General features: G+C 71.6%; 50 protein-coding genes and 1 tRNA gene. 44 read left to right on the forward strand and 7 right to left on the reverse strand.

What is annotated here, in order from left to right; all coding sequences use genetic code 11:
• Positions 1-64 precede the first annotated feature (64 nt).
• The 7 genes from EUA98_RS12315 (at position 65) to EUA98_RS19770 (ending at position 5,506) form a co-directional block, all read left to right on the forward strand.
• Positions 65-370 (forward strand): hypothetical protein, encoded by a 306-nt coding sequence (locus EUA98_RS12315; RefSeq protein WP_130102991.1) that lies wholly within the window; start codon positions 65-67, stop codon positions 368-370.
• A 178-nt stretch (positions 371-548) separates the two neighbouring features.
• Positions 549-803: a hypothetical protein gene (locus tag EUA98_RS12320; protein WP_130102992.1), complete on the forward strand. Its 255-nt coding sequence runs from the start codon at positions 549-551 to the stop codon at positions 801-803.
• A 15-nt stretch (positions 804-818) separates the two neighbouring features.
• A complete protein-coding gene (locus tag EUA98_RS12325) occupies positions 819-1,466 on the forward strand; it encodes a hypothetical protein (protein WP_130102993.1) in 648 nt (215 codons plus the stop codon).
• Between the two features lie 3 nt (positions 1,467-1,469).
• On the forward strand, positions 1,470-1,655 hold the full coding sequence (locus tag EUA98_RS12330) for a hypothetical protein (protein WP_130102994.1): 186 nt from the start codon (positions 1,470-1,472) through the stop codon (positions 1,653-1,655).
• A gap of 325 nt (positions 1,656-1,980) precedes the next feature.
• Positions 1,981-2,343: a phage terminase small subunit gene (locus EUA98_RS12335; protein WP_207219076.1), complete on the forward strand. Its 363-nt coding sequence runs from the start codon at positions 1,981-1,983 to the stop codon at positions 2,341-2,343.
• Between the two features lie 494 nt (positions 2,344-2,837).
• The gene (locus tag EUA98_RS12340) at positions 2,838-5,321 is read left to right on the forward strand and encodes a phage tail tape measure protein (RefSeq protein WP_242511459.1); all 2,484 of its coding nucleotides are present in this window, start codon (positions 2,838-2,840) and stop codon (positions 5,319-5,321) included.
• Between the two features lie 35 nt (positions 5,322-5,356).
• Complete coding sequence (locus EUA98_RS19770; protein ID WP_165372821.1) at positions 5,357-5,506, forward strand: hypothetical protein; 150 nt, start codon at positions 5,357-5,359, stop codon at positions 5,504-5,506.
• 153 nt (positions 5,507-5,659) lie between these two features.
• Here the strand turns inward: EUA98_RS19770 and EUA98_RS12345 are convergent.
• Both EUA98_RS12345 and EUA98_RS12350 read right to left on the reverse strand, forming a co-directional pair.
• Positions 5,660-5,732, reverse strand: a tRNA-Arg gene (locus EUA98_RS12345).
• A gap of 101 nt (positions 5,733-5,833) precedes the next feature.
• The gene (locus EUA98_RS12350) at positions 5,834-6,487 is read right to left on the reverse strand and encodes a FadR/GntR family transcriptional regulator (protein WP_130102996.1); all 654 of its coding nucleotides are present in this window, start codon (positions 6,485-6,487) and stop codon (positions 5,834-5,836) included.
• Between the two features lie 84 nt (positions 6,488-6,571).
• Here EUA98_RS12350 and EUA98_RS12355 point away from each other — a divergent pair, with 84 nt between their 5' ends.
• The 8 genes from EUA98_RS12355 (at position 6,572) to rho (ending at position 18,116) form a co-directional block, all read left to right on the forward strand.
• Positions 6,572-7,837, forward strand: a complete 1,266-nt coding sequence (locus EUA98_RS12355; RefSeq protein ID WP_130102997.1) for an MFS transporter — start codon at positions 6,572-6,574, stop codon at positions 7,835-7,837.
• Positions 7,838-7,910: 73 nt separating this feature from the next.
• On the forward strand, positions 7,911-8,843 hold the full coding sequence (locus EUA98_RS12360; RefSeq protein ID WP_165372822.1) for a DUF4190 domain-containing protein: 933 nt from the start codon (positions 7,911-7,913) through the stop codon (positions 8,841-8,843).
• 46 nt (positions 8,844-8,889) lie between these two features.
• Positions 8,890-10,569, forward strand: coding sequence for an arginine--tRNA ligase (gene argS / locus EUA98_RS12365; protein ID WP_130102999.1), 1,680 nt, complete (start codon positions 8,890-8,892; stop codon positions 10,567-10,569).
• A gap of 89 nt (positions 10,570-10,658) precedes the next feature.
• Complete coding sequence (gene lysA, locus EUA98_RS12370; protein ID WP_242511461.1) at positions 10,659-11,993, forward strand: diaminopimelate decarboxylase; 1,335 nt, start codon at positions 10,659-10,661, stop codon at positions 11,991-11,993.
• A 302-nt stretch (positions 11,994-12,295) separates the two neighbouring features.
• On the forward strand, positions 12,296-13,651 hold the full coding sequence (locus tag EUA98_RS12375) for a homoserine dehydrogenase (protein ID WP_242511452.1): 1,356 nt from the start codon (positions 12,296-12,298) through the stop codon (positions 13,649-13,651).
• On the forward strand, positions 13,651-14,721 hold the full coding sequence (gene thrC, locus EUA98_RS12380; protein WP_130103002.1) for a threonine synthase: 1,071 nt from the start codon (positions 13,651-13,653) through the stop codon (positions 14,719-14,721). The genes EUA98_RS12375 and thrC overlap by 1 nt, the downstream gene beginning before the upstream one ends.
• A gap of 27 nt (positions 14,722-14,748) precedes the next feature.
• The gene (thrB, locus tag EUA98_RS12385; RefSeq protein WP_130103003.1) at positions 14,749-15,684 is read left to right on the forward strand and encodes a homoserine kinase; all 936 of its coding nucleotides are present in this window, start codon (positions 14,749-14,751) and stop codon (positions 15,682-15,684) included.
• A 284-nt stretch (positions 15,685-15,968) separates the two neighbouring features.
• A complete protein-coding gene (rho, locus tag EUA98_RS12390; protein WP_207219077.1) occupies positions 15,969-18,116 on the forward strand; it encodes a transcription termination factor Rho in 2,148 nt (715 codons plus the stop codon).
• 42 nt (positions 18,117-18,158) lie between these two features.
• On the opposite strand, the gene EUA98_RS12395 is transcribed toward rho, so the two are convergent.
• Positions 18,159-19,505, reverse strand: coding sequence for an asparagine synthase-related protein (locus tag EUA98_RS12395; protein ID WP_130103004.1), 1,347 nt, complete (start codon positions 19,503-19,505; stop codon positions 18,159-18,161).
• Between the two features lie 238 nt (positions 19,506-19,743).
• Between EUA98_RS12395 and rpmE the strand changes: the two genes are divergently transcribed.
• The 17 genes from rpmE (at position 19,744) to EUA98_RS12480 (ending at position 34,232) form a co-directional block, all read left to right on the forward strand.
• On the forward strand, positions 19,744-19,992 hold the full coding sequence (gene rpmE, locus EUA98_RS12400; RefSeq protein ID WP_130103005.1) for a 50S ribosomal protein L31: 249 nt from the start codon (positions 19,744-19,746) through the stop codon (positions 19,990-19,992).
• Positions 19,993-20,112: 120 nt separating this feature from the next.
• On the forward strand, positions 20,113-21,207 hold the full coding sequence (gene prfA, locus EUA98_RS12405; RefSeq protein WP_130103006.1) for a peptide chain release factor 1: 1,095 nt from the start codon (positions 20,113-20,115) through the stop codon (positions 21,205-21,207).
• Positions 21,208-21,299: 92 nt separating this feature from the next.
• Positions 21,300-22,196, forward strand: a complete 897-nt coding sequence (gene prmC, locus EUA98_RS12410) for a peptide chain release factor N(5)-glutamine methyltransferase (protein WP_130103033.1) — start codon at positions 21,300-21,302, stop codon at positions 22,194-22,196.
• 17 nt (positions 22,197-22,213) lie between these two features.
• Positions 22,214-22,882, forward strand: coding sequence for an L-threonylcarbamoyladenylate synthase (locus EUA98_RS12415; protein WP_130103034.1), 669 nt, complete (start codon positions 22,214-22,216; stop codon positions 22,880-22,882).
• On the forward strand, positions 22,879-24,051 hold the full coding sequence (locus EUA98_RS12420; protein ID WP_130103007.1) for an MraY family glycosyltransferase: 1,173 nt from the start codon (positions 22,879-22,881) through the stop codon (positions 24,049-24,051). The genes EUA98_RS12415 and EUA98_RS12420 overlap by 4 nt, the downstream gene beginning before the upstream one ends.
• Complete coding sequence (locus EUA98_RS12425; protein WP_130103008.1) at positions 24,048-24,491, forward strand: Cg1360 family ATP-synthase-associated protein; 444 nt, start codon at positions 24,048-24,050, stop codon at positions 24,489-24,491. The genes EUA98_RS12420 and EUA98_RS12425 overlap by 4 nt, the downstream gene beginning before the upstream one ends.
• A 205-nt stretch (positions 24,492-24,696) precedes the next feature.
• Positions 24,697-25,443 (forward strand): F0F1 ATP synthase subunit A, encoded by a 747-nt coding sequence (gene atpB, locus EUA98_RS12430; protein WP_491562670.1) that lies wholly within the window; start codon positions 24,697-24,699, stop codon positions 25,441-25,443.
• Between the two features lie 83 nt (positions 25,444-25,526).
• Positions 25,527-25,757, forward strand: coding sequence for an ATP synthase F0 subunit C (atpE, locus tag EUA98_RS12435; protein ID WP_130103010.1), 231 nt, complete (start codon positions 25,527-25,529; stop codon positions 25,755-25,757).
• Between the two features lie 5 nt (positions 25,758-25,762).
• Complete coding sequence (locus tag EUA98_RS12440) at positions 25,763-26,344, forward strand: F0F1 ATP synthase subunit B (RefSeq protein ID WP_130103035.1); 582 nt, start codon at positions 25,763-25,765, stop codon at positions 26,342-26,344.
• Positions 26,344-27,156 (forward strand): F0F1 ATP synthase subunit delta, encoded by an 813-nt coding sequence (locus EUA98_RS12445; RefSeq protein WP_130103011.1) that lies wholly within the window; start codon positions 26,344-26,346, stop codon positions 27,154-27,156. Before EUA98_RS12440 ends, EUA98_RS12445 begins: the two co-directional genes overlap by 1 nt.
• A gap of 78 nt (positions 27,157-27,234) precedes the next feature.
• Entirely contained in the window at positions 27,235-28,860 is a 1,626-nt protein-coding gene (gene atpA, locus EUA98_RS12450; RefSeq protein ID WP_130103012.1) for a F0F1 ATP synthase subunit alpha, read from the forward strand.
• A gap of 2 nt (positions 28,861-28,862) precedes the next feature.
• Positions 28,863-29,759: a F0F1 ATP synthase subunit gamma gene (locus EUA98_RS12455; RefSeq protein ID WP_130103013.1), complete on the forward strand. Its 897-nt coding sequence runs from the start codon at positions 28,863-28,865 to the stop codon at positions 29,757-29,759.
• A gap of 64 nt (positions 29,760-29,823) precedes the next feature.
• Positions 29,824-31,305, forward strand: coding sequence for a F0F1 ATP synthase subunit beta (gene atpD, locus EUA98_RS12460; protein ID WP_130103014.1), 1,482 nt, complete (start codon positions 29,824-29,826; stop codon positions 31,303-31,305).
• Between the two features lie 42 nt (positions 31,306-31,347).
• Entirely contained in the window at positions 31,348-31,626 is a 279-nt protein-coding gene (locus tag EUA98_RS12465; RefSeq protein ID WP_130103015.1) for a F0F1 ATP synthase subunit epsilon, read from the forward strand.
• 10 nt (positions 31,627-31,636) lie between these two features.
• A complete protein-coding gene (locus EUA98_RS12470; RefSeq protein WP_242511454.1) occupies positions 31,637-32,068 on the forward strand; it encodes a DUF2550 domain-containing protein in 432 nt (143 codons plus the stop codon).
• A gap of 89 nt (positions 32,069-32,157) precedes the next feature.
• Entirely contained in the window at positions 32,158-32,853 is a 696-nt protein-coding gene (gene nucS, locus EUA98_RS12475) for an endonuclease NucS (protein WP_130103016.1), read from the forward strand.
• A 125-nt stretch (positions 32,854-32,978) separates the two neighbouring features.
• On the forward strand, positions 32,979-34,232 hold the full coding sequence (locus EUA98_RS12480; protein WP_130103017.1) for an N-acetylglucosamine-6-phosphate deacetylase: 1,254 nt from the start codon (positions 32,979-32,981) through the stop codon (positions 34,230-34,232).
• A 43-nt stretch (positions 34,233-34,275) separates the two neighbouring features.
• Here EUA98_RS12480 and EUA98_RS12485 read toward each other — a convergent pair whose 3' ends face one another.
• Positions 34,276-35,502 carry an AGE family epimerase/isomerase gene (locus tag EUA98_RS12485; RefSeq protein WP_130103018.1) on the reverse strand — a complete coding sequence of 409 codons (1,227 nt, stop codon included), beginning with the start codon at positions 35,500-35,502 and terminating at the stop codon, positions 34,276-34,278.
• Positions 35,499-36,578, reverse strand: coding sequence for an acetylxylan esterase (locus EUA98_RS12490; RefSeq protein WP_130103019.1), 1,080 nt, complete (start codon positions 36,576-36,578; stop codon positions 35,499-35,501). Before EUA98_RS12490 ends, EUA98_RS12485 begins: the two co-directional genes overlap by 4 nt.
• Before the next feature lie 326 nt (positions 36,579-36,904).
• Between EUA98_RS12490 and EUA98_RS12495 the strand changes: the two genes are divergently transcribed.
• From EUA98_RS12495 to EUA98_RS12535, 9 genes are all read left to right on the forward strand, one after another.
• On the forward strand, positions 36,905-37,936 hold the full coding sequence (locus EUA98_RS12495) for a LacI family DNA-binding transcriptional regulator (protein WP_165372823.1): 1,032 nt from the start codon (positions 36,905-36,907) through the stop codon (positions 37,934-37,936).
• Positions 37,937-38,083: 147 nt separating this feature from the next.
• Positions 38,084-39,400 (forward strand): ABC transporter substrate-binding protein, encoded by a 1,317-nt coding sequence (locus EUA98_RS12500; protein ID WP_130103021.1) that lies wholly within the window; start codon positions 38,084-38,086, stop codon positions 39,398-39,400.
• 101 nt (positions 39,401-39,501) lie between these two features.
• Positions 39,502-40,458 carry a carbohydrate ABC transporter permease gene (locus tag EUA98_RS12505; protein ID WP_130103037.1) on the forward strand — a complete coding sequence of 319 codons (957 nt, stop codon included), beginning with the start codon at positions 39,502-39,504 and terminating at the stop codon, positions 40,456-40,458.
• 1 nt (position 40,459) lies between these two features.
• Positions 40,460-41,386: a carbohydrate ABC transporter permease gene (locus EUA98_RS12510; protein ID WP_130103022.1), complete on the forward strand. Its 927-nt coding sequence runs from the start codon at positions 40,460-40,462 to the stop codon at positions 41,384-41,386.
• Positions 41,387-41,416: 30 nt separating this feature from the next.
• The gene (gene yicI, locus EUA98_RS12515; protein WP_130103023.1) at positions 41,417-43,696 is read left to right on the forward strand and encodes an alpha-xylosidase; all 2,280 of its coding nucleotides are present in this window, start codon (positions 41,417-41,419) and stop codon (positions 43,694-43,696) included.
• Between the two features lie 58 nt (positions 43,697-43,754).
• Positions 43,755-45,188 (forward strand): GH1 family beta-glucosidase, encoded by a 1,434-nt coding sequence (locus EUA98_RS12520; RefSeq protein ID WP_130103024.1) that lies wholly within the window; start codon positions 43,755-43,757, stop codon positions 45,186-45,188.
• A gap of 89 nt (positions 45,189-45,277) precedes the next feature.
• The gene (locus EUA98_RS12525) at positions 45,278-45,574 is read left to right on the forward strand and encodes an Rv1322 family protein (RefSeq protein ID WP_130103025.1); all 297 of its coding nucleotides are present in this window, start codon (positions 45,278-45,280) and stop codon (positions 45,572-45,574) included.
• A 22-nt stretch (positions 45,575-45,596) separates the two neighbouring features.
• Positions 45,597-46,352: an alpha/beta hydrolase gene (locus tag EUA98_RS12530; RefSeq protein ID WP_130103038.1), complete on the forward strand. Its 756-nt coding sequence runs from the start codon at positions 45,597-45,599 to the stop codon at positions 46,350-46,352.
• Positions 46,349-47,254: an alpha/beta fold hydrolase gene (locus EUA98_RS12535; RefSeq protein ID WP_130103026.1), complete on the forward strand. Its 906-nt coding sequence runs from the start codon at positions 46,349-46,351 to the stop codon at positions 47,252-47,254. The genes EUA98_RS12530 and EUA98_RS12535 overlap by 4 nt, the downstream gene beginning before the upstream one ends.
• Before the next feature lie 36 nt (positions 47,255-47,290).
• Here EUA98_RS12535 and EUA98_RS12540 read toward each other — a convergent pair whose 3' ends face one another.
• Positions 47,291-47,863: a hypothetical protein gene (locus EUA98_RS12540; RefSeq protein ID WP_350339499.1), complete on the reverse strand. Its 573-nt coding sequence runs from the start codon at positions 47,861-47,863 to the stop codon at positions 47,291-47,293.
• On the reverse strand, positions 47,860-50,121 hold the full coding sequence (locus tag EUA98_RS12545; RefSeq protein ID WP_130103027.1) for a coiled-coil domain-containing protein: 2,262 nt from the start codon (positions 50,119-50,121) through the stop codon (positions 47,860-47,862). The genes EUA98_RS12540 and EUA98_RS12545 overlap by 4 nt, the downstream gene beginning before the upstream one ends.
• 207 nt (positions 50,122-50,328) lie before the next feature.
• Between EUA98_RS12545 and EUA98_RS12550 the strand changes: the two genes are divergently transcribed.
• The 3 genes from EUA98_RS12550 (at position 50,329) to EUA98_RS12560 (ending at position 54,304) form a co-directional block, all read left to right on the forward strand.
• A complete protein-coding gene (locus tag EUA98_RS12550) occupies positions 50,329-52,251 on the forward strand; it encodes a hypothetical protein (protein WP_130103028.1) in 1,923 nt (640 codons plus the stop codon).
• 215 nt (positions 52,252-52,466) lie between these two features.
• Positions 52,467-53,330 (forward strand): DUF8094 domain-containing protein, encoded by an 864-nt coding sequence (locus EUA98_RS12555; protein WP_242511458.1) that lies wholly within the window; start codon positions 52,467-52,469, stop codon positions 53,328-53,330.
• A gap of 26 nt (positions 53,331-53,356) precedes the next feature.
• Entirely contained in the window at positions 53,357-54,304 is a 948-nt protein-coding gene (locus tag EUA98_RS12560; protein ID WP_130103030.1) for a tetratricopeptide repeat protein, read from the forward strand.
• Positions 54,305-54,525: the final 221 nt, after the last annotated feature.

Below are 54,525 nucleotides of genomic sequence, written 5' to 3' on the forward strand. Positions count from 1 at the left end.
CAACCAGCCCGCCGACAACACCGGAATCGGGTTAGCCGCTTAACACCCACCGGCCTCAACTACCTTGACAAATTCCGAAGCCGTCATCACGACCATCTGCGCTGTCTCGGCGAACGACACGACGACAGCCGGGGTGGCGTACCTCGAGGCTCGTGCTCGTGCGGGCTCGAGCCTGGGGCAGAGCACGATCCTGGGCGTCACTGCCGGCGCGAGTGTGTACGTCTCGGGCGGGACGGTGGCCTACACGGAGGTGCTGGCACTCGCTGGCGGCGCGACCGTCACGGCTGGGCTGCAACTCAGGGCCAGCAACGGAGCGGCCTATATGTCGTGGAAGGCGCAGGCGTCGACAAGCGTGGTGTGGACGAGGTGACCGCCCCCGCCAACGTTCCGACGACCTCTCTCGCGCGCGCACGCGAGGCGGACGAGACCACCGAGCATGCGCCGAACTGCACCGCGAGCTACTGGCGGACCGAGCGCTCGACGTCGGGGCTCGAGGTCCGCAGGTGTCTTGAGTGCGGCTGTCTCGAACTCAGGACCGAGGCGACATCGTGAGCGCCCCGGTACCCGCCCCGCCGGCCACACGCCGGCCCGGGACGCACGTCCGGTCATTCCTCGCGTTCGTCACAACCACGGAGGGTGCGCCCGAGATCCGCGTGCGCTACCGCGAGTCCGCCGAGGGTTGGCGCTGGTCCTGTGACACCTGCGGCCAACGCCGCGAACCCACCTGCCCGCACGCGCAGGCAGCGCACTACCTCACCGCCCCGGCATCAGCCGAGGCGACCACGACCCAGCACGACAACTGAGAGCAGGCACCACCGATGCGCTACACCCACAACCCCATGACCCACGACGGCAGCGCCCGGTTCAACCCCGAGTCGCGACCGCCGTTGGACCTGTTGCCTAAGGCCCTGGCCGATCTGCTCACCGAGCGCGACCGGCTCGCACGTCAGACAAGCGCTGCGCTCGCCGCGATGCGCGACCTCGAGGGCGAGGCTCACGACATCGCAGCCCGACAGGCCGACGCCGACACCGCAGCGACCGCAGCCCGCGCGGGCAAGGCGATCCCCAAGGCGACCGCCACACCCAAGCTCGAGGCCGACCGGACCGAGGCTGCCCGCAACCTCGCCGCACAGCAGACCGCGTTCACCGACTCGACCAACGAGTGCTCAGCCCTCGCGGGCGATATCCGGTGGCCGCTACAGCAGCCCGCCGCCGACGCACGAGCCAAGGCACGCACCGATGTCGCGGCCCTGGTCGATCAGCTCGCGACCGCGATCGAGACCGCCGTCGCAGCGGGCGCAGTCACCGACTGGTTCAACGGTCCCGGGTACTACGCACCGGCTCAGACGTGGCTCACCGACGCCGTACCCGACTCCGCCCGCTACGGGCTGGGCCACCACAACACCACCCCCTACTCCGTCCGGTCGATCATCGCCGGCGCCGCTCTCACCGTCCTGGAGGACTGACCCATGACCACCCACACCAGCCACCTGTCCAACGCCGCACGCCTCGAACGTCGCATCGCCGCAGCCTCCGCCGTCGCCGCGCCCACCGATGCCAACGGGCAGACCATCGGCAAGCCCGCGACCTACACCTATGACCAGGACGGCCGCATGGTCAGCGCCACCGCCGCCGCACCGGACGACGCCGCGTGACGTTCGCCCCAGCAGCGATCGCCGTGCTCGAGGCCCACAACCTCGAGCACGGCGTGACCCGCGTCATCGTCTCGGCGCTCGCCTACCCCCACGATGGGCAAGGCCACGCCCGCTGCTACGCCTGCCCTTGGCAGACAGTCGACGCCACAACGGCGCTATCTCAGGCCAAAGGGCTCGCACATCTGCAAGAACACACCCGATCCGAGGACATCGCGACCCCTCAAGGGGTGGGCGGGGACCGACGCCTCGCCTCGCTTCTACGCACCGCCGGTGATGCAAGTTCCCTCCCGACCGAGCAGATAGACCCAACAGAGAGGACCGCGTGATGCCAGGCCCCGCCGCGAACCCGACCAAGCCGAACTCTCGGCACCGCTCCCCGGGCGCCCGCTCGGGACTCCTCGAGCTCCCCGCCGATGGGTGCGACCTGCCTATCCCGACGTTGCCGCGCGGGAGGGCGTGGACGGCCGAGGAGCGCAAGCTGTGGCGCAACCTGTGGAAGTCCCCGCAGGCGAACGAGTGGGATGACTCCTACGTGGCCGCCGTGGCCGCCTACGTGTGCCACGCGAGCGCGATCTACGACTCGAGCGCATCGGCCTGGCAGGCACAGGAGATGCGCCACCTAGGCGGGCAGCTCGGTCTCACGCCGGCGGGGATGACGGCGCTCGGGTGGGTGATCCGCCATGAGTGACAGGAGGGCCGCTAGGGCGGCGGCGATGCGCGGCGAGGTCCGTTCGGGCGCGTTGCGTGTCCCGGTCGAACTGCTGGACGTACAGCACCCGTGCTGGCGCTCTGCGAGGTCGACGTCGGCGTGGTTCACCCGGCATCGGCTGATCGAGCGCCGGGTGCACGCGGATGAGTCATGGCCGCGCCGGTATCAGGACGCCGTGAAGGTCTGGGCCGCCGAGAACGGGCTCATGCACCAGATGTGGCCGCTCGTGGTCGACGCCGCTCGGCTCCGCGCGCTCGGGATACAGACGAGCGGGATCTCGCGGCTACTGCACAAGACGAACCCAACCCACACGAACAGGAGCAACGCAGATGGTTAGTCGATCCGTATCAGTGAAGTTGAAGGCAGAGGTCGCTGACTTCAACCGCTCGATGAAGGACGCCGCGAAGTCGACGGAGGACATCGGGACATCGGCTGACAAGTCCTCCAAGGCCAGCTCGTCGGCGTTCGGCAAGATGGTCAAGTCCGCTGACGAGAACAGCGCGGCATGGACGAACGTCGGGACCGCTCTCCTGGGCATCGGCGTCGCGGCGGGCGCGGGCGTCGGGCTCGCGATCTCGAAGTTCGCTGACTTCGATCAGGCGATGTCCAACGTCAAGGCGAGCACGCACGAGACGACCGGGAACATGGATCTCTTGCGCGCGGCAGCGATGCAGGCCGGGGCAGAGACGCAGTACAGCGCGACCGAGGCAGCGGGCGCGATGGACGAGCTCGCCAAGGCGGGGATCTCGACCACCGACGTCCTGGCAGGCGGGCTCGACGGCGCGCTGAGCCTCGCAGCGGCTGGCGCGATGGACGTGGGCCAGGCTGCCGAGATCGCGGCGACGGCGCTCAACATATTCAACCTCGAGGGCTCCGACGTCCCGCACGTCGCCGACCTCCTGGCGGCTGGTGCGGGTAAGGCTCAGGGGTCCGTCGAGGACATGGGCATGGCCCTTAAGCAAGCCGGGCTTGTGGCCTCACAGACCGGGCTCAGCATCGAGGAGACCACGGGTGGCCTCGCGGCGTTCGCCAGCGCGGGACTGATCGGCTCGGACGCCGGGACGAGCTTCAAAGCGATGCTCTCCCGCCTCACCCCACAGTCGGCCGAGGCTCAGAAGGCGATGGACGAGCTCGGGATCTCGGCGTATGACTCTGGTGGCAACTTCGTCGGGCTCTCCGAGTTCGCGGGCAACCTCCAGACCTCGATGAAGGACCTGACCCCCGAGGCTCGCAACGCCGCGATGTCGGTCATCTTCGGCTCTGATGCGGTGCGCGCGGCGAGCGTGCTCTACAACGAGGGCGCGACGGGCGTGGAGGCATGGACGGAGAAGGTCAACGACCAGGGCTACGCGGCCGAGACCGCGGCGCTCAAGACGGACAACCTGCGCGGCGATCTCGAGCGTCTTGGGGGGGCGTTCGACACGGCGCTCATCCAGACGGGCTCGAGCGCTAACGCGATCCTGCGCGACATGACCCAGAACCTCACGGGCATGGTCGATGCGTTCGGGAGCGCACCCGAGGGCATCCAGGGCACGGCGCTCGCCATCGGCGGGACGGTCGCGGCGGTGGGTCTGCTCGGCGGTGGGTTCCTCATCGCCGCCCCGAGGATCGTGGAGACGAGCAACGCGCTCAAGACGATGGGGCTCTCTGCCAACGGGGCCAAGATCGCCATGAGCGGCGTCGGGGCCGCGCTCACGGTCGGACTGATCGGGGTCACGGCATGGGCCACCGCGCAGGGCGAGGCGGCGCAGAAGGTGAGTTCGCTCGCCGACGCACTCGACCAGCAGAACGGCGCGCTGACGGAGAACTCAGCGGCGTGGATCTCGGCTGAACTGACCAAAGATCAGTCGTTCGGGATCAACAACAGCAAGTCGATGGTCGAGGCCGCCGAGCAGATGGGAGTCTCGATCGAGACCCTGACGCGAGCCTACGAGGGTCAGCCGAAAGCGATGGCCGCGGCGACGTCGGGCGCGAAGGAGTGGATGGACAACAACTTCTCGATGTCCCAGAAGAACGAGGGCATGGCGCAGCGGTTCATCACGAACATCGAGGACCAGGGCGCTCGACTCACGGATGCCAAGGGGATCGTCGCCGCGAAGCTGCTCATCGACCAGGAGGCCACGGGCGCACAGGATGCGCTCTCAGCCGGATACGAGTACACGAGCGTGTCGATCACGGAACAGGTCGACGCGCTGACGGAGCTCATCGGGATCCAGTCCGAGGCGTCCGGTGTCGTCATGTCCGAGCGTGATGCGCAGCGCGGTCTACAGGCTGCAATCGACGACGCTACGGCATCGCTCGAGGAGAACGGAAAGACGCTCGACATCACGACCGAGAAGGGTCGCGCGAATCAGGCGGCGCTTGACGGGATCTCCGAATCTGGCTGGAAACTCATCGAGTCGATGCGTGCGAACGGTTCATCTCAGGCTGAGATTCAGGCTCAGATGGGCTCGACGCGCGAGGCATTCCTGCTCGCGGCCGACGCAATGGGCATGGGTGCTGAAGAGGCAGGAATCCTCGCTGATCAGCTCGGGCTCATCCCGGCGAACGTCGTCTCTCAGGTGACGATCGATACCGAGAATGCACAGCGGGCGATCGACGCATTCCTGACGAGCAACGCCAATCACAAGGTGACGATCGCCACAGGAATGGGCGGCGCGGGTGGTCAGACGGCCTATGCGGACGGCGGCTACACGGGCGACGGCGCGAAGTATCAGCCCGCGGGCATCGTCCACAAGGGTGAGGTCGTCATCAAGGCATCGTCCGCGAAGAAGTTCGGCGTATCGAACCTGCTCGCAATCAACGCGCGCGGGTATGCCGAGGGCGGGCTGGTTGGTGCGGGCTCGAGCGGTGCCAGCGTGGCATCGAGTGCGACCTTCAATATCACCGAGATCAGCGACCCGGCAGGCACGGCAGCAGCGGTCGCGCGGCGCCTGGCGATGATGCGAGCCGTCTAGGGTTCAGGTACTACCAACAACGAGGAGCCGTTGAGATGACCGAGAGCAGCACCAACCAGCCGGAACCTGCCGAGTGCCCGATCTGCGCGGCCCTCACGCGCAACCTGACCAAGCACACGGACTGGCACGGCAAGACGTCGCCGGAAGCGACCATTCGGAAACTGAACATGAGCGGCGCGGTCTGATCTGTCGTACCTGACACACGAGCGCCCCTCGACCCCACACCAGGGCCGAGGGGCGCGTCGTTGTGGCGATCGGGTGAAGTCCGCGAGATTCTCGATCTCGAGCGGATCTGGCACGTACCTGGCACGGCCGGACGTTTGTGCAGGTGAGAAGGGTGCCCGCGAAAGGATTCGAACCTTCGGCCTTCCGCTCCGGAGGCGGACGCTCTATCCACTGAGCTACGCGGGCCAGTGCCACCATCTGGCACGGGGCAAGACACTACCGCACGCAGACGGACCCCCGTGATCGCCACCGGCACGGGCATCGCCACCCGCACCGGCGCCAGCGGCTCAGCCCTCGCCGAGCTGCTTGGAGAGGTAGGTCGTGATCTCCCGGACGGCGCGCTCGTCGTCGCCGGCGGCGATGGCGTCGACCAGGCCGTCGTGGTTGTCGTCGGTGTGCGTGGGGCGCTCGAAGTTGAACCGGATGTTCTCCCCGATCGCGCCGAGCAGGTTCTCGTACAGCGAGAGCAGCACGGGGTTGCGGGCGGTCCGCGCGATGGCGCGGTGCAGGTCGAGGTCGGTGGACACCATGGCGTCGAGGTCACCCGCGCTGTAGGCCGCGGTGCGCGCTTCGCGGTGCGCGATCAGGTCGGCCACGTCCGCGGGGGTACGCCGGTGCGCCGCCAGGCGGGCGGTCTCGACCTCGAGCGATCGGCGCACCTCGAGGACGTCGCGCTGGCGGGCGTCGGCGATCTCGCGACCGATCGTCACTCCGAGCTCCGAGCGTGCCACCACGTAGGTGCCGGAGCCTTGACGGCGCTGCAGCAGGCCGGCGTGCACGAGCGACTGGACCGCCTCACGGACGGTGTTGCGCCCCACCCCGAGCATCTCGGTGAGGGCGGGTTCGGCGGGGATGCGGCTGCCGACGGGCCACGTGCCGCCCGTGATCTGGGCGCGCAGCCGGTCGACGGCCTGATCGATAAGACCGGTTCGACGATTCATCCCAGGTATTCTCCTTGACTAGCGATGCGGTGCAGTCAACTCCCCTCGCTCTCTCCACGCCAGTCCGCGCACAGAACGAGGCCCATGACCGCGCTCACCGTCCGTCGTCCATGGCGCGGGCGGTGGGTTGCCGTGATCGGCGTCGTGCTCGTGGGGCTCAATCTGCGGATCGCGGTGGCGGCCGTCTCGCCGATCCTCACCGCCGTGCGCGCCGACGTCGCGCTGACCGACCCGCAGATCGGCATCCTCGGGACGATCCCGGTCGTCTCGTTCGCGGTGTTCGGCTCGCTCGCGCCGCTGCTTGCGCGCCGGTTCGGCCTCGAACAGGTCCTGGTCGCGGCGATGGCCGCCAGCGCGATCGGCGAGATCGTGCGTGCGACGACCAGCACCCCGGCCGGCTTCCTGGCCTGGACCGTGATCGCGTTGGCGGGCATGGGGATGGGCAACGTGCTGCTGCCGCCGCTCGTCAAGCGGTACTTCCCCGACCGGATCGGCGCGATGACGGCCGTCTACTCGATGGCGATGGCGTTCAGCACGACGATCCCCGCGCTGCTCGCGGTTCCCGTGGCCGAGGCGATCGGCTGGCGCCTGACGCTCGCCTCCTGGTCGCTGGTCGGGCTCGTCGCCGTCGTCCCCTGGGTGGTCGTGATCGTGCGGACGGTGGTGGCGCGCCCGGCCAGCCCGCCGCGCCGCGCACCGGGCCGCGTGACGCGCACCCCGCTCGCGTGGGGCCTGGCGATCCTGTTCGGGATGAACTCGCTCAACGTCTATGCGGTCTTCGCCTGGCTGCCCCTGGTCCTGGCCGATGCCGGGTTGACGGCCGACGACGGCGGGCGGTGGCTGGCGCTGTTCGCGATCCTCGCGCTGCCGGGCTCCTTCGTGGTCCCACCGCTGGCCGCCCGGATGCGCAACGCGCTCCCGCTGGTCCTCGCGCTCGCGGCCTGCTTCGTCGTCGGCTACCTCGGCCTGATCTTCTCGCCGAGCCGCGGGACCGCCGTGTGGATCGTCTTCCTCGGGCTCGCGCCGAGCGTCTTCCCGCTCGTCATCACGCTGCTCAGCCTCCGGACGAGGACGGCCGCCGGGGCGGTGGCGCTCTCCGGGTTCGTGCAGGGGATCGGCTACGCCGCGGCGGCGCTCGGGCCCCTGCTCGTCGGGATCCTCCATGGTGCGACGGGGACGTGGACGGCGGCCCTGGCGTTCCTGATCGGGACGGTGGTGGTGCTCGCCGTGGCGGGGGTGGTCGCGTGCCGGCCCGGGATGCTCGAGGACCTCTGGGGTCCGCGTGGTGGCGACGCCGCGCCGGACGCGCCGGAAGATCAACCCGCAGTGGTGGCCGCACCCCTACGCTGAGCAGGCACAACACATGGGTGCTGTGCCTGAGGTGGTCGACGGCGAGTCGGCCCGAACGAGTGACAGGGATGCCGTGAGCAACGACCAGCAGGGGCCCGACGCAGGAGCCGAATCGGAGCCGGGGTACGCGGAGCAGGCGGGCTACGCGCAGCAGCCGGGATACGCCCAGGAGCAGGGCTACGCGCAGCCGCAGCACACGGCGCAGCCGCAGGGCTACCCGCAGCCGCAGGGCTACGCGCAGCAGCCCACCTACGCCCAGCCCACCGGCTACGCCCAGCCCGGTGCGTACGGCCAGCGGCCGACCTCGACCGACGGCTTCTCGATCACGGCCCTCGTCACCGGCATCCTCGGCTTCGGGGTCATCCCGATCGTGTTCGGCATCCTCGGGCTCAAGCGGACCAGGGCGAACGGGACCTCCGGCCGCGGGCTCGCGATCGCCGGGATCGTGCTCGGTGCGCTGGTGACCCTCTTCTGGGGCCTCTTCATCGCGCTCGTGCTGATCGCCGGCGTCGGCACCGCGACGTTCGACCTCGGCGACACGCAGAGCGAGCTGTCGGTCGGTGAACCGTCCGCGGAGCCCACCGCGGCGAGCGAGGAGACGAGCGACGAGACCGGCGTCGAGACCGGTCTCACCCCGCTGCTCGACGTTGCGCCGCTCGAGGTCGCGGGCTTCGCGACCGACGGGTTCGTCCCGCAGGACGCCCTGGTCGCGGCCGGCGCGCTCGAGTCGTACACCGCGAGCTACACCGACGGCACCAGCGTCGTCGAGGTGTTCCTGACCGACTGGACCACCGAGGCCGAGGGCGAGGCGTGGGCCACGACCCAGGACGCGGCCTTCACCCCGGACCAGCTGGTCGACCAGGGCGACGGTGGCGACGAGGTCGCCTACCGGATCTACGAGGTCGGCGACGTGACGACGATCGTCGCCACGAACTACACCGCCGCGCTCACCCTGCGCGGCCCGCACGACGCCGTCATCGCGATCTACCTGGACTACCCGCTCTGACCGGCGCGGCGCGGAGCGCCGGCGGACACTCGGTAAACTCGCGCAGGTGACACCTGCGAGCCTTTCCGACGCCCTGCATGCCGCCCTGACCGACGCCGTGGCCGATGGCACCTTCGCCCTCGACCCGGCTGACCTCCCGACCACGGTGCACGTCGAGCGTCCGCGCCAGCGCGAGCACGGCGACTGGGCGACCAACATCGCGATGCAGCTGGGCAAGAAGGCCGGCATGGCGCCGCGCGCGTTCGCCGAAGAGCTGGCCCGGCGCCTCGCCGCCGTGCCCGGAGTCAGCGCCGTGGACGTCGCGGGCCCCGGCTTCCTCAACATCACGTTGCTGGCGTCCGCCGCCGGCGAGCTCGTCCGCACGGCCGTCGAGGCCGGTGCGGCGTTCGGGCGCGGCGACGCGCTCGCGGGGGAGTCCATCAACCTCGAGTTCGTCTCGGCCAACCCGACCGGGCCGATCCACATCGGCGGGGTCCGCTGGGCCGCCGTCGGCGACTCGCTCGCACGGATCATGCAGGCCGCCGGGGCGAAGGTCGCGCGGGAGTACTACTTCAACGACCACGGGGGGCAGATCGACCGGTTCGCCCAGTCGCTGCTCGCGGCGGCCCGCGGCCAGGACGCGCCCGAGGACGGGTACGGCGGTGCGTACATCTCCGAGATCGCCGACCAGGTCATCGCCGGTGCCGCCACCGCCGGTCGGCCCGATCCGCGCACCCTGCCCGACGACGAGGCGCAGGAGGCGTTCCGCGCCGCGGGCGTCGACCTGATGTTCGCGGAGATCAAGGCGTCGCTGCACGCGTTCGGCGTGGACTTCGACGTCTACTTCCACGAGAACTCGCTGCACGACTCCGGCGCCGTCGACCGCGCGATCGCCCGGTTGCGCGCACTGGGCCGGATCTACGAGAAGGACGCCGCGACCTGGCTGCGCACGACGGACTTCGGGGACGACAAGGACCGGGTCATCATCAAGTCCGACGGCGAGGCGGCGTACATCGCCGCCGACCTGGCGTACTACCTCGACAAGCGCGAGCGCGGCTTCGACCGCGTGATCATCATGCTCGGTGCCGACCATCACGGGTACGTCGGCCGGATGATGGCGATGTGCGCGGCGTTCGGGGACACCCCCTGGACCAACCTCGAGATCCTCATCGGCCAGATGGTCAACCTCCTCAAGGACGGCCAGCCGGTGCGGATGTCCAAGCGCGCGGGCACGGTCGTCACCATCGACGACCTGGTCGACGCCGTCGGGGTGGACGCCGCCCGGTACTCCCTGGCCCGCTCGTCGACCGACTCGATGCTCGACATCGACCTCGACCTGCTCACCAAGGCGACGAACGAGAACCCCGTGTTCTACGTCCAGTACGCGCACGCCCGCACAGCGAACGTCGCCCGCAACGCGGCCGACGCCGGCGTGCGTCGTGCGGACGGCTTCGATGCGTCCCTGCTCGACCACGTCGCCGAGAGCGTGCTGATCGGGGCGCTCAGCGAGTACCCCCGCGTCGTCGCGCAGGCGGCCGAGCTGCGCGAGCCGCACCGGGTCGCGCGCTACCTCGAGATGCTCGCCGGGTCCTACCACAAGTGGTACGACCAGTGCCGGGTCGCGCCGTTCGGCGACGAGGAGGTCACGGACCTGCACCGCACGCGCCTGTGGCTCAACGACGCCACCCGCCAGGTGCTCGCGAACGGGCTCGGCCTGCTCGGTGTGAGCGCCCCGGAGCGGATGTGAGCGCGCGCGACGTGGTCGTGCCGGTCAGCGCACCGGCGGGCGTCGCGACGGGATCGCCCACCGAGGACGGGTCGCCGCTCGACGGAGACCTGTGGTCGGCGGGGGTCACGCGCGGCGCGGACGGTGCGCTGCGGGTGGCGGGCGTCGACGTGCGGGAGATCGCCGCGACGTTCGGCACGCCGGCGTACGTGCTCGACGAGGCGGACTTCCGGGCGCGTGCCCGGGCCTACCGGGACGCGTTCACCCGGGCGTTCGCCGCGATCGGCACGGAGGTCGACGTCTACTACGCGGGCAAGGCGTTCCTGTCGGTCGCCGTCGCGCGCTGGGCGCACGAGGAAGGGCTGCGGGTCGACACCGCCACCGGCGGAGAGCTCGCCGTCGCGCTCCGCGCGGGCGTACCTGGAGCCGACATCGGGCTGCACGGCAACAACAAGTCCGACACCGAGCTGACGCGGGCCCTGGACGCCGGTGTCGGCCGGATCATCGTGGACTCATTGACCGAGATCGAACGCCTGGCCGACGCCGTCCGCGCGCGCGGCGACGGCCGGCCGGCGCCGGTGATGGTCCGCGTGACCACCGGCGTGCACGCGGGCGGGCACGAGTACATCGCCACCGCGCACGAGGACCAGAAGTTCGGGCTGTCGATCGCCGGCGGGCAGGCCGCCGCCGCGCTGCTCGCGGTCCTCGCGCGCCCCGAGCTCGAGCTGCGCGGGATCCACTCGCACATCGGCTCCCAGATCCTGGACCCGACCGGGTTCACCGAGGCGGCCCGCAAGCTGCTGCGTCTGCGCGCCGAGCTGGCGACCGAGAGCGGGTACCTCATGGCCGAGGTCGACCTCGGCGGCGGGTTCGGCATCGCCTACCTGCCCGACGACGTCCCGATCGACCCGGTCCGCGTGGCGGGCGAGCTCGCCCGGGTGGTCGGCGACGTGTGCGGCGTGCTGGGCACACCGGTGCCGCGCATCTCGATCGAGCCAGGCCGGGCGATCGTGGGCCCGACGACGTTCACCGTGTACGAGATCGGGACGGTCAAAGAGGTCACGGTGGACGGCCCGCCCGCCTTCACCCGCACCTACGTCTCGGTCGACGGCGGCATGAGCGACAACCTGCGTCCGGCGCTGTACGACGCCCGGTACACCGCCGCGCTGGCCTCCCGGACCGGGAGCGCCGAGCAGGTCCAGTGCCGGGTGGTCGGCAAGCACTGCGAGAGCGGCGACATCGTCGTGCACGACGTGTTCCTGCCCGCCGACGTCGCCCGCGGCGACCTGCTCGCGGTGCCCGCCACGGGCGCGTACGGCCGGTCGATGGCGAGCAACTACAACCACGTCCCGCGCCCCCCGGTCCTCGCGGTGACGAACGGCACGGTCCGCACCCTGATCCGCCGCGAGACCGAAGCCGACCTCCACGCCCTCGACCAAGGCTGACCCACCACCTCCCGCCCGGACGAACCGCGAGTGCGGGCAACATGCTGTTCGGACGGCCTGACCAGCAGCGCAAGTCCCGCACTCGGCGGCCGGTGCGGCCGGTAGGGCGGGTCGGGAGGGGCCGGAGGCGGGGTCGGCACCCGTATCCTGAGACGGCCGTCCGGGAGAGTACCTGGACGGCAAGGATTCCCTCGCCCTCTGCGGCCCGTGGGGTCGTGCGGGCGCGCAGGCATCCTGCGGCCGCGGGACGTGCACGCGGGAGCGGTACGGGCAGGTCAACGGATGAAGGGTGGCGCGCACACGTGGCAGCTTCGGACGGTGCGCCCGCGGGCGCCGCACAGGGGCGCGCGCTGCGCCTGGCCCTCCTGGGCTGCGGGGTCGTGGGCACGCAGGTCGTCCGGCTGCTCGCCGAGCAGGGTGCCGACCTCGCCGCGCGCGTCGGTGCGCCGCTCGAGCTCGTCGGCATCGCCGTGCGTGATCTCGACGCTTCTCGCCCCGGCATCGACCGGGCCCTGCTGACCACCGACGCGGCGGCGCTCGTCGAGCGCGCCGACATCGTCATCGAGGTGATGGGCGGGATCGAGCCGGCCAAAACGCTGATGCTGCGCGCCATCGCCGCCGGGGCGAGCGTCGTGACCGCCAACAAGGCGCTGCTGGCGCAGGACGGTCCCACGCTCTACGCCGCCGCCGACGCCGCCGGGGTCGACCTGTACTTCGAGGCCGCCGTCGCCGGCGCGATCCCGCTCGTGCGCCCGGTACGCGAGTCGCTCGCCGGGGACAAGATCCGCCGGATCCTCGGGATCGTCAACGGCACCACCAACTACGTGCTCGACCAGATGGCGACCGAGGGCCTCGACCTCGCGAGCGCCGTCGCGCAGGCCCAGGCGCTCGGGTACGCCGAGGCCGACCCGACCGCCGACGTCGAAGGCTTCGACGCGGCGGCCAAGGCCGCGATCCTGGCCTCGATCGCGTTCCACACCCGCGTGCCGCTGAGCTGCGTCCAGCGCGAAGGCATCACCGGGGTCACCGCCGACGACGTCGCCTGGGCCGCGCGCACCGGGCACGTCGTGAAGCTGCTGGCGATCGCCGAGATGACCGACGCCGGCGTGTCGGTGCGCGTGCACCCCGCCCTCGTCCCGACCAGCCACCCGCTCGCCGGCGTGCACGGCGCGTTCAACGCGGTGTTCATCGAGGCCGAGGCCGCCGGTGGGCTGATGTTCTACGGTCGCGGCGCCGGCGGGGCACCGACCGCGTCCGCCGTCCTGGGCGACGTCGTCTCGGCCGCGCGGCACCGCGTGCTCGGGGGCCGCGGCCCGGTCGAGTCGCGCTACGCCGACCTGCCGATGCTGCCGGCCTCGGCCGCCGTGACCCGGTACCAGATCCGGCTCGACGTGGCCGACCGGCCGGGCGTGCTCGCGCAGGTCGCCGCGGTGCTCGCGCAGCACGGCGTCTCGATCGAGGCCGTCCGGCAGGCCCCCCGGCCCGACGGCGGCGCGCCGGTCGTCCCCGGCGGACCTGCCGTCCCCGGCGCGCTGGCCCACCTGATCATCACCACCCACGCGGCGACCGACGCCGCGCTCGCGGCCACCGTCGCGGCGATCGCCGAACTCGACTCGGTGACCGGTGTCGTGTCCGTCCTGAGAGTTGAAGGAGCCTGATGGCCCACCAGTGGCGCGGAATCATCGCCGAGTACGCCGACCGGCTGCCCGCGCACGTCCAGACGCACGTGGTCACGCTGGGGGAGGGCGGCACGCCGCTCGTCCCGGCGCCCGCGCTGTCCGTGCGGACGGGCGCGAACGTGTTCCTCAAGGTCGAGGGGATGAACCCGACCGGGTCGTTCAAGGACCGCGGCATGACGACGGCGATCTCCGCGGCGGCCTCGCGGGGCGCCAAGGTCGTCGTGTGCGCGTCGACCGGCAACACCTCCGCCTCCGCGGCGGCCTACGCGGTCGCGGCCGGCATGGTCTGTGCCGTGCTGGTTCCCGACGGCAAGATCGCGATGGGCAAGCTGAGCCAGGCGATCGCGCACGGCGCGCGCCTGCTGCAGGTCGACGGCAACTTCGACGACTGCCTCATCGCCGCGCGCAAGCTCGCCGACGCCTACCCGGTCGAGCTCGTGAACTCGGTGAACCCCGACCGGATCGAGGGGCAGAAGACCGGCGCGTTCGAGGTCGTCGACACGCTCGGCGACGCGCCGGACATCCACGCGCTCCCAGTCGGCAACGCCGGCAACATCACCGCGTACTGGAAGGGCTACACCGAGTACGCGGAGTCGGGGCCCGCCACCCGGCTCCCGATGATGTGGGGCTTCCAGGCCGCCGGTTCGGCCCCGATCGTGCTGGGCCACCCGGTCACCTTCCCCGAGACGATCGCGACGGCGATCCGGATCGGCAACCCGGCGTCGTGGGCGCAGGCGGAGGCCGCGCGCGACACGTCGGGCGGGCTGATCGAGGCCGTCACGGACGAGCAGATCCTGGCCGCGCACCGGATCCTGTCGCGCGAGTGCGGCGTGTTCGTCGAGCCCGCCTCCGCGGCCGGCGTGGCCGGGATCCTCATGCTCGCGGAGCAGGGCCGGGTCCCGGCGGGGGCGCGGATCGTCGTGACGGTCACGGGCCACGGCCTCAAGGATCCCCAGTGGGCCTTGCGCACGGCCGACGGCGCCGAGGTCACCCCGGTGCGGGTCAGCGCGGACGTGGTGTCCATCGCCCGCGCGCTCGAGCTCGACTAGGGCGCGCGCGGAGATGGGGGACTGCGCATGAGGCTCGGGCACGACCATGTCCGGGTCCGCGTACCGGCGACGAGTGCGAACCTCGGTCCGGGTTTCGACTCGCTCGGGCTCGCCCTCGGGCTGCGCGACGAGCTCGAGGTCCGCGCGCTGGGCTCGCCCGGTGTCGTCGTTGAGGTCAAGGGCCAGGGTGCGGGCGAGGTGCCCGACGACGAGACGCACCTCGTGATCCGGGCGGTCCGCCTCGCGCTGGACCACGTCGGCGCGCCGCAGACCGGGTTGCACCTCACCTGCGTGAACCGGATTCCGCACGGTCGCGGACTGGGGTCGTCCGCGGCCGCCGTCGTCGCCGGCATCTTCGCCGCGCGCGGCCTGATCGGGGACCCCGAGGCGCTCGACGACGAGGTCGCCCTCCGGCTCGCGACCGAGCTCGAGGGGCATCCGGACAATGCGGCGCCGGCCATCCTTGGCGGCGCGACGATCGCCTGGTCCGATGCCGACGACCCGAAGGCCGTCCGCATCGCGATCGATCCGGGCCTCACTCCCATCGTCCTCGTGCCCAGCACGCGGTTGGCGACCTCGCGCGCGCGCAGCGTGCTCCCGGCCTCGGTTCCGCACACCGACGCCGCGTTCCAGGCGGGCCGCGCCGCGCTGCTCATCGAGGCCCTCACCCGTCGTCCGGACCTGCTGTTCCCCGCGACGGAGGACCGGCTGCACCAGAGGTACCGCGCGGACGTGATGAGCGAGAGCCTCGCGCTCGTCGACGCCCTGCGCGCGCTCGGGGTGGCGGCCGTCGTCTCGGGTGCCGGGCCGACGGTGCTGGCGCTCGCGCGCGCGACCGGCGGCGGTGCGACCGACGCCGACGACGCGGTGCGGGCCGTGTTCGGCGGGGTCATGGGGGGCTGGCAGGTGCTGCGCCCCGGCGTGGACGGTGCCGGCGCCCGGGTCGACCGCATCCCCGGTTGAGCGGCGCCGGGCCGCTCGGGGAGCGTTCGGTTCGACCGCTCCGCGACGTCCGAAAGCGGGACTGGCGCAGGGACCGGTGCTAATATGAACGAGCCCCCTGGATCTGGATCCGAGACCGCGCACGTGCGCGCCGGCCGAGCCGGAGGCAATCCAGCCCCGCGCTTTCCGGCATCTCTGCATGCCGAGCGTGCGGCTTGAGCAACGATCCGGCCGTCTGGCGCCGGACGTAGATCGCGGCCACCTCTGCTGATCGGCTGGCCGCCGACGAGGGGGAAGGATCCTTCGTGACCGAAACCATCGATGCCGCCGTGAACAGTGCCCCGGGTGCCAACGGCACCCAGCCGGGCGTTGCGGGCGGATCTACCCGGAGCGCCGCGATCTCTGCGCTGCGCCTCCCGGAGCTGCAGGCGCTCGCGTCCCAGCTCGGGGTGACCGGGACGTCCAAGATGCGCAAGAGCGACCTCGTGGACGCCATCAAGGAGCGCCGCGACGGCCGCCCCGCCCGGGCGACGGCGACGGCGCCGGCCCAGGCGACCGCGCCGACCCGGACGGCGGCCCGGACGGCAGAGCCGCGTCGGACGACCGAGGCAGCAACAACCACCGAGGTCGCCCCCGTCGCCGTCGCCCCCGTCGCCGTCGCCGTCGCGACCGTCGAGCGTGCGCCCCGCACGCGGCGCCCGGTGCGAGGCGCCCAGCCGGAGGTGGCCGAGCAGGCTGACACCGACGAGCGCGCTGCCGCGCCGATCCTCGATGTGCGTCGCGCCGTCGCCGAGTCCCGGCAGGCCGACTCTCACCAGCACGACACCCGTGGCGAGACCAGGGGCGACCGGGCGGCCCGCGCGATCGACGCGGTCGGGTCCGTGGCGGCCGTCACCGAGCGGCCCGAGCGCACGTCGCGCCGGTCCGGTCGTGGCGTCGGCGCCCCGCAGGGCGAGCAGGTCGCGCCCGAGTACGCGCAGTCCGACGGCGACGACCGGTCGCAGCGGCAGCCGATCCAGCAGTCGAACCAGCAGGGCAACCAGGGCCAGTCCGCCCCGCCCGCGGCGAACCAGCAGGCGAACCAGGCCGGCCAGCAGCGCCAGAACCCCAACCGTCCCCTGCACCCGAACAACGCCCCGGACGAGGACGACGAGCGCGGTGGCCGTCGCCGCCGCAGCCGGGACCGGTACCGTGACCGCGATCGCAACAAGCGCACGCGCGGCGGCCGTCCGGGCGGCGCGGACAACCTCGCCGGCTACGAAGAGGTCGAGGTCAGCGAGGACGACGTCCTGCTCCCGGTCGCGGGCATCCTCGACATCAAGGACAACTACGCGTTCGTCCGCACGAGCGGGTACCTGCCCGGCGACACGGACGTGTACGTCGCCATGGGTCAGGTCAAGAAGGCCGGTCTGCGCAAGGGAGACGCCGTCACCGGCGCCGTCCGCCAGCCGCACGAGGGCGAGGTCCCGAACCCGAGCGCGGGCCGCAACAGCAAGTTCAACGCGCTGGTGCGACTCGACTCGGTCAACGGTCGTAGCCCGGAGGAGGCGCACGGTCGCCCCGAGTTCGGCAAGCTCACCCCGCTCTACCCGCAGGAGCGCCTGCGGCTGGAGACCGAGCCGAACATCCTCACCACCCGGGTCATCGACCTGGTCTCGCCGATCGGCAAGGGCCAGCGCGGCCTGATCGTCTCGCCGCCCAAGGCGGGCAAGACCCTCGTGCTCCAGGCGATCGCCAACGCGATCACGACGAACAACCCTGAGGTCCACCTCATGGTGGTGCTCGTCGACGAGCGTCCTGAAGAGGTCACCGACATGCAGCGCACGGTCAAGGGTGAGGTCATCGCCTCGACCTTCGACCGGCCGGCCGACGACCACACCACGGTCGCCGAGCTCGCGATCGAGCGGGCCAAGCGCCTGGTCGAGCTGGGCCAGGACGTCGTCGTGCTCCTCGACTCCATCACCCGGCTCGGGCGCGCCTACAACATCGCCGCCCCGGCCTCCGGGCGCATCCTGTCCGGTGGTGTCGACTCCAGCGCGCTGTACCCGCCGAAGCGGTTCTTCGGTGCGGCGCGCAACATCGAGCACGGTGGTTCGCTGACCATCCTGGCGACGGCCCTGGTCGAGACCGGCTCCAAGGCCGACGAGGTCATCTTCGAGGAGTTCAAGGGCACCGGGAACATGGAGCTCAAGCTCTCCCGTCAGCTCGCGGACAAGCGGATCTTCCCGGCCGTCGACGTCGACGCGTCCGGTACCCGCCGCGAGGAGATCCTCGTGCCGGCCGACGAGCTGAAGATCAACTGGAAGCTGCGCCGCGTGATGAGCGCCCTGGACCAGCAGCAGGCGATCGAGCTGCTCCTCGGCAAGCTGCGGGAGACCCGCTCGAACGTCGAGTTCCTCCTGCAGGTGCAGAAGACGACCGGCCCCCTCAACGCGGGTGACCGGGACCGCTAGGCACCGGATCGATCGCGCGACGCACCGGAGCCGGGCTGGATCTCACGATCCGGGTCGGCTCCGGTGCTGTTCGACCGCCTTGAGGTTGATCTCGAGGCCGAGGAGCCGGGTGATGACGGAGTCGCTGGCCGGCACGCCGGTGTGCCGCCCGGGGTTGTAGCGGGCCGGGGCCAGGACGCCCGGCAGCACCGCCGCGACGTCGATCCAGTCGAGCACGCCCCGGTCGGCCAGATCGGCGAGGTTGCTCTCGACCAGGTCGCGGATCGGGCCGGGGTGCCGGTAGGCCGCGCGGATCGCCGCGTTCGCACCGGCCGGAGCCGGCGCCCGTCCGAGCGGCCCGAGGGGGACTCCCATCCGGCCCGCCTTGCCCACCACCCGACGTCGGAGGTTGCGCGACCTGCGCGTGAACGACGGTTCGAGCACCGCGCCGCCGCCGTAGGTCGTCACCGGCAGGGAGAACAGCGTCGGGAGCGCCTGCTTCTGGATCTCCTGGTACAGGTACGCCTTCTGGCGGTACCGGGTGGGCAGGCTCAGGCAGAAGTCCAGCCAGGCCTGGCTCAGGAACGGCGTGCAGATCGTGTAGTCGCGCAGCAGACGCGTGCCGGTGTTGGACCGGGCGAGGATGCCGAACTCGAGCTGGTCGTAGAAGTACACGGTGTCGTCGTCGAACCACGGCTCCGACGGCATCGCGGACCGCGGATCGAACCCCGGGCGGGCGAGCCGTTGCCAGTCCGGCAGCAGCTGCGTCTCGAGGAACTCGTCCACCGCCGCCGTCCAGGTCCACTCCTCGCCCGCCACAGGGGTCCGGAAGTCGCCGGCCTCGTCCCCGCACAGGCCGTCCCAGAACACGTTGTCCGGCCCGACCCGCGCGTGCAGCAGATAGCTCAGGTACCGCTGGCCGAACGGGAACGGCAACGGGATCTGCCGCGCCAGGACGGAGTCCACGAGGCCCTGCGTGGTCCACTCCACACCGGCCGACCCGAGGGTCTCGTGCCGGACGCCGGCCACCGTGGCCACCCGGGCGGCGAAGTCGAAGTCCTGCTCCCCGGGCCTCCCGAACGTCACGGCGAGGATCTCGGACCGGTCGAAGATCTCGAGCAGGCTGCCCAGGATCGTGCGGGAGTCGAGCCCGCCGCTGAGGAACACGACCTGGTCCCCGCGGGTGCCCGCGGCCGAGGCGGCCTGCTCGACGGCGGCCCGCAGCGCGCGCACGCCCTCGGTCACCAGGGCCTGCTCCGACACCGTGGCCGGGTCGCGTCGCGGCCGGCGGGTCCAGCGCGCCAGCAGTCGCAGGGGATCCGGGCCGTCCGCGTCGGGGACGTACCCGAGGGCGAGGTACTGCTCGAGCTGTGCGGCGTCGAAGCCCGGCCACGACCCGTGCTCCCTCATGGAGGCCCCCCGTGCAGACTCGGTGCTGGCGTACCGGCGGTGACCTGGGACGTCTGAGGTCGAGGCTAACAATCTGGTCCTCGCCGCGCCGGGGTTCGTCGTCCCACCGGTGGGCGGATGGGGCGGGGAAACGGGAACATTCGGAACCCCGGCCCTGTTCTGGCACAATGTCCAACCGGTCTCCGGTTCACGTGAGCGCGCCGCGCTCGCGACCCGGGGCAGTTACCGAGGAGATCTCGTGAAGAAGAACATCCACCCCGAGTACGTGCTGACGACGGTGACCTGCACCTGCGGCAACACCTTCACCACGCACTCGACGGAGAAGTCCGGCGACGTTCGCGCCGACGTCTGCAACGCCTGCCACCCGTTCTACACGGGCAAGCAGAAGATCCTCGACACCGGCGGTCGCGTGGCCCGCTTCGAGGCCCGCTACGGCAAGAAGAAGGTCGCCGCGCCGGCGGTCGAGGAGACCGTCGCCCCGAGCTAGCGACCAGACCGCGCCGGTGGATCCGGGGCGCCGCCCTCCATGGCGGCTCCCGGGCCCACCGGCGTTGTTGTGTGTACCGACGCCCGACGGGTGCGGGGACGATCAACGGGAAGGTCAGTCATGAGCGAGGACTTCGGGGTCGTGGAGCCGCTGCTCGCGGAGCACGCCCACATCGAGACCCAGCTCGCCGACCCGGCGGTGCACGCCGACGCGGGCCGGGCCCGCACGCTCGGCCGGCGGTACGCCGAGCTCGGTCAGGTCGTCGCCGCGTACCGCGCCTGGCACCAGGCCTCCCAGGACCTGGACGAGGCGACCGAGATCGCGCAGGACGACGCGTCGTTCGCGGCCGAGCTGCCCGCGCTCGCGCTGACCTGCGACGAGGCGGCCGAACGGCTGCGGCGCGTGCTGATCCCGCGCGACCCCGACGACGCGCGCGACGTGATCCTCGAGATCAAGGCGGGCGAGGGTGGCGAGGAGTCCGCGCTGTTCGCCGGCGACCTGCTGCGCATGTACCTGCGGTACGCGGAGCGGCGCGGCTGGAAGACCGAGCTGATCGAGGCGACCGAGTCGGACCTCGGGGGCTACAAGGACGTCCAGGTTGCGGTCAAGTCCCGCGGTGTGCCGACGGATCCGGGTGACGGGGTCTGGGCGTCGCTCAAGTACGAGGGCGGCGTGCACCGCGTCCAGCGCGTGCCCGTGACCGAGTCGCAGGGCCGCATCCATACCTCGGCCGCCGGCGTGCTCGTGTTCCCCGAGGCAGACGACCCCGGCGAGGTCGAGATCGACCAGAACGACCTGCGCATCGACGTCTACCGGTCGTCCGGCCCGGGTGGGCAGTCCGTGAACACCACCGACTCCGCGGTCCGGATCACGCACCTCCCGACCGGCATCGTCGTGTCCATGCAGAACGAGAAGTCCCAGCTGCAGAACCGCGAGCAGGGCATGCGCGTGCTGCGTGCCCGGATCTTGGCCGCGCGGGCCGAGGCGGAGGCGGCCGCGCAGTCCGTGGCGCGGCGTTCGCAGGTGCGCACCGTGGACCGTTCCGAGCGCATCCGCACCTACAACTACCCGGAGAACCGCATCGCCGACCACCGCACCGGGTTCAAGGCCTACAACCTCGACACCGTGCTCGACGGCGATCTCGAGCCAGTCATCCGCAGCGCCATCGAGGCGGACGAGGCTGCCCGGCTGGCGGCCGCGGGCGAGCTCGTGTGACCCTGCCCGACGACGCACCGACGGGCCCCGCTGAGCCGACGGGCCCCACTGAGCCGACGGGCCTCGCCGGACCGACGGGCCTCGCTGAGGCGCTGCGCGCCGCCGAGCGCGCACTGACCGACGCCGGGGTGCCGTCGCCGCGGGTCGATGCCGAGCTGCTGGCCGCGCACCTGCTCGGCATCAGCCGCGGCGAGCTGCAGGTCGCCGCGATCCTGGGACGGTCGGCCCCCGCGGGCTTCGCCGATCTGGTGGCGCGCCGGGCCACCCGGGTCCCGCTGCAGCACCTCACGGGTTCCGCGCCCTTCCGTGGCCTCGAGCTCGCCGTCGGACCCGGGGTGTTCGTCCCGCGACCGGAGACCGAGCAGGTGGCCCAGGCGGCCATCGACGTCGCCCGCGACGTGGTGCGTGTGCGCGGTGACGTGCTGGTCGTCGACCTGTGCACGGGGTCGGCGGCGATCGCGCTCGCCGTGGCGCACGAGGTCCCGGGCGCCGTCGTGCACGGTGTCGAGCTGGACGCGAGCGCGCACGCCTGGGCCGAGCGCAACGTGCTGGCCACCGCCCCCGCACTGGCGGGCCGGGTGATCCTGCACCGCGGGGACGCGCGCACCGCCCTGACCGAGCTCGACGGGTCGGTCGACGTCGTCGTGTCCAACCCCCCGTACGTCCCACCGGGCGCGGTCCCCGTGGACCCCGAGGTCGCTCAGCACGATCCGGCGGTGGCGCTCTACGGGCTGGGTGCCGACGGGCTCGAGGTGCCGCGCGGGATCGTGGCCGCGGCGGCCCGGCTGCTGCGGCCCGGCGGCCTGCTCGTGCTCGAGCACGCCGAGGTCCAGGCCGCCGCCGCGCGCGCGATGGTCGACCGGGTGGGTGCGTTCACCCTGGCGACCACCGGGCTCGACCTCACCGGTCGCGCGCGCATGGTGCTCGCCCGCCGCACGAGCGTCGGTGCGCACCCGTCGGCCCCCGACGTGGAACACTCGCCGTCGTGAGCGAGCAGAGCCGTCGCATGGAAGCCGGAAACCCGAACACCTGGGGCGCCGCCGTCGACGAGGCCGTCAACGCGGTCACCCGCGGTGCGCTCGTCGTGCTGCCGACGGACACCGTCTACGGCATCGGGGCCGACGCGTTCAACCCCGACGCCGTCGCGGCGCTGCTGGCCGCGAAGGGACGCGGACGTCAGCTCCCGCCGCCCGTGCTCGTGCCCGACGTGCGCACGCTCGACGGCCTCGCGGCCGACGTCCCGCAGGCGGTACGTGACCTGGTCGCGGCCTTCTGGCCGGGCGGGCTCACCGTCATCTGCCGGGCGCAGCCCTCGCTCGCGTGGGACCTCGGGGAGACCGGCGGCACCGTGGCGCTCCGCATGCCCGACCACCCGACCGCGCTCGCGCTGCTGCGCCGCACCGGTCCGCTCGCGGTCTCGAGCGCGAACCGCACCGGCCAGCCGGCCGCGCTCACCGCGACCGACGCCCTCGACCAGCTGGGCAGCTCCGTGGCGGTCTACCTCGACGCGGGCGTCGCCCCCGGTGGGGTCGCCTCGACGATCGTGGACGCGACCGGCGGCGAGCTCCGGCTCGTCCGCGCGGGCGCCATCGACCTCGCCACGCTGCGCACGGTCGCGCCGGTCGTCGACCCGGCCTCGGCCGCCGGCGAGGCCCCGACGGAGGAGCCCAGGTGAAGGCCTACCTGCTCGTCCTGCTGATCGCCGCGGCGGTCACCTACCTCACGACTCCGATCGCCCGCTGGGTCGCACTGCGCTCGGGCGCGATCACCGCGGTCCGGGCCCGCGACGTGCACTCCATCCCCACGCCTCGACTCGGTGGCATCGCGATGCTCGCCGGCATCGCCGTCGCGCTGCTCGTCGCCAGCCAGATCCCGTTCCTCGAGGGCGTGTTCGAGGACTCCCGTCGAGCCTGGGGGATCCTGGGGGCGGCGACGATGGTCTGCCTCCTGGGCGTCGCGGACGACATCTGGGACCTGGACTGGGTGACCAAGCTCGTCGGCCAGGTGCTGGCAGCCGGGTACCTCGCCTGGAGCGGGGTGCTGCTCTACCAGCTCCCGATCGGCGGGGTGCTCATCGCGTCCCCGCGGCTGTGGCTCTTCCTCACCATCCTCACGGTCGTCGTGGCCATGAACGCGGTGAACTTCGTGGACGGCCTCGACGGTCTGGCCGCCGGCATGATCGCGATCGGCGGCACGGCGTTCTTCGTCTACTCCTACCTGCTGACGAAGTCGGCCAGCCCGACGGACGTGTCCAACCTCGCGACGCTGGTGATCGCCGTCCTGGTGGGGGCGTGCCTCGGCTTCCTGCCGCACAACTTCCACCCGGCCCGGATCTTCATGGGGGACTCCGGCTCGATGCTGATCGGGCTCCTCATCGCGGCCGCCGCGATCGTGGTCACCGGGCAGATCGATCCGGAGGTCGTCTCGAACCGGCAGACCATCCCGGCGTTCCTGCCGATCCTGCTCCCGATCGCCGTGCTGCTGCTGCCCCTGCTCGACATGGGCCTGGCGGTGACCCGTCGGGTGGGGGCGGGGACCTCGCCCTTCCACCCCGACCGCATGCACCTGCACCACCGGCTGTTGGCCCTCGGGCACTCGCACCAGCGGGCGGTGGTCATCATGTATCTGTGGACGGCGGTGTTCGCGTTCGGTGCGGCCGCGCTCGTCATGTTCTCCACCACCACGGTGCTGGTCCTGCTCGCGGTCGGGGTGCTCGTCGCGTCGGGGCTCACGCTCGGTCCGCTGCGCGGACGCGTGCACACCTCCAGCCTGGCCACCCCGGTGCCGGTGCCGGACGCCCCGCGCATCGACCTCCCCGGCTCCGACGAAGGGAACCACCCATGACGAACCCCGACGACAGCCAGGCGCCGACCGGCACGGACGCGGCTCGGGCGGTGTTCCGCACGGCGCTGCGGGACATGCTCGTGCTCGTCGTCGTGCTCGCGGTGGTCGGCATCGTGGTCGGCTACCTGGCCGCCGGGATGCCGGGCGTGTGGGGTGCGGTGCTGGGCGTGGCCCTGACCGTCATCTTCTCGGGCACGACGGTCGTCTCCATGCTGACGACGGCCGGGGCGAGCGCGACCACGACCGCGGCGGTCGTCCTGGGGAGCTGGCTCGCCAAGATGCTCGTGCTCATCCTCGCGCTCGCCCTCCTGCGGCCGTTCGACTTCTACGACAAGTGGCTGCTCGGCGGGGTCCTCATGGTGGGCGTGATCGGGGCCGCCCTGATCGACTACCGGGCCGTCGCGCACGGGCGGGTGCCGAACGTCGTCCCCGGCCCGTAGCCGCATCTCCGCACGTTGGAGGACCAACCCCGCTCGCGCGGCGCATGGGTTACGCTTCCACCGATCCAATTGAGGCCAGGTCCTCCGGCGCGCACGGCTGCGCCCGAACACCCTGACCCACGACGACAGGGAGCCCGTTCTGTATACCGTTGCAACGATCCTTCCCGTCGCCGGTGAGGGGGACGGTGGCTTCCATGCGCCCTCGATCGCCGAGTTCTTCCCCGGCGCCATCTTCTTCGAGGGCACGGCCTTCGAGTTCAACCGGATCATGCTCGTGCGCGTGGTCGCGGCGATCACCCTGTGCCTTCTCTTCTGGCTCGCTGCCCGTCGCCTGTCGGTCGTCCCGGGCCGCGGTCAAGGGGTCGCCGAGATGGCGCTCTCCTTCGTCCGGGTCAACATCGCCCAGGAGATCCTCGGTGACCGCGCCCACAAGTACGTCCCGATGCTCACGACGATCTTCTTCGCGGTCCTCGCGTTCAACCTGACCGGCGTGATCCCGATGCTCAACATCGCCGGGACGTCGCTCATCGGTATCCCGATCCTGCTCGCGCTGTGGGTCTTCGTGATGTACATCGGCGCCGGCATCAAGGCGCACCACGGGGTCGGCGGGTTCCTCAAGACGAACCTGTTCCCGCCCGGCGTGCCGTGGTTCCTGTACATCCTGATCACGCCGATCGAGATCCTGCAGGTCTTCCTGTTCCGGCCCGCCACGCTGGCGATCCGACTCACGGCGAACATGATCGCCGGGCACCTGCTGCTCGTGCTCTGCTTCGGGGCCACCCATTTCTTCTTCTTCGAGGCCACCGGTGCCCTGAAGGCGATCGGTTTCCTGTCGCTGGCCGCCGGCTTCGCCTTCACCCTTTTCGAGATGCTCGTCGCTGCGTTGCAGGCGTACATCTTCGCGCTCCTTGCCGCCGTCTACATCGACCTGTCGACGTCGAAGGAGCACTAGTTCTCGGGCGACTCGTCGTCCCCGCACCACTGACCTACATCAAGCTGCCGCCCGGGAGCCGGGCGCACCACGGAAGGAACACCATGGTTGAGACCACCATTCTCGCCGCAGTCGAGGGCAACGTCGCGACGATCGGTTACGGGCTTGCGACGCTCGGCCCGGGCATCGGCCTCGGCATCCTCATCGGCAAGACCGTTGAGGGCATCGCACGCCAGCCCGAGGTTGCCGGACAGCTCCGCACCACCATGTTCATCGGTGTTGCGTTCGTCGAGGTGCTCGCGCTGCTCGGTCTGATCGCCGGGTTCCTGTTCTGATGACCATGTCGCTGCTCACCGCCAGTGCGCAGCTGGCTGCGGCGGCCGGCGAGGAGGTCGAGGGCATCCGGCTCTTCGTCCCAGCGATCTACGACATGGTGTGGTCCGCCGTCGTCGTGATCCCGATCGCGCTGCTGTTCTACAAGCTCGTGCTGCCCAAGTTCACGGCCGTGCTCGATGAGCGCACTGCCCTGATCGAGGGTGGGCTCGCGAAGGCGGAGTCGGTCCAGGCCGAGGCCGACGCGGCGCTGGTGCGGTACACGCAGGAGCTGACCGACGCACGCGCCGAGGCGGCGCGCATCCGTGAGGACGCGCGCATCGAAGGCGCGGCGATCGTGGCCGAGCTTCGCGTGAAGGCCGCGGACGAGGCCGCCCGGATCCACGAGACGGCCCAGCGCCAGATCGAGGCCGAGCGCAAGCAGGTCGTGATGTCGCTCCGTTCGGAGGTGGGCGCCCTCGCGACCGAGCTCGCCTCGAAGATCGTCGGCGAGGCGCTGGCGGACGAGGTGCGCCAGTCGCGCGTCGTCGACCGGTTCCTTGACGAGCTCGAAGCATCGACCACGGCGGACGCCGGAACGGTCGCATGATGCGTGCGACGAGTCGGGTGTCGTTGGAGCAGGTCACCGCTCGGTTCGAGCCGGTGCTCCGCGCGGCGGGTGCAGACTCGGCCCAGTTCGCCGCGCAGCTGTTCACGCTGGTCGATGCGCTCGACAGCTCCGGCACGTTGCGCCGCACCCTGACCGACCCGTCGATCGACGGCGCGGCGAAGGCAGGTTTGGCTCGCGCCATCCTGGCCGATGCCACGCCCCAGGTCGCGGATGTCGTGGCCGAGCTCGCGGGGTCCCGGTGGTCTGCCGAGGCGGACCTCGCCGAGGCCGTCGAGGAGCTCGGGTTCCAGTCCGCCCTGGCTGCTGCCGAGGCGAGCGACGAGCTGGTGCGGGTCGAGGACGAGCTGTTCCGGATCACGCGGGCCCTGATCGGTCAGCGGGAGGTGCGCCGGGCGCTGTTCGACATGAAGGCGTCCCCCGAGCGACGCCTCGCCCTCCTGGACGCGATCCTCGCGGGCCGGACCGCACCGGTCACGGAGCAGATCGCCCGCAGGGCGACCCTGTCCCCGCGCGGGCGCCGGTTCATCGCCACGCTGGTCCATGTCGGTGAGCTCGCCGCGGCCCGACGCAACCGCCTGGTCGCGTCGGTCACCTCCGGCACCGAGCTGAGCGAAGCCCAGCGTGACCGGTTGTCCGGGATCCTTGGCCGCGCGTATGGCGGTGCGGTCCAGCTCAACGTGACGGTGGACCCGACGGTCCTCGGTGGGCTTCGGGTCCAGATCGGGCCCGACGTCGTGGATTCGACCGTGCTCTCCCGGCTCGACGACGCTCGACGACAACTTGCCAGTTGACGGTCCGGCTCACTGCCGCACCGCACCCCAGACTTTTGACGACCGCGCACCCCGCATGGTCACGACAGGAGAAGAGCAATGGCTGAGCTGACGATCCGGCCCGACGAGATCAGGGCCGCGCTGGACAGCTTCGTGAAGTCCTACGAGCCGAAGGGCACGGTCACCGAAGAGGTCGGCCGCGTCATCCTCGCGGGAGACGGCATCGCCCAGGTCGAAGGACTTCCGGGCGCGATGGCGAACGAACTGCTGCGCTTCGAGGACGGCACCCTCGGGCTCGCCCTCAACCTGGACGTGCGCGAGATCGGCGTCGTGGTCCTCGGAGAGTTCACCGGGATCGAGGAGGGCCAGGAGGTCCGCCGCACGGGCGAGGTCCTGTCGGTCGCCGTCGGTGACGGCTACCTCGGCCGGGTCGTGGACCCGCTGGGCACCCCGATCGACGGCCTCGGCGAGGTCGTCACGACCGGCCGCCGCGCGCTCGAGCTCCAGGCTCCCGGCGTGATGGCGCGCAAGAGCGTCCACGAGCCGCTGCAGACCGGCCTCAAGGCCATCGACGCGATGATCCCGATCGGCCGTGGTCAGCGCCAGCTGATCATCGGTGACCGCCAGACGGGCAAGACGGCGATCGCGATCGACACGATCATCAACCAGAAGGCCAACTGGGCGACCGGCGACCCGAAGAAGCAGGTCCGCTGCATCTACGTCGCCATCGGCCAGAAGGGCTCGACCATCGCCGCCGTGCGCGGCGCGCTGGCGGACGCCGGCGCGCTCGAGTACACGACCATCGTCGCCGCTCCGGCGTCCGACCCGGCCGGCTTCAAGTACCTCGCCCCGTACACCGGCTCGGCCATCGGCCAGCACTGGATGTACGAGGGCAAGCACGTCCTGATCATCTTCGACGACCTGTCCAAGCAGGCCGAGGCCTACCGCGCGGTGTCTCTGCTGCTGCGGCGTCCGCCGGGCCGCGAGGCCTACCCGGGCGACGTGTTCTACCTGCACTCCCGCCTGCTCGAGCGTTGTGCCAAGCTCAACGACGAGCTCGGCGCCGGTTCGATGACCGGCCTGCCGGTCATCGAGACGAAGGCCAACGACGTCTCGGCGTACATCCCGACCAACGTCATCTCGATCACCGACGGGCAGATCTTCCTGCAGTCGGACCTGTTCAACGCCGACCAGCGCCCGGCCGTCGACGTCGGCATCTCGGTGTCCCGCGTCGGTGGTTCGGCGCAGGTCAAGGCGATGAAGAAGGTCTCCGGCACCCTGAAGCTCGACCTCGCGCAGTTCCGGTCCCTCGAGGCGTTCGCGATGTTTGCGTCCGACCTCGACCCGGCCTCGCGTGCCCAGCTCACCCGTGGTGCGCGCCTGATGGAGCTGCTCAAGCAGCCGCAGTACTCGCCGTACCCGGTCGAGGACCAGGTCGCGTCGATCTGGGCCGGCACCAAGGGCAAGCTCGACGACGTCCCGCTCGAGGACGTCCGCCGGTTCGAGTCGGAGATGCTGGGCCACCTGCGCCGCAACACCGAGGTGCTCAGCACCATCGAGTCGACCGGCAAGCTCGAGGACGACACCGAGGCGGCCCTCGAGGCCGCGATCGGTGAGTTCCGTGCGGGCTTCCTCAAGGGCGACGGCACGCCGCTGATCGGTGCCGTCGAGGACGAGGTCGTCGAGGTCGAGCAGGAGCAGATCGTCCGGCAGAAGAAGGCCTGAGCGTGGGCGGCCAGCAGCGCGTCTACCGGGAGCGGATCCGGTCGACCCAGTCGCTGAAGAAGATCTTCCGCGCGATGGAGCTCATCGCGGCGTCGCGCATCGGCAAGGCACGGTCGCGCGTGACGGCGGCTGCGCCGTACGCCCGGGCGCTGACCCGCGCGGTCTCGGCGGTCGCGACCCACTCGAACGTGACGCACCCGCTGACGACGGAGCGCACCGACACCAGTCGGGTCGCGGTCCTCGTGGCGACGTCGGACCGCGGGATGGCCGGGGCGTACTCGGCGAGCGCGATCCGCGAGGCGGACAAGCTCATCGAGAAGCTCACGGCCGAGGGCAAGGAGATCGCCCTCTACGCCACGGGTCGGCGCGCGGTGGCGTTCTACTCGTTCCGCGGGCGCCCGATCGTGCGCAGCTGGGTCGGTGAGTCGGACTCGCCGACCGTCGAGATGGCGCAGGACGTGGCGGACGTGCTGCTCGACGCGTTCACCGCTCCCGTGGACGAGGGCGGGGTCGGTGAGCTGCACATCGTCTACACGCAGTTCGTCAACATGGTCACCCAGGTCCCGCGGGTGATCCGCATGCTGCCCCTCGAGGTCGTCGAGGGCGTGGCACCGGTCGACGAGGCCGAGGCGCTGCCCCTGTACGACTTCGAGCCGTCGGCCGAGGAAGTCCTCGACTCGCTCCTGCCGCGCTACGTGCGCAGCCGGATCTACAGCTGCCTGCTCCAGGCGGGTGCGTCCGAGCTGGCCGCGCGCCAGCGGGCGATGCACACGGCGACGGAGAACGCGGAGGATCTGATCCGCGACTACACCCGATTGGCCAACCAGGCCCGCCAGTCGGAGATCACCCAGGAGATCAGCGAGATCGTGTCGGGTGCCGACGCCCTCGCCGGCCCCTAGCACTGCACCAACCACCACGCACAGACCTACCGGGCACGCCCCGGTCGAGCGGAGCGAGAGACACATGACTACTACTGACACCACTGCCCAGGCCGCGCGCGCGACCGCGCCCGGCACGGGCCGCGTCGCCCGGGTGATCGGCCCGGTCGTGGACATCGAGTTCCCGGCCGACGCCATCCCGGAGATCTACAACGCGCTCAAGGTCGACATCGACCTGTCCGCCCAGGGCGAGGGCGAGAAGTCGTTCACCATGACCCTCGAGGTCGCTCAGCACCTCGGGGACTCGATGGTGCGCGCGATCGCGCTCAAGCCGACGGACGGTCTCGTCCGCGGCGCCATCGTCACCGACACCGGCAAGGCCATCAGCGTGCCGGTCGGGGACGTCACCCTCGGGCACGTCTGGGACGTCACCGGCGAGCTGCTCAACGGCAAGGAGGGCGAGCGGCTTGAGATCTCCGAGCGCTGGCCGATCCACCGCAAGCCGCCGGCCTTCGACCAGCTCGAGTCGAAGACCCAGATGTTCGAGACCGGCATCAAGGTCATCGACCTGCTCACGCCGTACGTGCTCGGCGGGAAGATCGGCCTGTTCGGCGGTGCCGGCGTCGGCAAGACGGTCCTGATCCAGGAGATGATCTACCGCGTCGCGAACAACCACAACGGTGTGTCCGTGTTCGCCGGGGTCGGTGAGCGCACCCGCGAGGGCAACGACCTCATCGAGGAGATGACCGAGTCGGGCGTCATCAAGCAGACCGCCTTGGTGTTCGGCCAGATGGACGAGCCGCCGGGCACGCGACTGCGCGTCGCGCTGTCCGCACTGACCATGGCGGAGTACTTCCGCGACGTGCAGCAGAAGGACGTGCTGCTCTTCATCGACAACATCTTCCGGTTCACCCAGGCGGGTTCCGAGGTGTCCACCCTGCTCGGGCGCATGCCGTCCGCCGTCGGGTACCAGCCGAACCTCGCCGACGAGATGGGTCAGCTGCAGGAGCGGATCACCTCGACGCGCGGTCACTCGATCACCTCGCTGCAGGCGATCTACGTCCCCGCCGACGACTACACCGACCCCGCGCCGGCCACGACGTTCGCCCACCTGGACGCCACGACGGAGCTCTCCCGCGAGATCGCCTCGCGCGGCCTGTACCCCGCCGTCGACCCGCTCGCGTCGAGCTCGCGGGTCCTCGACCCGCGGTACGTCGGCGTCGACCACTACAACACCGCCACGCGCGTCAAGCAGATCCTCCAGCGCAACAAGGAGCTGCAGGACATCATCGCGATCCTCGGGGTCGACGAGCTCAGCGAGGAGGACAAGACGGTCGTGTACCGCGCCCGTCGCATCCAGCAGTTCCTCTCGCAGAACACCTACATGGCGACGCAGTTCACCGGCGTCCCCGGCTCGACGGTCCCGATGTCGGAGACCATCGAGGCGTTCTCCCGGATCGCCGACGGCGAGTTCGACCACATCTCCGAGCAGGCCTTCTTCAACATCGGTGGCCTCGAGGACCTCGAGAAGAACTGGGCCCGGATCCAGAAGGAATACGGCGTCTGACGCCTCGTCCCTGCTGATCCGTTCCGAACCGAAGGAGGACCCGTGGCACAGCTTGACGTCGATCTCGTCGCCGCCGACCGCAAGATCTGGTCGGGGGCGGCCACCATGGTCGTCGCCCCTGCCGCGGACGGCGAGATGGGCATCCTGCCCGGTCACTCGCCGGTGCTCGCGGTGCTGCGCGCGGGGGAGGTCCGGATCACCCCGGTCTCCGGCGAGCCGTTGCGCGGCACGATCGACAGCGGGTTCCTCTCGGTGGACGCCGACCGGGTGACGATCGTGGCGGCGTCGGTCGCGCTGATCTCCGGCACCCCGACGCGCTGATCGGGCCATCGTGACTGAGGCTGCGGTGATCGTCGCGGTGGGCCTGGGCCTGGCCCTGCTCGGCGTCGTCGCGATCCTCGGTCTCGGGGCCTCCCGGCTCTCGACGCTTTCGGGACGGGTGGGGTCCTTCGTGTGCGGCGCGCGCCCGGTGTCGCCGGCCGGCGGCGCGGTGGTCGCGGGCATCGCGCAGTACGGCGCCGGTCGGCTCGACTGGTGGCGGGCCTGGTCCCTGTCGCCGCGACCCACCCGGACGTGGCGGCGGGCCGAGCTCGAAGTGATCGCGCGGTCCCTGCTCGCGGTCCCCGGCCGTCCGGACCTCTATCTCGTGCAGTGCCGCTACCGCGAGGCGGAGTTTGCATTGACGATGTCCCCGGAGGCGTACGCGGGCCTCACATCCTGGCTCGAGGCGGCGCCGCCGAGCACGCTCGAACGCGTGATCTGACCTTCGTCACCGCGACGTCTTCGTCACCGGGCCTTCTACGGCGCTGCACCCCCGTCATCCGATCCTCGATCCGCAAGGGACACTCCACCGTGCGTCTGGTCATCGCGACGTGCTCGGCCGAGTACTCCGGCCGGCTCAACGCCCACCTGCCCCTGGCCACGCGCCTGCTCCTGGTCAAGGCCGACGGCAGCGTGCTGCTGCACTCCGACGGTGGTTCGTACAAGCCGCTGAACTGGATGAGCCCGCCCTGCAAGCTGGTGGTGACCGTGCCCGACGACGCCGCGCTCGAGCGCGGCGTCGTCCAGACCTGGGCGGTCCAGCACGCCAAGAGCGACGACCGCCTGGTCATCGAGGTGCACGAGGTGCTGCACGACTCGGCCCACGAGCTCGGCCTCGACCCCGGCCTGATCAAGGACGGCGTCGAAGCCCACCTGCAGATGATGCTCGCCGCGCAGATCGAGCTGCTCGGTACCGGGCACAGCCTCGTGCGGCGCGAGTTCCCGACCGCGATCGGCCCGGTCGACATCCTCGCGAAGGACCCCGCGGGCGGGACGGTCGCCGTCGAGATCAAGCGACGCGGCGACATCGACGGCGTCGAGCAGCTGACGCGCTACCTCGAGCTGCTCAACCGCGACCCGCACCTCGCTCCGGTGCGCGGGGTGTTCGCGGCCCAGGAGATCAAGCCGCAGGCCCGCGTGCTGGCCACCGACCGCGGCATCGGCTGCCTGATCCTCGACTACGACGCCATGCGCGGCGTCGACGACTCCGGCGCCCGCCTCTTCTGACCCACCCCTCCCGGCCCACCCTTGCTCGCCGAATGCGGGGCTTCTGCTGGTCGGAGCGGGTGCGGAGCAGCCGATTCCCCGCACTCGGTGGCCCGGCACGGGCGGGGAGGCGGGATGATGGGCCCATGAGTGCTGCTGAGGTCGACGTCGTCCTGGTGCCTGTCGTGCTGCGGGGGCGGGTCGTGCTGCGCGACGCCGTGCTCGAGGACGCCGCAGTCGTGATCGAGGGGGACCGGATCGTGTGGGTCGGCGCGGTGTCGACCGCGACCGCGCCGGTGGCCCTGGCCGACGCCGTCGCCGCGGCACCGGCACCCGTGCCCGGCACGACGATCCTGCCCGGTCTCGTCGATGTGCACTGCCACGGCGGCGGCGGCGCGAGCTTCCCCGACGCCCTCGACGCCGACGACGCGCGGCGGGCGTCCCGCGAGCACCTGCGGCACGGGACCACCAGCCTGGTCGCGTCCCTGGTCACGGCCGACGCCGAGACCCTCGTGCGGCAGACGGCGCTGCTCGCCGACCTGGCGGACGGCGGCGAGCTCGCCGGGATCCACCTCGAGGGCCCCTTCCTGTCGCGCGCCCGGTGCGGTGCCCAGAACCCGGCCGACATGATCCCCGGCAGCGCCGAGCTGGTGGGCCGGATCGCGACCGCCGCCCGGGGGCACCTCGTGTCCATGACGCTCGCGCCGGAGATCGCGGGGGTCTGCGGGCCCGGCGGGGCGATCGAGGCGCTCGCCGCGGCGGGCGCCATCCCGTCGCTCGGGCACACCAACGCGAGCGCCGAGCAGGTCGACGTCGCGATCCTCGAGGCGCGGGCCGCGTTGGCCCGCCCCGGGACGCGGTCGGCCCGCCCGACGGCCACGCACCTGTTCAACGGCATGCGCGCCCTGCACCACCGGGATCCCGGCCCGATCGCCGCGTGCCTCGGGGCAGCGGGCCGGGGCGACATGATCGTCGAGCTGATCGCCGACGGCGTGCACCTCGCCGACGGGACCATCCGGGCGGTGTTCGACCTCGTCGGGGCGGACTCGATCGTGCTGGTCACCGACGCGATGGCGGCTGCGGGGATGCCCGACGGCACCTACGACCTGGGGCCGATGCGCGTGCGCGTGGCGGACGGGGTCGCCCGGCTCGCCGACGGCGACGCCATCGCGGGTGGCACGGGCCACCTGCTCGACCTCGTCCGGTGCACGGTCGCCGCCGGGGTCCCGCTCGCCGACGCCGTCCGGTCCGCGAGCGGCACGTCGGCGCGTGTGCTCGGCCGCCGGGACATCGGCGCCCTCGAGGTCGGTCGCCGGGCCGACGTCGTCGTGGTCGACGCCGATCTCGCCCCGCTGCGCGTGATGCGCTCGGGGGAGTGGATCGACACGTCCGTGCTCTGACCTGACGGCACCCCACGTGCGGTGACCGCACCGGGCATCGCCCCTAGCGGATCGTCAGACCGTCCCGCACCGCGACCGCGAGGCCCGGGGCGAGCGGCAGGAGGGGCAGCAGGGTCGCCTGGAACGCGTGGTAGAGGTCGGGCTTGCCGGGCCAGACCTCGGCGCTCGGGGTGTTCGAGGTGTCGAGCTCGTGGTGCCAGGAGCCGCGCTCGTGATCGACGAGGAACTCGCCGGCGTAGTCCCACCAGCGGGCGTAGTCGTCGGCGTAGCGCGGGTCACCGGTCGCCTGGTGCAGCGCTGCCGCGGCACCGATCGCCTCGGCGACGACCCAGTGCATCCGGGTGTGCACGACCGCGGCACCGGCCCAGTCGGTCGTGTAGACGAACCCGGGGGCGCCGTCGACAGCCCAGCCGTCACGGACAGCGCCGTCGTACAGCGCGAGGGCCGCAGGGACCAGCGTGGCCGGGGCGCGGCCGGGCAGTGCGGCGTCGACCTGCAGCAGCAGGCGGGCCCACTCCAGCCCGTGCCCGATGGTGGCGCCGTACGGCTTGAACGGGTCGTCGGGCCGGTCGGCGTTGAGCTCGAGCTGGGGCGCCCAGGCGGCGTCGAAGTGCTCCGGGATCCGCCACTCGTTGGCCGCTGCCCAGCCGACCACATGGTCGGCGATCATGGCCGCGCGCTCGTACCAGCGCACGTCCCCGGTCGCATCGCCCGCGGCCAGCAGGGCCTCGACCGTGTGCATGTTCGCGTTCACGCCGCGGTACGGGTCGAGCGTGGTCCAGGTCCGGTCCCACTCGTCGGCGCTCAGCCCGGCCGCGGGATCCCAGAAGCGCTCGTCGAGCACGGCCAGGGCGTCGTCGAGCAGGGCGCGCGCGCCATCGATCTGCGCGACCGTGGCGGTCGAGGCGGCGAGCACCACGAACGCGTGCGCATAGGCGCTCTTGGTGGTGTCCGGGGTGCCGTCAGCGGCGAGGGAGGCGTACCAGCCACCGAAGTCGTCGTCGTGCAGTGCGGTGCTCAGCGCAGCGATCGCGCGGGTCGCGACGGGGCCGGCGCCGGGCACCCCGAGCAGGTGCCCGAGCGCGTAGACATGGGCCGTCCGGCCGGTGATCCAGGTGAACACGCCCCGGGTCGGGTCGACGACGCCGTCGTCGTCCAGCCAGCCGGCCCCGCCCGACGTCGGCACGGCGCCCCGGCCGAAGGCGAGCAGCCGGAGCGACTCGGTGTGCAGCCAGCGCTGGTGGCTGCGGCTGGTGGTCCAGGCGGTCATCGGGTTCCTCCGTCGGTCGTGGGGGTCGTGCGGGTCGTTGCGGACAGGCGGGTGGTCGGGCCGGCGAGCGCGGCGAGCCAGGGGAGCTGACGGGCGAACTGGTGGCCACCGCCGCCTTCGTGCTCGTTGAAGGGGTAGACCTCGATCTCCTTGTCGACCCCGCCGCCGACCCCGCCGTGGACCCCGCCCGCGACCGCGCCGTAGCTGTTGTACGCCGCATACACCGTGGACGGCGGGCAGATCGGGTCCATGAGCGCCACGGAGAAGAGCGCGGGAGCGGTCGCGCGCCGCGCGAAGCTGACGCCGTCGAGGTAGGACAGCGTGCGGAACGCGGCCGCCGCGTGCGTGCGGTGCACCGACAGGTAGGTGGTGATCTCGGTGTACGGCGCGCAGTCGCTGACGTCGACCGCGCGGCGGTAGTGGCACCCGAACGGGACGTCCGGCATCGCTGCCAGCAGGTCGGGGACCAGCCCCGCCGCCGCGAGCGCGATCCCGCCGCCCTGGCTGGCGCCGGTGACGGCCACGCGGGCGGGGTCGACGCCCTCGATCGCGCGGACGGCCTCGATCGCGCGGACCGCGTCCGTGTAGACCCGGCGGTAGAAGTGCTCGGCCGGGTCGAGGATCCCGCGGGTCATGAAGCCGCCAGTGCCCGCCCCCGAACCGACCGGGTCGGGCGTCCCCCCGCCGCTGCCCCAGCCGCTGCCCTGACCGCGCGTGTCCATGAACAGGCTCACGTAACCGGCGGATGCCCAGCCGAGGTGCTCGTGGGCCAGGCCGCGCCCGCCGCCGTAGCCGTTGTACTCGACCACGGCGGGCAGCACCGGCCCGCCGGGTGCCCCCGACCCGGCCGGTCGGGTGAGCCACGCCTTGATGGGGTGCCCTCCGAAGCCCGCGAACTCGACGTCGAACACGTCGACCAGGGTCAGGCCGGCGTCGACCGGGGTCACGGTGAGGTTCAGGTCGAAACCCCGCGCCGTGGCAAGCGTGTCGGCCCAGAAGGCGTCGAAGTCCGCCGGTTCGTCCAGGTCGGGACGGTAGACCTGCAGCGCGGCGGGGTCGAGATCGAACAAGGACATGGGGCAGCTCTCTCGTGAAGGCGGGCTCGGTGAAGGCGGGCTCGGACGGCGAAGGTCGTAGGGCGATCTGCTGTGTCCACGGTACTGATCGGGCCACACCGGCGAAGGGTGCGCCACGCCTTCGCCGCCCGGGCGACCAGCCGGCCCTGCCCCGGCCGGTCCCGGCCCCGCCGGGCCACATCGGACATCCGCGACATCCGTCCCGCCAGGGGCTTGACGTACGGCATTTGTATGGTGGATGATCGAATTCATCGAAGCGCTTCGACGAAGCGCTTCGACACCCCATCTGCTCGACCCGCACCCGTGACCGGCCAATGGAGGCTGTGATGGCAACGATGCAGGACGTCGCACGACTCGCGAACGTCTCGCTCAGCACGGTCTCCTACGCGCTGAGCGAGACCCGCCCGGTCACCGCCGCGACGAAGGCGCGCATCGAGGCGGCCATGTCCGAGCTCGGCTACCACCGCAACGCCGCCGCGCGGAGCCTGGCCAGTCACCGCAGCCACGTCCTCGCCCTGATCTTCCCGGCGATGCAGCAGGGCCTCGGTGGCACCGTGACCGAGTTCGTCGCGAGCGCCGCCGACACCGCCCGGCAGAGCGGGTACCAGCTGGTCCTCTGGCCGTTCGGCGCCACCCAGTCGCGCGAGATCCGCGATCTTGCGCAGCAGGGCCAGGCCGACGGCGTCCTGCTCATGGAGGTCCGTCTCGACGACCCCCGGGTGGAGGCGCTCCGTAAGGCGGGCGTGCCGTTCACGATGATCGGCCGGACCGCGCGGGTCGACGACCTGAGCTACGTCGACATCGACTTCACCCGCACCACAGAGGACGCGGTCGCCTACCTGACCGACCTGGGGCACGAGCGGATCGCGTTCCTCAACCACTCGCAGGCCAGCCGCGAGGAGGGGTACGGACCCACGGTCCGCGCCCACGACGGCTACACCGCAGCGATGCGCCGGCGCGGCCTGGTGCCGCACGCCATCCTGTGCGACGAGAGCCCGGGTGCCGGTCGGACCGCGATGTCCGAGCTCCTCGCGGGCGATCCGGACCTGACCGCCGTCATCACGATGAACGAGATCGCGACGTTCGGCGTCACGGTCGAGCTCCAGTCGCGCGACCTGCAGATCCCGCGGGACGTGTCGGTGCTCGCGATCGTCACCTCGCCTGGCGTCGGTGCCATGAGCCACCCGCCGCTGACCACCATGCACGCCCCGGGGGCCGCTCTCGGCCGACTCGGGGTGCAGTCCCTTCTCGCCCTCCTCCAGGTCGGCGAGACCCCGTCGACCGACCCCGTGCTGCTGCCCTGCCCGCTGGAACCAGGCGGCAGCACCGGGCCGGTCCCCCCCGAGCGGCGCCGCTGAGCGACGTCCCGCTCGATCCGTACCACCCACGCAGTACCCAGCACCCGCACCACCCAGCACCCGCACCACCCAGCACACGCACCACCCGCACGGCCCAGCACACGCACCACCATCACCACCCATCGCACACTCAATGAGGAGACGTACATGTTGCGCAATCGCAAAGCGGGTCTGATCGCCGCGCTGGCGGTCCTGCCGCTCGTCCTGACGGCCTGCGGGGGCACCGGCAGCGACTCCGACACCGACGCGGACGGGGCGTCGTCGGGCGCCACGTCGTTGAAGCTGTGGCACTACGAAGGTGCCGACAGCGCCATGGCCAAGGCGTGGAACGAGTCCATCACCGTCTTCGAGACCGAGCACCCCGGCGTCACGGTCGAGTTCGAGGAGAAGGCGTTCGAGCAGATCCAGCAGACCGCCGGCATGGTGCTCAGCTCGGACGAGGGCCCGGACCTGCTCGAGTACAACAAGGGCAACGCGACCGCGGGTCTGCTCTCCTCGCAGGGGCTGCTCACGGACCTGACCGACGAGGCCAAGGCCCGCGGCTGGGACACCAAGCTGGCCGAGAGCCTGCAGACCACGGCCCGCTACGACGAGAACGGTGTCATGGGGTCGGGCAGCTGGTTCGGCGTCCCGAACTACGGCGAGTACGTCACCGTCTACTACAACAAGGACATGTTCGCTGCCGCCGGCGTCGAGATCCCCACCACCCTCGACGAGTTCACGCAGGTCATGGACACGTTCGTGGCCGACGGCGTCACCCCGCTCGCGATGGCGGGCGCCGAGTACCCGGCGGGCCAGCTCTACTACCAGCTCGCCCTGAGCAAGGCTGACCGTGACTTCGTCAACGCCTACCAGATGTACACCGACACGGTCGACTTCCAGGCCGACCCCCTGAAGTTCGGCGCCGAGACGTTCGACCAGTGGGTCAAGGCCGGCTACATGGCGACGGACTCCGCCAGCCTCAAGGCCGAGGACGCCGGGCTCAGCTTCATCAACGGCACCTCGCCCATGTTCGTCTCGGGCAGCTGGTGGTACGGCCGCATGGCGACCGACATCACCGCCGACTGGGGCATCTTCAACTTCCCGGGCAACGAGCTCAACGCGGGCTCGTCGGGCAACCTCTGGGTCGTCCCGGAGAACTCGAACGCCAAGGACCTCGCCTACGACTTCATCGACATCACGATGCGTCCGGAGATCCAGGCCATCATCGGCAACAACGGTGGCCTGCCGGTCGCCGCGAACGCCGAGGACATCACGGACCCGAAGAGCCAGGAGCTCATCGCGGCGTTCAACGAGGTGCTGGACAACGACGGTCTGGCGTTCTACCCGGACTGGCCGGTCCCCGGCTACTACGACGTCCTGGTCGCGGGCTTCCAGTCGCTGATCAACCAGTCGACGGACCCGGCCTCGGTGCTCGACGAGATCGGCACCGCCTACGAAGACGGCGTCGCCAACGCGGGCTGACCAGCCCGCCACCCGCCTTCCCGCGCAGGTGCCGATCGATCCCTGCATCGACCGGCACCTGCGCGGGGAGCCCCCCCGTACGAACGAAAGGCATGGCCATCATGGTGACAACATCGGCCCCGAGCGTGCGCTCGCGGCGTGCGGCGGGGGTCCGCACCACTCGCCGTTCCGGTCGCGGCGTGTACTGGGCGTACCTCGTCCCCGGCGCGTTGCTCTTCCTCGCCGTGATCGTGGTGCCGTTCTTCATGAACCTGTACCTCAGCTTCACGAAGTGGCCCGGACTCGGCACCCCGCGCTGGATCGGCATCGACAACTACACCCGGCTCCTGGCGGACGAGACCTTCTGGCTCTCGTTCCGCAACTCGATCTCGATGATCGTGGCGATGGTCGTCGTCCCGACCCTGCTGGGCATGCTGCTCGCGGCGGTGCTGTTCGACTACCTCGGCAAGCGGTTCAACGGCAACGTCGCCAGCGCGTTGCGGGCCACGTACTACCTGCCGCAGATTCTCCCCGTCGCGGTGGCGGGCATCCTGTGGGGCTGGATCCTCAACCCCCAGACGGGTGCGCTCAACGTGTTCCTGCGCCAGATCGGGCTCGACTCGCTCGCGCTGAACTGGCTCGGTGACACCACGACCGCGATGCCGACGGTGATGCTCGTGATGATCTGGGTCCAGGTCGGGTACCCGGTGGTCATCTTCATGGCGGCGCTCCAGCGCGTGGACCCCGAGCTCTACGAGGCCGCCGAGCTCGACGGCGCCGGCTGGTTCGCCCGGTTCAAGGCGATCACGCTCCCGCAGATCAAGCCCGAGACGTTCGTCGTGACCCTCACCTGCACGATCGCGGCCCTGAAGGTCTTCGGCCCGATCTACGTGCTGACCAAGGGCGGTCCGGAGAACACCACCAACGTGCCGTCGTACTTCTCGTACCAGAACTTCTTCCCCAAGTCCCAGGTGGGCTACGGGGCCGCGATCGCGACGGTGCTGACCATCATCGTCGTCGTCGTCTCGATCGTGTTCATCCGGGCCCAGTCCGCGAGCGAACGCAAGGAAGGCATCTGACATGGCGACCAACTCTGCGGTCCTGCCCGGCGCCGGCGCCGGCGGCATCTCGTCGACCGGTGGCGCCTCGCCGTCGGCCACCACCCCCCGGCGCGGCACGCGGTTCCAGCGGGGCCCCCTCCGGTGGGCGATCCTCGCGCTGGCTCTGCTCGTGGCGTTCGCGATGATGATCCCCTTCGTCATCATGCTGCTGAACGCCTTCAAGTCGCCGGCCGACTACGCGGCCAACGGCCCGGTCAGCCTGCCCTCGTCGCTGTACTTCGACGGTCTGGTGAACTTCTGGACCCGGGTCAACTTCCCCGAGAAGCTGGTCAACTCGATCTGGATCAGCGGTGCCGTCGCGATCGGTGCCACGCTCGTCTCGTTGCTCAACGCCTATGCGCTGGGGATCGGTCGCATCCGGGGCCGGATGTGGATCGTGGGCGCATTCCTGCTCGCGAACATGCTCCCGCAGGAAGCGCTCATCTACCCGCTGTACTACCTGGCCAAGCAGGTCGGGCTCTACAACAACCAGTGGTCCGTGATCATCATCTTCACGGTGATCCAGAGCGCGTTCGGCACCTACCTGCTGTCCTCGGTCCTGTCGACGTTCCCGCCGTCCGTGCTCGAGGCCGCCGCGCTCGACGGCGCCAGCAAGTGGCAGGTGCTGTGGCGCGTGGTCTTCCCGATCAGCCGCCCGACCCTGTCGGTCCTGGTGATCTTCTTCTTCATCTGGACCTGGAACGAGTTCTTCATCCCGTTGGTCATGCTCATCGACAACGCGACCCAGACCATCCCGGTGGCGCTGGCCTCGCTGCAGGGCGACCGGATGATGGATGCCCCGACGATCAATGCCGGCTCGCTGATCAGCCTGCTGCCGGCGGTCATCTTCTTCTTCATCTTCCAGCGCACGCTGACCCGCGGCATCACCGCCGGCGCGGTCAAGTAGCGCGAGCCCCCGAACGAGAGACGGCGACCCATGAAGTTCACCAACGGCTACTGGATGGTCCGCGACGGCATGCACCCGTTGCATCCGGCCCAGGCCTACGACGTCTGGCAGACGGACGACTCGATGACCGTCTATGCGCCCACCGCGAAGATCGCGGCCCGGGGCGACGTGCTCAACCGGCCGGTCGCCACGCTGACCTACAGCTCGCCGATGGACGACGTGATCCGCGTCCGCATCGCGAACCACGCGGGCGCGCTCGACCCCGGACCGCACTACGTCCTGTCCGGGGCCGAGCGGGTCCCGGTCGACGTCGTGGTCGACGACGAGGCCGGCGTGCTCACCTCGGGGGCGCTCTCGGTCCGGGTGCACCGCGGCGACGGCTGGCGGGTCGACTTCGAGGCGGCGGGTGAGGTGCTCACCTCGAGCCTGCCCAAGGGCGTCGGGCTGGTGGCGGCCGACGACGGCGCGCACTACGTCCACGAGCAGCTCACGTTGGGCGTAAGGGAGTACGTGTACGGCCTCGGCGAGCGGTTCGGGCCGCTGGTCAAGAACGGTCAGAGCGTCGACATCTGGAACGCCGACGGCGGCACGTCGAGCGAGCAGGCCTACAAGAACGTGCCGTTCTACCTGACCAATCGCGGGTACGGCGTGTTCGTCAACCACCCGGAGCTGGTGAGCTTCGAGATCGGCTCCGAGCTCGTCTCCAAGAGCCAGTTCAGCGTCCGGGGCCAGTCCCTGGAGTACTTCGTCATCTACGGCCCGACGCCGAAGGACGTGCTGCGCAAGTACACCGCGCTGACCGGCCGGCCGGCCCGCGTGCCGGAGTGGTCGTTCGGGCTGTGGCTCACGACGTCGTTCACGACGGACTACGACGAGGCGACCGTCTCGGGCTTCATCGACGGGATGGCCGAGCGCGACCTGCCGCTGTCGGTGTTCCACTTCGACTGCTTCTGGATGCGCGAGTTCAACTGGTGCGACTTCGAGTGGGACCCGCGCACGTTCCCGGACCCCGAGGGGATGCTGGAAAGGCTCAAGGCCAAGGACCTCAAGATCTGCGTCTGGATCAATCCGTACATCGCCCAGCGCTCGCCGCTGTTCGCCGAGGGGGTGGCCAAGGGGTACCTGCTCAAGCGGACCGACGGCTCGGTGTGGCAGACGGATCTGTGGGTCGCGGGCATGGGGCTGGTCGACTTCACCAACCCGGACGCCGCCGCCTGGTTCACCGGCAAGCTCGACCGGCTGCTCGGGATGGGGGTCGACGCGTTCAAGACCGACTTCGGCGAGCGCATCCCGGCCGAGGGCGTCGTCTGGCACGACGGCTCCGACCCGCTCGGCATGCACAACTACTACGCGCAGCTGTACAACAAGGCGGTGTTCGACCTGCTCGTCGCCCGGCGCGGTGAGGGCGACGCGGTGCTCTTCGCGCGGTCGGCCACCGCCGGCGGGCAGCAGCTCCCGGTGCACTGGGGCGGCGACTGCTACTCGACCTTCGACGCGATGGCGGAGTCGCTGCGCGGCGGGCTGTCCCTCGCGCTGTCGGGCTTCGGGTACTGGAGCCACGACATCGGCGGCTTCGAGGGCACGCCCGACCCGGCGGTGTTCAAGCGCTGGCTCGCGTTCGGCCTGCTGTCCTCGCACAGCCGGCTGCACGGCTCGGGCTCGGTCCGGGTGCCGTGGGCGTTCGACGACGAGGCGGTCGACCTGACCCGCAAGTTCACGCAGCTCAAGCTCTCGCTCATGCCCTACCTGGCGCGGGTCGCGGGCGAGGCGCACACCCAGGGCACGCCGATGATGCGCCCGATGCTGCTCGAGTTCCCGGCCGACCGCGCCGTGGCCAGCCTCGACACCCAGTACATGCTGGGTGACGCGCTGCTCGTGGCCCCGGTGTTCACGGCCTCGGGCGACACGGAGTACTACGTTCCGGCGGGGACCTGGACCCACCTGCTCACGGGCGCCCAGGTCACCGGCCCACGCTGGGTCACCGAGAAGCACGCGCTGGACTCGCTCCCGCTGCTCGTGCGGCCCGGCACGGTCCTGCCGGTCGGAGCGCGCACCGACCGGCCCGACTACGACTACGCGGACGGCGTGCGCCTGGACCTGTACGAGGTCGCGGACGGTGCCCGGATCGTCACCCAGGTCCCCGCGCTCGGGGGGGCGGTGGCGGCGACGTTCACCGTCACGCGGACCGGTCCGTCCGTGCTGATCGAGGCGGCGGGTGCCGTCGGACCGTGGTCGGTTCGGGTCGTCGGGCCCGACGCGACTACCGTTCGTGCTGAGCCGGGTGCTGACCGGCTTGAGCTGACGCTCTGAGTTCGACCACGACCCGCCACCCCCACCCGCACCCCCCGCAACAAAGGACTACACCCGGATGAGCACTGCACGGACCTTTGCCCCGAGCTTCCTGTGGGGCTCGGCGACCGCCGCGTACCAGATCGAAGGCGGTGTGGCCGAGGGGGGCCGCGGCCCGTCGATCTGGGACACGTTCTCCCACACCCCGGGCCGCACGCTCGACGGCGACACCGGCGACGTGGCCGACGACCACTTCCACCTGTGGCGCCAGGACGTCGCCGAGATGAAGCGGCTCGGCCTCGGCGCGTACCGGTTCTCGATCTCGTGGCCGCGGGTGCAGCCCGGCGGGTCGGGGGACTTCAACGCCGACGGCATCGCGTTCTACTCGAACCTGGTCGACGAGCTGATCGGGGCGGGGATCGCGCCCGTGGTGACGCTCTACCACTGGGACCTGCCGCAGGAGCTCGAGGATGCGGGCGGCTGGACCAACCGTGACACCGCGTACCGCTTCGCCGAGTACGCCGCGAAGATGGCGCACGAGCTCGGTTCGCGGGTGTCGGTCTGGACGACGTTCAACGAGCCGTGGTGCGCGGCGTACCTGGGCTACGGCTCCGGGGTGCACGCCCCGGGACGTACCAACGGTGCGGACGCGCTCGCGGCCGTCCATCACCTCAACCTCGCGCACGGGCTCGCCGGTCGGGCGATCCGCGAGGTGCTGGGCGACGACACGAAGCTGTCGATCACGCTGAACCTGCACGTGACCCGCCCGGACGATCCGACGTCGGCCGCGGACCTCGAGGCGGTGCGCCGCATCGACGACGTGGGCAACGGAGCGTTCCTCGGCCCGTTGCTCGACGGCGCGTACCCCGCGACCCTGTTCGCCGACACCGCGCACGTGTCGGACTGGTCGTTCGTGCTCGACGGCGACCTCGACCTGATCCGGGTGCCGCTGGACGTCCTGGGCGTGAACTACTACTCGACCGGCCGCGTCCGGCACTTCTCCGGCGAGGGCGAGCGCTCCCAGGCCGACGGGCACCGCGACTCCGACGCGAGCCCGTGGGTCGGGGTCGACGACGTCGAGTTCCTCCCGCAGCCGGGGCCGTACACCGAGATGGGCTGGAACATCGAGGCGCCGGGCCTCACCGAGCTGCTGGTCAGCCTGCACGCGGCGTACCCGGACCAGCCGCTCATGATCACCGAGAACGGCGCCGCGTTCGACGACTCGGTCGCGCCCGACGGCCGGATCCATGACGCGGGTCGGGTCGCGTACCTGCACGACCACCTCGAGGCCGTCGGCGTCGCGATCGATGCCGGGGTCGACGTGCGCGGGTACTTCGTGTGGTCGCTGCTCGACAACTTCGAGTGGGCCTACGGGTACAGCAAGCGGTTCGGGATCATCCGGGTCGACTACGACACCCTCACGCGGACCTGGAAGGACTCGGCGTACTGGTACCGCGAGCTCCTGCGCACCCGCACCCTCCCCGCCATCGAGTCGGCCCCCACCCTCTCCTGACCCACCCTGCCGTTCCCGCCCGCCCCATCCCGCCCCGCCAGTCCCGTGCGGGTGGGGCGGGTCGGGGATCCGCGGGGGAGAATGGGCACATGCCCAGCGGTCGGAGGTCGAAGCGTCGTCCGCAGGGCGAGCCCGCACCCCTCGACCTCGAGCGGGCGCTCGGCGGGCGTCGCAGCGAGGACGCGCCCGACGGGTCGTGGACCGTCCAGCGCGTCCAGGGTTCCGACAAGTCGTTCCGGTGCCCCGGCTGCCAGCAGGTGATCGTCCCGCATCTCGCGCACGTGGTGGCCTGGTCGTCCGACGGGATCCTCGGCCCCGAGTCGGCGCTCGCGGACCGCCGGCACTGGCACCGCTCCTGCTGGGATGCTCGAGCGCGTCGTCGCTAGGCTCGACCCGATGCCGTCCGCCATGATTCCCACGCCCGCCGCCACGCGACTGCCCGCGCCCGGCGCCGTGTCCGCGCTGACGGTGCTCCCCGCCCGGCGCGAGCAGGTCGAGCTGCACACCGCGGACGGGCTCACGCTCGTCGGCGAGCTGGCCGTGCCGGTCGATCGACCGCCCGTCGCCACGCTGATCACCCTCCACCCGCTGCCGACGCACGGCGGGTACATGGACTCGCACGTGCTGCGCAAGGCGGCCTGGCGCCTGCCCGCGCTGGCCGACCTGGCCGTGCTCCGGTTCAACACCCGTGGCACGGCGTCGCCGCGCGGCACGAGCGAGGGCGCCTTCGACGACGGCGACGGCGAGCGACACGACGTCGCCGCGGCGCTCGCGTTCGCGGCGGCCCGGGACCTGCCGCGTCGCTGGCTGGTCGGCTGGTCGTTCGGCACCGAGCTCGCGCTCATGCACGGTCGCGACCCGTCGATCGAGGGCGCGATCCTGTTGTCCCCACCGCTGCGCTGGGCCGCCGAGTCGGACCTCGAGGCCTGGGACGCGTTCGGCAAGCCGCTCGTCGTGCTGGTACCCGAGCTCGACGACTTCCTGCGTCCCGCCCGCGCGCGCGCGCGATTCGCGACCGTCCGTCAGGCCGAGGTGATCGGGGTCGACGGCGCCGGTCATCTCTGGGTGGGGGAGACGGCCGTCCGGCGCGTGCTCGACGAGATCGTGTCCCACGTGCTGCCCGACCCCGACCAGGAACCGACGCCGACAAGGAGATCTGGATGACGATCGACGGACTGCTCGCCCTGCACACGTACCGCACGAGCCGCACCGGCCGGGTGCCGCTCGTCCTGCTGCACGGCTACCCGGTGGACCACCGGATGTGGGACGACGTGGTCGACCTGCTCCCCGGCGACCGCACCGTCGTGGCGCCCGATCTCCCCGGGCTCGGCGTCTCGCCGTCGGGGCAGGACGTGGCCGCCGCGCTCGGGCGGCCCGCCGAACCCTCGCTCGAGACGGCCGCCGACGCCGTCGCGGCCACGCTGCGGGCCGCCGGGATCGATCGCGCGGTCGTCGCGGGCCTGTCGATGGGCGGCTACGTGGCGATGGCCCTCGTCGAGCGTCATCCGGACCTGGTGGCCGGGCTCGGGCTGCTCGACACGAAGTCGACCGCCGACGACGCCGGGGCGCGCGCCAACCGGCTGCGGGTCGCCGCGGCCGTGCAGGCCGACGCCACGGTCGATGCCGTGCTCGGGATGCGCCGGGCCCTGCTCGGGGAGACGAGCCTGGTCCAGGAGCCTGACCTGGTGGACCGCCTCGAGCGCTGGATCCGCAGCCAGGGGCCCGGCGGCATCGCCTGGTCCCAGCGGGCGATGGCGGTCCGCCCGGACCGCACGGACGTCCTGGCGGGGTTCGGTGGTCCGGCGCTGGTCGTGATCGGCGCCGAGGACACAGTGACGCCGCTCGCCGCCGCCCAGCATCTCGTCGGGGCCCTCCCTCAGGCCGAGCTGGTCGTGGTGCCCCGGGCAGGCCATCTGACCAGCGTCGAGAACCCCGAACCCGTGGCCGCGGCGCTCGACGCGCTCGCGCTCCGGGTGGACGACGCCGACCGCGCGCCCGGTTCGAGCGGCGCAGGGCCCAGCGAACCCGTGCCCAGCGAACCTGCGCCGAGCGAGCCCGTGGTCTGAGGGCACACCGGCTGGACGGCCGACGTCGGCCGCTGGTCAGCTGCGGGCGGTCAACGCGCGGTCGAGGGCATCGGCCAGATCGATCGACTCGCCGTCGCGGCCGCCCTTGCCCAGGATCAGCGGCGGATCGCTCGGCTGCGGGGTCGCCCCGCGCAGCCGGGCGCGCAGGCTGGCCGGCACGGTGAGGATGTAGAACTCACCGTCGGTGCCCACCGCCACCGACTCGTTGCGTCGCAGGTACCACCCGCGCACCGCGGTCCGATACCGGGCCCGGCCGTCGTAGCTCCGGGCGAGCAGCGGGGTGCTCGGCACGCCGCGCGCGGTCGCCTCGCGCACGAACGCCTGGATCAGGGCCCGCGCCTGCAGGGACTGACCGGCCTGACGCCGCTCGAGCGCGTCCGCGTGCTCGGCGGCGGCGTCCCGTCGACGTGCCCGCCACGTCGTGTCGGCAGTCGCGCCGCCGGCTTCGTCGGCGGTCGTGACGCCGTCGCCTGTTGCGTCGCCGTGGCCCAACGCGTCGCCGTGGCCCAACGCGTCGCCGTGGCCCAACGCGTCGCCGTCGGGCGCAGCACCGTCCTGGGGTGCGGCGCCCGACGACTCGGTGCTCACCGGACGGGGTTCGCCGTCCCGGCGTCCGTCACGGGCTCGTCGTTCGCGGTCGCGTCATCCTTCGTCGCGTCGTCGTCCGTCGTCGACGTGGCGGTCGCGTCCGTGCCGGTCGCGTCCTGTTCGTCGGTCGCGACCTCCGGCGCGGTCAGCTCCCCGGTGTCCGCGGCCGGCGTGCCGGTCGGCACCGGTGCAGCATCGCCCGATGCGGCCTGCGCCGGCTTGGCGTCGCTCGGCTTGGCGTCGCCCGGCTCGGCCGCCTTTGCCGGGACCTGCGGGGTCTCGGCCGAGATCGGAGCCGGACGCCCCTTGGGGATCCGTACCGGCCCCTCGGTCGGCTTCGGCGACTGCTTCGCGGGCGTCGCGCCGCGCTTGCCCTTCGGGGCCGAGGCGTCGAAGCTGGCCTCCGTCTCGGTCGCCCGCTCGACCGTCAAGCGGCTGGGCGAGGGGTCGTTCCCGAGCAGGTTGCGGAGCTCGTCGAGGTAGGACGTGGTCGCCTCGCGCTGCCGGTTGAGGTCCTCGACCTGGCGCTGGGCGGTGGTCCGCTCGCGCTCGGCCTCGATCATGGCCTCGGACAGGTTCTTCTCGGCGTGCTCGCGGGCTTCCGTGACGACCCGATCGGCGTTGTGCCGCGCGTTGGACAGCAGCTCCTTGGCGTAGGTGTCGGCGTCCCGGCGGACCTGCTCGGCCTTCTCCAGGGCGTTGACCACGCGCTGCTCGGCCTCGGCGGCATGCGCCTCCGAGTCCTTGACCAGACGTTCGGTCTCGGCGCGAGCCGTCTCGTGCCGCTCGGCGTCGGCCCGCTCCGCAGCCTCGCGGCTGGTCGCGGTCTCGAGCTCGGCGTCGGCGAGTGCGCGACGGGCCTGCTGCAGACCGGCGTCGGCCTCGGCCTTGGCGGCCGCGGTGAGCTCAGCGGCCGTCCGCTGCGCGTCGGTGAGGAGCCGCTCGACCTCGAGCCGGGTGACCTCACGCAGCTCGGCGCTCTCCCTCTCGGTCGTCCCTCGCAGCTCGGCCGTCTCGCGCAGCACGAGGTCGCGCAGCTCGGTCGTCTCGCGCTCCGTGGTCCGGCGCAGGTGGGCGGTGTCGAGCTCCGTGGTCTCCCGCAGCTCGCTCGTCTCGCGTTCGGCCGTCGACCGGAGCTCGGCGGCGAACTGCTCCGCGTCGGCCTGCTGGGCCTCGATCTCCTGCTCGGCGGCAGTCCGTGCAGCGGTGATCTCGTCGCCGATCGCTGCGCGCAGCTCCCCGACCTCGCGGTCGGCGGTGGCGCGGACGAATCCTGCGTACTGGTCGGCCTCGGCGCGCAGGGCCGCGGCCTCGGTGCGGGCGCGCTGCTGGAGCGCAGCGACATCGCGATCGGTCGCAGCCCGGACGGTGTCGGCGTACTGCTGGGCGTCGGACCGCAGCGCGGCGACCTCGCCGTCGACCTTCAGCCGCAGCTCGGCCACCTCTGCCTGCGCCGTCGAACGGTGCTCGGCGGCGAACTGCTCGGCCTCGACCCGCAGCGTGGCGAGCTCGTGCTCGACCCGCTGGCGAAGTGCCGTCGTGTCGGCGTCGGCGGACTGACGCAGATCCTGCGAGTACCGCTCGGCGGACTCCCGCTGGGCGGAGGTCTCGGCCTCGGTCGTGCTGCGCAGCTCGGTCGCCGCACGCTCGGTGGTCACCCGCAGCTCGGTCGCCTCGCGCTCGACCGTCGCCCGCAGCGTGCCGAGCTCGCGCTCGAGGCCCGTCCGGCGCTCGCTCTCCTCGGTGGTGATCGCACTCTGGATCCGGGCGGCCTCCCGCTCGGCCGATCCGACGAGCTCCTCGGCACGACGCTGGGATGCCGTCAGGCTGCTCTCCGCCTCGGCTGCCGCAAGCGAACGCACCTCGTCCGCTTCGCGGCGGGTCGTGGCGAGCAGCTCGGCGACCTCGTTCTCAGCACGCGCGCGCAGCTGGCCGGAGGCGAGCTTGGCGCGGGCCAGCGCATCCGACGCCTGGGCGTTGGCCTGGGAGACGACGTCGGAGGACTGCTCCTCCGCGGAGCGCAGGAGCTGCTCGATCCGCGAGCCGAGCCCCGAATAGGTCGGCCGCTCGGCCTCGCGCAGCTGGCGGTGGGCCTCGGAGAGCTCGCCCGCCACCTGCAGCGTGCGGCTGTCCAGGGACTCGACCTGTGCACGGGCCTCGGTGAGGGCCTGCTCGAGCTGTTGGAGCCGTGCGTCGACCGGAGCACGGTCGTAGCCGCGGAAGTTGACCACGGGGAAGGGCGAGCGATCGTCGGGCACAACATCCTCCTGGACACGCGGAATCTCGGGCTTGCACGGTCGGCGCTTCCCTCGTGCCGACCGACCTGCTCGAGCCAGGGTATCGGTCGGTCGAGGGGTGTCCGTGACCAGCGGCTCGGGCAGCAGATGGGCTGCGAAGAGGCCATTCGGTTCGTCCCCAACTGTGGCTCGCCTATTCTGGATTGTCATCTTCGGAAGGGTTCGTGCGTGCTGCAACGTCTTATCGCCGCTGTTCTGGGCGTCCTTGGCCTCGCTTCCATCGGACTGGGCGTGGCCTCGGCGACCGCTTGGCGGGCCGACGACGTCCTCGTCGCGACCGCCCCCACGGCGTCGACCAGTGCCGGAACTCTCGTCGTCACGGCGCCCGGCGTGCTCGAGCTGGGCGGCAGCGAGGTCACCGTGTCGGCCGAGGCCGCCGGGGGCACGAAGGTGGTGCTCGCGATCGGCAAGGAGGCCGACGTCGCGGGCTGGGTCGGGACGGACTCCCACACCGTGATCGCTGGCCTCGTCGACCGGCAGACGCTGCGCGTCGAGCAGGCCGAGACCGAGCCTGCGCCCGACCCTGCTCCCGAGGTGACCGAGACGCCCGCCGAAGACGGCGCCGCGACGGACCCGGCAGCGGACCCGGCGGAGGACCCTGCTGCTGCCCCACCCGTCGAGGCCGCCGAGGCGCCCGACCCTGATGGCTCCGACCTGTGGGTCCAGCAGGCGGCCGGCGAGCGTTCGGCCGAGCTCACGTGGACTCCGCAACCGGGTCGCTGGACGCTGCTCGCCGCGGGCGTGGGCGAAGGAGCCGCAGCGCCGAGCGTCGTGCTGTCCTGGCCGCAGACCGTCACCACTCCGTGGCTCGTGCCGGGCGTCGTCGTCGGCGGCATCCTGCTGCTGATCGCGCTCGCGCTCGGTGCCCGCCTGTGGACCCGCGCGCGCCGCGGAGAGCAGGCGGACTGGCACGCGGTCGAGACCGGCGCCATCCCGATCGTCGTCCGGGCAGGCCTGCCCCCGGCAGCGAGCAGCGGTGCGTCGGGCAGCGGTGCGTCGACCGGCGGTGCGTCGGCACGCGATGCGAGCTCGACCGGGACGATCCCGAACGGATCGGGCGCGGTCGACGCCGGCGAATCGACGTCGGCGGACCGGTCTGATGCCGAGAGCACGGCAGCGGACGACGCCCCTACCCTCATCCTCACCCGTCGGCAGATGCGGGAGGCCGCCGCGCCCGCTCCTCGTGGGTCGATGCGCCGCCGAGGACCGCACGCCGCCGGCGACACGGCACCTTCCCCGAACCGCGGCGCTCCCGCCATTCCGCAGGCGATCGCGCCCGCGACTGGGATACCGGAGCGGACTGCGCCCGCGACGTCGCCGACCGTGCCGATGCCCACGCCCGGCACCGCGGGTCGGCCTGTGCCTGCCACCCGACGGACCACTAGGGGCTCAGGCGGCCCGACGTCGTCCGCCGCCCCCGGCGCGGCGTCTGCCAAGTCCGCGCCTCCTGAGTCCGCATCTGCCAAGTCCGCGTCTCCCGAGTCGGTGTCCTCGCAGGCTGGGCCTCACCGGTCCGCGTCCCCTGCCGCCCCCTCGGCGGCCGCGGCGACGCCAGCACCTCGAACGGGTCGGAAGTGGTTCGCACGACGGCCCACGTCCGCCCCCGACCCGGCACCCGAGACCGCGCCCGCCGGCGGAACGGCTGCCGCGCCTGGAACCGCGGCCGGAACGGTCGGCGCGGGCGGAACCGGCATCGCACGGGTGAGCGGCGCCGGAGCGGGTAGCTCCTCGCCCATGGCTGGTCCCGCATCTGCTTCTGGCTCGCGGCCGGTGACCGGGTCCGCTTCGGCAGCGGACGCACCGTCGAACGATGCTCTGTTGTCCGGATCTGACGGAGCCCGCACGCAATGGACCCCGACCCGACCCGTCGCGCCCGCCGCTGCGAGCACGCCACCCACCGGGTCCCGAGCCGACGCTTGGCGCCGATCGTGGGGTATCCCCGAAGTGGATGCCACCGACCAGACCGGCCAGACCGGCTCGACCGAGTCAACGAGCCCGGCCAGTGCCTCGAACCCGACCAGAGATCCGAAGGGGACGCCGGATGAGTCCGGGCGACCCGACTCGACCCCGCGATCAGGGAAGGACGCCTGATGCCTACATATCGGTCAGATCCCCGACCTCTTCACGTCCCGTCCCCTCGAACGGGGCCCCGGAGCGTCAGTTCCCGGAGCGTTCCGCGACTCGCTACGGCCGTGCTGGCCGGGGCACTCGTCCTCACGGGCTGCTCGTCGCCCCTCCCGGAACCTGCCCCCGGGGCGGTCCCGGCCGTTCCGCCGCCGGTCCTGACCTTGGATCAGGCGGATCACGTGCTCGAGCAGATCGGAACCGACCTGGCGGCGGCCGACGCGGCGCTGTCCGCGGCCGACCTTGCCACCCGGGTGTCCGGCCCCGCCCTCGCAAGCCGCACGGCGGAGTACGCGGTCAGCACCACAACAGCGGGCGCCAAGGGTCTGACCGCGTTGGAGATGAACGCGCAGACCCTCGTGCTGCCCAGCACCGAGGTCTGGCCCCGGACGCAGCTGGTCGTGACGGAGCAGCCCGATGATCTGTCGAGCCCGCGACTCCTCGTGCTTCAGCAGACCGACCCGCGCAGCCAGTACACGCTGTGGGGCTGGGTGCGGCTGCTGCCCGGGGTCAAGATGCCCGCCACGGCCGCACCGACGATCGGCAGCGCTCCACTGGCGGCAGATGCGGACGGGCTGCTCGCGGCGCCGAACGACGTCGTCGCGCACTACGCGGACGTGCTGCTCAACGGGGACGCATCGCCGTTCGTCGCGGAGTTCGCGGCACCGGACCCGTACCGGCAAGGAATCACCAGCGGCCGAGAGCCGTTCGCGCAGATCGCCAGCCAGACCAAGGGCACGTTCACCGAGACGTACACGCCCGACGCCGATCAGACGTTCGCCCTCGCGACCGCCGACGGCGGCGCGATCGTGGTCGCGGCGATGTCGACCGCCTCCTCCCTGAGCTTCAGCGGGGCGTCCCTGCCGTTGCCGGCGGAGTTCGCCGCCTTGTCCGGGGGAGCGCTCGCCCCGGGAGCCGCCCTGCGCAGCAATCTCGAAGTGACCTACTCCGACGTCATCGCGTTCTACGTCCCGCCAGCCGGAGCCACGACCCCCGTCCAGGTCCTGGGCGCCGAGCACATCCGCACGTCCGTCACCGGTTCTTGACCGGTCCAGCCAGGGAGAAGCGCCCGATGAGCCAACCCAGCAGCCCCCAGCCTCGCTTCGACGTCCGTGGGGCGGTGGATCTCGCGGCACTCGGCCGTCCAGCGGCACCGCCACCGGGCGCTCCGGGGGGACTGCCGCCAGCCGGCGGATTCGTCGTCGACATCGCCGAGGCCACCTTCCCGGACCTGGTGCAGAGCTCGATGGACTTCCCGGTGGTGGTGCTCCTGTGGTCGTCGCGGAGCCCGGAGAGCATCGAGCTTGCCGCAGGGCTCGGTGCGCTCGCCGCCCAGTACGCCGGGCGCTTCCAGCTGGCCCGGGTCGACATCGATGTCTCGCCGCAGATCGCCACGGCGTTCCAGGTGCAGCAGGTCCCGACCGTGGTCGCGATCCTCGCCGGGCAGCCGGTGCCGCTGTTCCAGGGTGCCTACCCGCCTGCGCAGATCGCACCGGTGCTCGACCAGCTGCTCGCGGCAGCCGCGACGAACGGCGTGACCGGTACCGCGCCGGGAGGCCCCGACGAGACTGCTGTGGCCGAGCCGGCCGAGATCGTCGAGCCACCGTTGCCGCCGTTGCATCAGGCCGCCTACGACGCGATCGAGAACGACGACCTTCAAGCGGCGATCGACGCATACTCCCAAGCGCTGCGCGAGAACCCGCGCGACGACATGGCGCGGGCAGGGCTCGCTCAGGTGGGCCTGCTCCAGCGCACCGCAGGAGTCAATCTGGCGGCGGCTCGGACGGCTGCTGCGGACGGGCCCGCGGACATCGATGCGCAGCTGCTGGTGGCTGACCTCGACGTGCTCGGCGGGAACGTCGATGACGCGTTCGCCCGGCTGGTCGACCTCGTCCGCGCCACGACTGCTGAGGACCGCGAACGCGTACGTGTCCGTCTGGTGGATCTCTTCGAGGTCGTCGGCGCAGACGACCCGCGCGTGCCCGCCGCCCGCCGGGCTCTCGCCAACGCGCTCTACTGACCGGCGCCCGGACTGGCGCCTGGACCGGCGCCAGGACCGGGGTGACTGGCGTCACTCCCTCCGGATTTGACGCTCCCAGGCCCGCTGCGTAGTGTTCACGTTGTTGCCCAGCAGGGAGGAACGGACACCGCAGTGCCGCAAGGTGCGAGACGGTGGCTGGTCCCGGAAGGCAACCACCCCATGTCGACTGTTTCTCGGCGCTGTTGCGTCGGGGTACTGTT

Source organism: Pengzhenrongella frigida (assembly GCF_004168625.1).
Classification (GTDB): domain Bacteria; phylum Actinomycetota; class Actinomycetes; order Actinomycetales; family Cellulomonadaceae; genus Pengzhenrongella; species Pengzhenrongella frigida.

What these genes read in the sequence shown, in the direction of transcription:
- EUA98_RS12325 (WP_130102993.1), top strand. Translation starts at nt 819, where the DNA reads ATGCGCTACACCCACAACCCCATGACCCACGACGGCAGCGCCCGGTTC.
- EUA98_RS12330 (WP_130102994.1), top strand. Translation starts at nt 1,470, where the DNA reads ATGACCACCCACACCAGCCACCTGTCCAACGCCGCACGCCTCGAACGT.
- EUA98_RS12335 (WP_207219076.1), top strand. Translation starts at nt 1,981, where the DNA reads ATGCCAGGCCCCGCCGCGAACCCGACCAAGCCGAACTCTCGGCACCGC.
- EUA98_RS12340 (WP_242511459.1), top strand. Translation starts at nt 2,838, where the DNA reads ATGGTCAAGTCCGCTGACGAGAACAGCGCGGCATGGACGAACGTCGGG.
- EUA98_RS19770 (WP_165372821.1), top strand. Translation starts at nt 5,357, where the DNA reads ATGACCGAGAGCAGCACCAACCAGCCGGAACCTGCCGAGTGCCCGATC.
- EUA98_RS12350 (WP_130102996.1), bottom strand. Translation starts at nt 6,487, where the DNA reads ATGAATCGTCGAACCGGTCTTATCGATCAGGCCGTCGACCGGCTGCGC.
- EUA98_RS12355 (WP_130102997.1), top strand. Translation starts at nt 6,572, where the DNA reads ATGACCGCGCTCACCGTCCGTCGTCCATGGCGCGGGCGGTGGGTTGCC.
- thrC (WP_130103002.1), top strand. Translation starts at nt 13,651, where the DNA reads ATGGCCCACCAGTGGCGCGGAATCATCGCCGAGTACGCCGACCGGCTG.
- thrB (WP_130103003.1), top strand. Translation starts at nt 14,749, where the DNA reads ATGAGGCTCGGGCACGACCATGTCCGGGTCCGCGTACCGGCGACGAGT.
- EUA98_RS12395 (WP_130103004.1), bottom strand. Translation starts at nt 19,505, where the DNA reads ATGAGGGAGCACGGGTCGTGGCCGGGCTTCGACGCCGCACAGCTCGAG.
- prfA (WP_130103006.1), top strand. Translation starts at nt 20,113, where the DNA reads ATGAGCGAGGACTTCGGGGTCGTGGAGCCGCTGCTCGCGGAGCACGCC.
- EUA98_RS12415 (WP_130103034.1), top strand. Translation starts at nt 22,214, where the DNA reads ATGGAAGCCGGAAACCCGAACACCTGGGGCGCCGCCGTCGACGAGGCC.
- EUA98_RS12425 (WP_130103008.1), top strand. Translation starts at nt 24,048, where the DNA reads ATGACGAACCCCGACGACAGCCAGGCGCCGACCGGCACGGACGCGGCT.
- atpE (WP_130103010.1), top strand. Translation starts at nt 25,527, where the DNA reads ATGGTTGAGACCACCATTCTCGCCGCAGTCGAGGGCAACGTCGCGACG.
- EUA98_RS12440 (WP_130103035.1), top strand. Translation starts at nt 25,763, where the DNA reads ATGTCGCTGCTCACCGCCAGTGCGCAGCTGGCTGCGGCGGCCGGCGAG.
- EUA98_RS12445 (WP_130103011.1), top strand. Translation starts at nt 26,344, where the DNA reads ATGCGTGCGACGAGTCGGGTGTCGTTGGAGCAGGTCACCGCTCGGTTC.
- atpA (WP_130103012.1), top strand. Translation starts at nt 27,235, where the DNA reads ATGGCTGAGCTGACGATCCGGCCCGACGAGATCAGGGCCGCGCTGGAC.
- atpD (WP_130103014.1), top strand. Translation starts at nt 29,824, where the DNA reads ATGACTACTACTGACACCACTGCCCAGGCCGCGCGCGCGACCGCGCCC.
- EUA98_RS12480 (WP_130103017.1), top strand. Translation starts at nt 32,979, where the DNA reads ATGAGTGCTGCTGAGGTCGACGTCGTCCTGGTGCCTGTCGTGCTGCGG.
- EUA98_RS12485 (WP_130103018.1), bottom strand. Translation starts at nt 35,502, where the DNA reads ATGACCGCCTGGACCACCAGCCGCAGCCACCAGCGCTGGCTGCACACC.
- EUA98_RS12490 (WP_130103019.1), bottom strand. Translation starts at nt 36,578, where the DNA reads ATGTCCTTGTTCGATCTCGACCCCGCCGCGCTGCAGGTCTACCGTCCC.
- EUA98_RS12495 (WP_165372823.1), top strand. Translation starts at nt 36,905, where the DNA reads ATGGCAACGATGCAGGACGTCGCACGACTCGCGAACGTCTCGCTCAGC.
- EUA98_RS12500 (WP_130103021.1), top strand. Translation starts at nt 38,084, where the DNA reads ATGTTGCGCAATCGCAAAGCGGGTCTGATCGCCGCGCTGGCGGTCCTG.
- EUA98_RS12505 (WP_130103037.1), top strand. Translation starts at nt 39,502, where the DNA reads ATGGTGACAACATCGGCCCCGAGCGTGCGCTCGCGGCGTGCGGCGGGG.
- EUA98_RS12510 (WP_130103022.1), top strand. Translation starts at nt 40,460, where the DNA reads ATGGCGACCAACTCTGCGGTCCTGCCCGGCGCCGGCGCCGGCGGCATC.
- yicI (WP_130103023.1), top strand. Translation starts at nt 41,417, where the DNA reads ATGAAGTTCACCAACGGCTACTGGATGGTCCGCGACGGCATGCACCCG.
- EUA98_RS12520 (WP_130103024.1), top strand. Translation starts at nt 43,755, where the DNA reads ATGAGCACTGCACGGACCTTTGCCCCGAGCTTCCTGTGGGGCTCGGCG.
- EUA98_RS12525 (WP_130103025.1), top strand. Translation starts at nt 45,278, where the DNA reads ATGCCCAGCGGTCGGAGGTCGAAGCGTCGTCCGCAGGGCGAGCCCGCA.
- EUA98_RS12530 (WP_130103038.1), top strand. Translation starts at nt 45,597, where the DNA reads ATGATTCCCACGCCCGCCGCCACGCGACTGCCCGCGCCCGGCGCCGTG.
- EUA98_RS12535 (WP_130103026.1), top strand. Translation starts at nt 46,349, where the DNA reads ATGACGATCGACGGACTGCTCGCCCTGCACACGTACCGCACGAGCCGC.
- EUA98_RS12560 (WP_130103030.1), top strand. Translation starts at nt 53,357, where the DNA reads ATGAGCCAACCCAGCAGCCCCCAGCCTCGCTTCGACGTCCGTGGGGCG.